55 protein-coding genes, 1 pseudogene and 1 riboswitch (2 of these 57 cut by a window edge) are annotated in these 56,504 nt (G+C 71.0%); of the genes and pseudogenes, 28 read left to right on the forward strand and 28 right to left on the reverse strand.

What is annotated here, in order from left to right:
• The 4 genes from ABD743_RS15375 to ABD743_RS15390 form a co-directional block, all read right to left on the reverse strand.
• Positions 1–768, reverse strand: partial view of an NAD(P)/FAD-dependent oxidoreductase gene (locus ABD743_RS15375; protein WP_344722725.1) — the 5' portion only. It extends 438 nt beyond the left edge of the window; only the first 768 of its 1,206 coding nucleotides appear in the window; the start codon lies at positions 766–768; its stop codon lies off the left edge, out of view.
• 236 nt (positions 769–1,004) lie between these two features.
• Positions 1,005–1,778: an SDR family NAD(P)-dependent oxidoreductase gene (locus tag ABD743_RS15380; protein WP_344722726.1), complete on the reverse strand. Its 774-nt coding sequence runs from the start codon at positions 1,776–1,778 to the stop codon at positions 1,005–1,007.
• A gap of 376 nt (positions 1,779–2,154) precedes the next feature.
• Positions 2,155–2,913: an SDR family oxidoreductase gene (locus ABD743_RS15385; RefSeq protein ID WP_344722727.1), complete on the reverse strand. Its 759-nt coding sequence runs from the start codon at positions 2,911–2,913 to the stop codon at positions 2,155–2,157.
• A 208-nt stretch (positions 2,914–3,121) separates the two neighbouring features.
• Positions 3,122–3,256: a hypothetical protein gene (locus tag ABD743_RS15390; protein WP_344722728.1), complete on the reverse strand. Its 135-nt coding sequence runs from the start codon at positions 3,254–3,256 to the stop codon at positions 3,122–3,124.
• Positions 3,257–3,401: 145 nt separating this feature from the next.
• On the opposite strand from ABD743_RS15390, the gene ABD743_RS15395 reads away from it, so the two are divergent.
• The gene (locus ABD743_RS15395) at positions 3,402–3,791 is read left to right on the forward strand and encodes a tautomerase family protein (RefSeq protein WP_344722729.1); all 390 of its coding nucleotides are present in this window, start codon (positions 3,402–3,404) and stop codon (positions 3,789–3,791) included.
• Between the two features lie 43 nt (positions 3,792–3,834).
• Here ABD743_RS15395 and ABD743_RS15400 read toward each other — a convergent pair whose 3' ends face one another.
• From ABD743_RS15400 to ABD743_RS15415, 4 genes are all read right to left on the reverse strand, one after another.
• A complete protein-coding gene (locus tag ABD743_RS15400; protein ID WP_344722730.1) occupies positions 3,835–4,575 on the reverse strand; it encodes a class I SAM-dependent methyltransferase in 741 nt (246 codons plus the stop codon).
• A gap of 39 nt (positions 4,576–4,614) precedes the next feature.
• Complete coding sequence (locus ABD743_RS15405) at positions 4,615–7,005, reverse strand: ATP-binding cassette domain-containing protein (protein WP_344722731.1); 2,391 nt, start codon at positions 7,003–7,005, stop codon at positions 4,615–4,617.
• 298 nt (positions 7,006–7,303) lie between these two features.
• Positions 7,304–7,714, reverse strand: coding sequence for a VOC family protein (locus ABD743_RS15410; RefSeq protein ID WP_344722732.1), 411 nt, complete (start codon positions 7,712–7,714; stop codon positions 7,304–7,306).
• A 5-nt stretch (positions 7,715–7,719) separates the two neighbouring features.
• Positions 7,720–8,169: a helix-turn-helix transcriptional regulator gene (locus ABD743_RS15415; RefSeq protein WP_344722733.1), complete on the reverse strand. Its 450-nt coding sequence runs from the start codon at positions 8,167–8,169 to the stop codon at positions 7,720–7,722.
• 393 nt (positions 8,170–8,562) lie between these two features.
• Between ABD743_RS15415 and ABD743_RS15420 the strand changes: the two genes are divergently transcribed.
• Both ABD743_RS15420 and ABD743_RS15425 read left to right on the forward strand, forming a co-directional pair.
• The gene (locus tag ABD743_RS15420; protein WP_344722734.1) at positions 8,563–8,781 is read left to right on the forward strand and encodes a hypothetical protein; all 219 of its coding nucleotides are present in this window, start codon (positions 8,563–8,565) and stop codon (positions 8,779–8,781) included.
• Between the two features lie 26 nt (positions 8,782–8,807).
• Positions 8,808–9,692 carry a recombinase family protein gene (locus ABD743_RS15425; protein ID WP_344722735.1) on the forward strand — a complete coding sequence of 295 codons (885 nt, stop codon included), beginning with the start codon at positions 8,808–8,810 and terminating at the stop codon, positions 9,690–9,692.
• Positions 9,693–9,743: 51 nt separating this feature from the next.
• Here the strand turns inward: ABD743_RS15425 and ABD743_RS15430 are convergent, their stop codons facing one another.
• Complete coding sequence (locus ABD743_RS15430; protein WP_344722736.1) at positions 9,744–11,210, reverse strand: ketol-acid reductoisomerase; 1,467 nt, start codon at positions 11,208–11,210, stop codon at positions 9,744–9,746.
• A gap of 186 nt (positions 11,211–11,396) precedes the next feature.
• Between ABD743_RS15430 and ABD743_RS15435 the strand changes: the two genes are divergently transcribed.
• The 3 genes from ABD743_RS15435 (at position 11,397) to ABD743_RS15445 (ending at position 14,397) form a co-directional block, all read left to right on the forward strand.
• The gene (locus tag ABD743_RS15435) at positions 11,397–12,080 is read left to right on the forward strand and encodes a FadR/GntR family transcriptional regulator (RefSeq protein ID WP_344722737.1); all 684 of its coding nucleotides are present in this window, start codon (positions 11,397–11,399) and stop codon (positions 12,078–12,080) included.
• Complete coding sequence (locus ABD743_RS15440; RefSeq protein ID WP_344722738.1) at positions 12,077–13,294, forward strand: CynX/NimT family MFS transporter; 1,218 nt, start codon at positions 12,077–12,079, stop codon at positions 13,292–13,294. The genes ABD743_RS15435 and ABD743_RS15440 overlap by 4 nt, the downstream gene beginning before the upstream one ends.
• Positions 13,295–13,392: 98 nt before the next feature.
• A complete protein-coding gene (locus ABD743_RS15445; protein ID WP_344722739.1) occupies positions 13,393–14,397 on the forward strand; it encodes a sigma-70 family RNA polymerase sigma factor in 1,005 nt (334 codons plus the stop codon).
• A 10-nt stretch (positions 14,398–14,407) separates the two neighbouring features.
• On the opposite strand, the gene mgrA is transcribed toward ABD743_RS15445, so the two are convergent.
• Entirely contained in the window at positions 14,408–15,433 is a 1,026-nt protein-coding gene (gene mgrA / locus ABD743_RS15450) for an L-glyceraldehyde 3-phosphate reductase (protein ID WP_344722740.1), read from the reverse strand.
• A gap of 64 nt (positions 15,434–15,497) precedes the next feature.
• Positions 15,498–16,361, reverse strand: coding sequence for a LysR family transcriptional regulator (locus tag ABD743_RS15455; RefSeq protein WP_344722741.1), 864 nt, complete (start codon positions 16,359–16,361; stop codon positions 15,498–15,500).
• Positions 16,362–16,457: 96 nt separating this feature from the next.
• Here ABD743_RS15455 and ABD743_RS15460 point away from each other — a divergent pair, with 96 nt between their 5' ends.
• Positions 16,458–17,366: a TIGR03564 family F420-dependent LLM class oxidoreductase gene (locus ABD743_RS15460; RefSeq protein ID WP_344722742.1), complete on the forward strand. Its 909-nt coding sequence runs from the start codon at positions 16,458–16,460 to the stop codon at positions 17,364–17,366.
• Here ABD743_RS15460 and ABD743_RS15465 read toward each other — a convergent pair.
• Positions 17,354–18,124 (reverse strand): annotated as a pseudogene (locus tag ABD743_RS15465) (AraC family transcriptional regulator); the annotation flags it as partial. The gene ABD743_RS15460 and the pseudogene ABD743_RS15465 sit on opposite strands and share 13 nt — an antisense overlap.
• Between ABD743_RS15465 and ABD743_RS15470 the strand changes: the two are divergent.
• A complete protein-coding gene (locus tag ABD743_RS15470; protein ID WP_344722743.1) occupies positions 18,123–18,581 on the forward strand; it encodes a DUF2000 family protein in 459 nt (152 codons plus the stop codon). The pseudogene ABD743_RS15465 and the gene ABD743_RS15470 overlap by 2 nt on opposite strands.
• Positions 18,582–18,623: 42 nt before the next feature.
• Here the strand turns inward: ABD743_RS15470 and ABD743_RS15475 are convergent, their stop codons facing one another.
• A complete protein-coding gene (locus ABD743_RS15475; RefSeq protein ID WP_344722744.1) occupies positions 18,624–19,109 on the reverse strand; it encodes a carboxymuconolactone decarboxylase family protein in 486 nt (161 codons plus the stop codon).
• 177 nt (positions 19,110–19,286) lie between these two features.
• On the opposite strand from ABD743_RS15475, the gene ABD743_RS15480 reads away from it, so the two are divergent.
• Entirely contained in the window at positions 19,287–20,228 is a 942-nt protein-coding gene (locus ABD743_RS15480) for an RNA polymerase sigma-70 factor (RefSeq protein ID WP_344722745.1), read from the forward strand.
• 22 nt (positions 20,229–20,250) lie between these two features.
• On the opposite strand, the gene ABD743_RS15485 is transcribed toward ABD743_RS15480, so the two are convergent.
• Positions 20,251–20,901: a DUF4232 domain-containing protein gene (locus ABD743_RS15485; protein ID WP_344722746.1), complete on the reverse strand. Its 651-nt coding sequence runs from the start codon at positions 20,899–20,901 to the stop codon at positions 20,251–20,253.
• Positions 20,902–21,042: 141 nt separating this feature from the next.
• Here ABD743_RS15485 and ABD743_RS15490 point away from each other — a divergent pair, with 141 nt between their 5' ends.
• The 7 genes from ABD743_RS15490 (at position 21,043) to ABD743_RS15520 (ending at position 30,226) form a co-directional block, all read left to right on the forward strand.
• Positions 21,043–21,642 carry a PadR family transcriptional regulator gene (locus ABD743_RS15490; RefSeq protein ID WP_344722747.1) on the forward strand — a complete coding sequence of 200 codons (600 nt, stop codon included), beginning with the start codon at positions 21,043–21,045 and terminating at the stop codon, positions 21,640–21,642.
• 93 nt (positions 21,643–21,735) lie between these two features.
• The gene (locus ABD743_RS15495; protein WP_344722748.1) at positions 21,736–22,722 is read left to right on the forward strand and encodes an ATP-binding cassette domain-containing protein; all 987 of its coding nucleotides are present in this window, start codon (positions 21,736–21,738) and stop codon (positions 22,720–22,722) included.
• Positions 22,719–23,531 (forward strand): ABC transporter permease, encoded by an 813-nt coding sequence (locus tag ABD743_RS15500; protein WP_344722749.1) that lies wholly within the window; start codon positions 22,719–22,721, stop codon positions 23,529–23,531. The genes ABD743_RS15495 and ABD743_RS15500 overlap by 4 nt, the downstream gene beginning before the upstream one ends.
• Positions 23,528–23,992 (forward strand): nitroreductase/quinone reductase family protein, encoded by a 465-nt coding sequence (locus ABD743_RS15505; RefSeq protein ID WP_344722750.1) that lies wholly within the window; start codon positions 23,528–23,530, stop codon positions 23,990–23,992. Before ABD743_RS15500 ends, ABD743_RS15505 begins: the two co-directional genes overlap by 4 nt.
• 98 nt (positions 23,993–24,090) lie before the next feature.
• Positions 24,091–26,364, forward strand: coding sequence for an ATP-binding cassette domain-containing protein (locus ABD743_RS15510; RefSeq protein ID WP_344722751.1), 2,274 nt, complete (start codon positions 24,091–24,093; stop codon positions 26,362–26,364).
• A 116-nt stretch (positions 26,365–26,480) separates the two neighbouring features.
• Positions 26,481–29,126: a DEAD/DEAH box helicase gene (locus tag ABD743_RS15515; RefSeq protein WP_344722809.1), complete on the forward strand. Its 2,646-nt coding sequence runs from the start codon at positions 26,481–26,483 to the stop codon at positions 29,124–29,126.
• A complete protein-coding gene (locus tag ABD743_RS15520; protein WP_344722752.1) occupies positions 29,123–30,226 on the forward strand; it encodes an SWIM zinc finger family protein in 1,104 nt (367 codons plus the stop codon). Before ABD743_RS15515 ends, ABD743_RS15520 begins: the two co-directional genes overlap by 4 nt.
• Before the next feature lie 13 nt (positions 30,227–30,239).
• On the opposite strand, the gene ABD743_RS15525 is transcribed toward ABD743_RS15520, so the two are convergent.
• Positions 30,240–31,223, reverse strand: coding sequence for an NADPH:quinone oxidoreductase family protein (locus ABD743_RS15525; protein WP_344722753.1), 984 nt, complete (start codon positions 31,221–31,223; stop codon positions 30,240–30,242).
• Between the two features lie 333 nt (positions 31,224–31,556).
• Here ABD743_RS15525 and ABD743_RS15530 point away from each other — a divergent pair, with 333 nt between their 5' ends.
• Entirely contained in the window at positions 31,557–32,309 is a 753-nt protein-coding gene (locus ABD743_RS15530) for a sulfite exporter TauE/SafE family protein (protein WP_344722754.1), read from the forward strand.
• A 13-nt stretch (positions 32,310–32,322) separates the two neighbouring features.
• On the opposite strand, the gene ABD743_RS15535 is transcribed toward ABD743_RS15530, so the two are convergent.
• The 3 genes from ABD743_RS15535 to ABD743_RS15545 all read right to left on the reverse strand — a co-directional run bounded on the left by ABD743_RS15535 (position 32,323) and on the right by ABD743_RS15545 (position 35,973).
• Positions 32,323–33,489 carry a heparan-alpha-glucosaminide N-acetyltransferase domain-containing protein gene (locus tag ABD743_RS15535; RefSeq protein WP_344722755.1) on the reverse strand — a complete coding sequence of 389 codons (1,167 nt, stop codon included), beginning with the start codon at positions 33,487–33,489 and terminating at the stop codon, positions 32,323–32,325.
• Complete coding sequence (locus ABD743_RS15540) at positions 33,486–35,363, reverse strand: serine/threonine-protein kinase (RefSeq protein WP_344722756.1); 1,878 nt, start codon at positions 35,361–35,363, stop codon at positions 33,486–33,488. Before ABD743_RS15540 ends, ABD743_RS15535 begins: the two co-directional genes overlap by 4 nt.
• Before the next feature lie 127 nt (positions 35,364–35,490).
• The gene (locus tag ABD743_RS15545) at positions 35,491–35,973 is read right to left on the reverse strand and encodes a MarR family winged helix-turn-helix transcriptional regulator (protein ID WP_344722757.1); all 483 of its coding nucleotides are present in this window, start codon (positions 35,971–35,973) and stop codon (positions 35,491–35,493) included.
• Positions 35,974–36,059: 86 nt separating this feature from the next.
• On the opposite strand from ABD743_RS15545, the gene asnB reads away from it, so the two are divergent.
• Positions 36,060–37,919, forward strand: a complete 1,860-nt coding sequence (asnB, locus tag ABD743_RS15550) for an asparagine synthase (glutamine-hydrolyzing) (RefSeq protein WP_344722758.1) — start codon at positions 36,060–36,062, stop codon at positions 37,917–37,919.
• A gap of 64 nt (positions 37,920–37,983) precedes the next feature.
• Positions 37,984–38,778, forward strand: a complete 795-nt coding sequence (locus ABD743_RS15555; protein ID WP_344722759.1) for a DUF427 domain-containing protein — start codon at positions 37,984–37,986, stop codon at positions 38,776–38,778.
• Between the two features lie 18 nt (positions 38,779–38,796).
• Here ABD743_RS15555 and ABD743_RS15560 read toward each other — a convergent pair whose 3' ends face one another.
• Both ABD743_RS15560 and coaA read right to left on the reverse strand, forming a co-directional pair.
• Positions 38,797–39,249 carry a MarR family winged helix-turn-helix transcriptional regulator gene (locus tag ABD743_RS15560; protein WP_344722760.1) on the reverse strand — a complete coding sequence of 151 codons (453 nt, stop codon included), beginning with the start codon at positions 39,247–39,249 and terminating at the stop codon, positions 38,797–38,799.
• 40 nt (positions 39,250–39,289) lie between these two features.
• Positions 39,290–40,252 (reverse strand): type I pantothenate kinase, encoded by a 963-nt coding sequence (coaA, locus tag ABD743_RS15565; protein WP_344722761.1) that lies wholly within the window; start codon positions 40,250–40,252, stop codon positions 39,290–39,292.
• 249 nt (positions 40,253–40,501) lie between these two features.
• On the opposite strand from coaA, the gene ABD743_RS15570 reads away from it, so the two are divergent.
• Together ABD743_RS15570 and ABD743_RS15575 are read left to right on the forward strand one after the other, a co-directional pair.
• Complete coding sequence (locus ABD743_RS15570; RefSeq protein WP_344722762.1) at positions 40,502–41,854, forward strand: hemolysin family protein; 1,353 nt, start codon at positions 40,502–40,504, stop codon at positions 41,852–41,854.
• A complete protein-coding gene (locus tag ABD743_RS15575; RefSeq protein WP_344722763.1) occupies positions 41,847–42,899 on the forward strand; it encodes a hemolysin family protein in 1,053 nt (350 codons plus the stop codon). Before ABD743_RS15570 ends, ABD743_RS15575 begins: the two co-directional genes overlap by 8 nt.
• 20 nt (positions 42,900–42,919) lie before the next feature.
• On the opposite strand, the gene ABD743_RS15580 is transcribed toward ABD743_RS15575, so the two are convergent.
• Entirely contained in the window at positions 42,920–43,291 is a 372-nt protein-coding gene (locus ABD743_RS15580; protein ID WP_344722764.1) for a VOC family protein, read from the reverse strand.
• A 106-nt stretch (positions 43,292–43,397) separates the two neighbouring features.
• Here ABD743_RS15580 and ABD743_RS15585 point away from each other — a divergent pair, with 106 nt between their 5' ends.
• The 3 genes from ABD743_RS15585 to ABD743_RS15595 all read left to right on the forward strand — a co-directional run bounded on the left by ABD743_RS15585 (position 43,398) and on the right by ABD743_RS15595 (position 46,311).
• Positions 43,398–43,784: a winged helix-turn-helix transcriptional regulator gene (locus tag ABD743_RS15585; RefSeq protein ID WP_344722765.1), complete on the forward strand. Its 387-nt coding sequence runs from the start codon at positions 43,398–43,400 to the stop codon at positions 43,782–43,784.
• Between the two features lie 45 nt (positions 43,785–43,829).
• Positions 43,830–44,714, forward strand: a complete 885-nt coding sequence (locus tag ABD743_RS15590) for a 3-methyladenine DNA glycosylase (RefSeq protein ID WP_344722766.1) — start codon at positions 43,830–43,832, stop codon at positions 44,712–44,714.
• A 517-nt stretch (positions 44,715–45,231) separates the two neighbouring features.
• Positions 45,232–46,311 carry a hypothetical protein gene (locus ABD743_RS15595; RefSeq protein WP_344722767.1) on the forward strand — a complete coding sequence of 360 codons (1,080 nt, stop codon included), beginning with the start codon at positions 45,232–45,234 and terminating at the stop codon, positions 46,309–46,311.
• Positions 46,312–46,563: 252 nt separating this feature from the next.
• Here the strand turns inward: ABD743_RS15595 and gcvP are convergent, their stop codons facing one another.
• From gcvP to clsA, 7 genes are all read right to left on the reverse strand, one after another.
• Entirely contained in the window at positions 46,564–49,452 is a 2,889-nt protein-coding gene (gcvP, locus tag ABD743_RS15600; RefSeq protein ID WP_344722768.1) for an aminomethyl-transferring glycine dehydrogenase, read from the reverse strand.
• A gap of 151 nt (positions 49,453–49,603) precedes the next feature.
• Positions 49,604–49,712, reverse strand: a riboswitch (glycine riboswitch).
• Positions 49,713–49,769: 57 nt separating this feature from the next.
• A complete protein-coding gene (locus ABD743_RS15605) occupies positions 49,770–49,904 on the reverse strand; it encodes a hypothetical protein (RefSeq protein ID WP_344722769.1) in 135 nt (44 codons plus the stop codon).
• A 124-nt stretch (positions 49,905–50,028) separates the two neighbouring features.
• Positions 50,029–50,607 (reverse strand): MerR family transcriptional regulator, encoded by a 579-nt coding sequence (locus tag ABD743_RS15610; protein WP_169394762.1) that lies wholly within the window; start codon positions 50,605–50,607, stop codon positions 50,029–50,031.
• Between the two features lie 138 nt (positions 50,608–50,745).
• Positions 50,746–51,219 (reverse strand): bifunctional nuclease family protein, encoded by a 474-nt coding sequence (locus tag ABD743_RS15615; RefSeq protein WP_241035657.1) that lies wholly within the window; start codon positions 51,217–51,219, stop codon positions 50,746–50,748.
• 103 nt (positions 51,220–51,322) lie between these two features.
• Positions 51,323–51,775: a glycogen accumulation regulator GarA gene (gene garA / locus ABD743_RS15620; RefSeq protein ID WP_241035656.1), complete on the reverse strand. Its 453-nt coding sequence runs from the start codon at positions 51,773–51,775 to the stop codon at positions 51,323–51,325.
• A gap of 111 nt (positions 51,776–51,886) precedes the next feature.
• Positions 51,887–52,270, reverse strand: a complete 384-nt coding sequence (gene gcvH, locus ABD743_RS15625) for a glycine cleavage system protein GcvH (RefSeq protein ID WP_344722770.1) — start codon at positions 52,268–52,270, stop codon at positions 51,887–51,889.
• 9 nt (positions 52,271–52,279) lie between these two features.
• Positions 52,280–52,906, reverse strand: coding sequence for a cardiolipin synthase ClsA (gene clsA / locus ABD743_RS15630; protein WP_344722771.1), 627 nt, complete (start codon positions 52,904–52,906; stop codon positions 52,280–52,282).
• Positions 52,907–52,979: 73 nt separating this feature from the next.
• On the opposite strand from clsA, the gene ABD743_RS15635 reads away from it, so the two are divergent.
• The 4 genes from ABD743_RS15635 to ABD743_RS15650 form a co-directional block, all read left to right on the forward strand.
• Positions 52,980–53,501, forward strand: a complete 522-nt coding sequence (locus tag ABD743_RS15635) for an OsmC family protein (protein ID WP_344722772.1) — start codon at positions 52,980–52,982, stop codon at positions 53,499–53,501.
• The gene (locus tag ABD743_RS15640; RefSeq protein WP_344722773.1) at positions 53,498–55,066 is read left to right on the forward strand and encodes an acetolactate synthase large subunit; all 1,569 of its coding nucleotides are present in this window, start codon (positions 53,498–53,500) and stop codon (positions 55,064–55,066) included. Before ABD743_RS15635 ends, ABD743_RS15640 begins: the two co-directional genes overlap by 4 nt.
• A gap of 164 nt (positions 55,067–55,230) precedes the next feature.
• Entirely contained in the window at positions 55,231–56,124 is an 894-nt protein-coding gene (locus ABD743_RS15645; RefSeq protein ID WP_344722774.1) for an MEDS domain-containing protein, read from the forward strand.
• Positions 56,121–56,504, forward strand: partial view of an ATP-binding protein gene (locus ABD743_RS15650; RefSeq protein WP_344722775.1) — the 5' end (the start) only. Its footprint extends 576 nt past the window's final position; 384 of the gene's 960 nt are visible here — the first part of the coding sequence; the start codon lies at positions 56,121–56,123; its stop codon lies beyond the right edge, outside the window. Before ABD743_RS15645 ends, ABD743_RS15650 begins: the two co-directional genes overlap by 4 nt.

A 56,504-nucleotide genomic window follows, 5' to 3' on the forward strand; every position in this document is an offset into this window, starting at 1 on the left:
GCTGGCGACCATTCCGGCCGTCCAGATGACGGTCGCTGCTGCGATCTCGGATCCGTCGGAGAGCCGCGCTCCCTCAGGTGTCACGGATTCCAGGCTCACTCCGAGTCGTCGTTCGACCCCGAGCTCGTTCAGTGCTTCGAGGATCTGCGGTCGCGGACCCTCGCCGAGCTCGTGCCCGACATTCTCATTGCGGTCGACGAGGACGACCCGGACCTGCTCCGTCTCCTCCGCGACGGCCCGCAGCCGCCAGCCCAGCTCGGTCGCGATCTCGATGCCGGTGAAACCCGCGCCGACCACCACGGCGGTGAAGCGGCCCTCGGCTGCCGGCCTGCTGGGAAGCCGCTGAAGATGGGCGTCCAGAGCTGCAGCTCCGGCGAGCGTGTCGATGTCGAACAGGTACTCGGCTCCCGGCAACGTGGGGCGCACGACACGACTGCCGGCAGCGAGGATGAGCCGGTCGTAGGACAGGGTCGTCGGGGTTCCGTCCCGCCCGATCCCGCTGACCTCCCGCTTCTGCGTGTCGATTCCCGTGATCGTCGCCGCGACCCGCCGGACGCCGATCGGACCGAGGACCTGGTCGAGCGGAACACGCATCCGCCCCGGGTCGGCTTCGTAGAGGCGCGGTCGGATCACGAGGTCGTCTCCCGCGCTGACAAGGGTGACGCGCATGTCCGACGCAGCGACGCCCGCGTCCTGGCGCTGCCGCACCGCAGCCGCCGCGGACCGCACACCCGCGAATCCGCCACCGATGATCAGAACTTCCGGCACAAGTCTCTCCTTGCTCTTCTGCGATGCGTCTCATGAACGGCTCGTCAGCGCGCTGCGCCAGAGGAACCCAGCTGCAGCCGGACAGGGACGCTCTTCGCGGATGCCTTGCTAACGGCGTGTAGACGAGATCGGACGACGGCGGTGTGACAGGTTTTCGCGCTCGGTAGACGGGCGTCACAGGGCGAATCGCCCGCAGCACGTGTGCGGGGGCAGGTCCTCGGCGGGAGACAACAGCTTCATGCCGACCTCCCGCCGTCGATGACGACGGCCGAACCGGTGATGTAGGCGGCTTCGTCCGAGGCCAGGAAGGCGATGGTCGCAGCGATCTCGTCGGGCTCGGCGACGCGGCCGAGCGGGATGTGCGCCAGGATCCCCGACAGTGTGGCGGGGTCCGCGAGAGACGGCTCGGTCATCGGGGTGCGGACGTAGCCGGGACACACGGCATTGACCCGGACCTGCCGGTCGGCGAGGTCCAGGGCCAGGCTCCGCGCCAAGAGCACGGCGCCTCCCTTCGACGCGTTGTAGTCGGCGAAGCACCGCTCCGTCTGGAATGCGTTGACGCTGGCCACGAGCACGACCGCCCCACCCGCCCCATCCGCGATCATGGCCCGTGCGGCCGATTGGGTCGCCAGCAGCAGGCCTCGGACGTTGACGTCGAGGACCCGCGTGAACGCGGCAGGATCCAGCTCGAGCGCGTCCTTCCCCTCGCCATTGATGCCCGCCGCGGCCACGAGGACGTCCAGGCGCCTGCCCATGCCCGCGGCCGTGGCGACCGCCGCATCCATCGCCACTGGGTCCGTGACGTCGGCGACCTCGCCGTCCACGGCCGCGCCGGGCAGCGCCGCGGCCCGTGCCGCCTCGATCGCCGAGGCGACCTTGCAGGGGTCGCGGCCCACCAGGAACACCTCGGCGCCCTCCGCCGCCAGCCGGCGCGCAGCCGCCAGCCCGATGCCCGAGGACCCACCCGTCACCAGCGCCGTCCGTCCCCGGAACCGCCGTCCGTCGCTCACCTCCATCGCGGCAAGCCGATGTGGTGCGAATGCGTCATGGTCATGATTCCATCCGACTGTTCCCTCGGATGGCCTGGAGTCTTCGACACCTACTGAAGACGAGATGACGCCCCGCATCTGTGACAGCTGATCGCGAGGAAATTCTGGACAGTCAGTTTTCTCTGCATCGTCGTTTTACTGACTCCGCACAGCGGAAGAACGACGTCGACGCCGTAGCCGGGCATGCGTCCGGTCGCCCATCGCCCACGCCGACCGCGGGTGCGATGAGGTGATCCCCGGATACGGCGGCGGGATTTCGTCAGATGGCGAAGCCGCTCGACACGCCGGAAATCACGACTGGCGTGCTCATCGGAGATTCCTTCGGTGCGAGCGGGCGTCAGGCGATCGAGCCACCGTTGGCGTAGATGACCTGGCCATTGATCCAGCGGGCCGGACCGGCCAGGAAGGCGATGATCTCGGCGATGTCGGACGCTTGGCCGAGGCGCTCGAGCGGCGGCTCGGCGGCGATCCGGTCGATGAGTTCTTGGGGCTTGCCGTCGAGAAACAGTGACGTCGCGGTCGGGCCGGGGGCGACGGCGTTGACGGTGATGTCGCGCCCGCGCAACTCACGGGCGAGGATCAGTGTGATCGCCTCGACGCCACCCTTGCTCGCCGCGTAGGCGGAGTACGCCGGCCGCGCCAGCCGGGTGAGCGAGCTGGAGATGTTCACGATCGCACCGCCGTTGCGGACTCGACGGACGGCCTGCTGGTCGACCACGAACGTGCCGCGCAGGTTGGTGCGGACGATCCGATCGAATACCTCGAGGTCGAGCTCGGCCAGCGGCGCCAGCGGCATGATGCCGGCCGAGTTCACGACCACGTCGATCCCGCCGAACTCCTGCTCGGCCCGGTCGAACAGCGCTGCCACCCCCGTCTCGTCGGCGACGTCGGCCTGGACGGCGATCGCACGGCCACCGGCCTGCTCGACGTCCTTGGCGGCTTGCTCGGCGCCGTCCTTGCTGCCGCCGTACCCGATCACCACCGAGTAGCCCTCGCGACCCAGCCGGGCCGAGGCCGCACGACCGATCCCTTTAGATCCACCGGTCACGATCGCAACGCGCCCGGAATTCGTGGTCGCGGCGTTGTTCTCGGTCACCGTCTTGCTCCTGATCTTGATGGCTTGCTTGATGACTTCTCGGTCTTGCCCCGGTCGATCGATCAAATCCAGCGAATCGCAGACGGGAGGATCAACTCCGTTGATGCACAGGCCGGCAGTCCCGCAACGGCATGTTGCGGGAAATTGTAGACACCCGACTACTACGACATCAAAAGCCCGTCTCCGATCCGCCCGGGCATGCAAACCGTCACGACGGCTCGTAGGCCCACCCGAGCTCGAACAGTTGACCGCGCCGGGCCACCTCGGTGACGGGCAGCTTCTCGTCAGCGAGGCGGCGTTTCTTCCTCAAGAGGGGGCCGCCGACTTCGTTGAACGTCGACATCCCCCTGCGATTCTCGCTGCCTGGCCCTGAGCTCAGCGGGTCGGCCGACCGAGGCGCAAGCTGTAGAACATCTTTCGAGTCCTAGCTGCTCAGCGGTACTTTGGTATGGCGCTCGATCCGAGTCTGACGATGCCGGAGGTTGATCGTGCCCTTCTATCAGTTCACCGTGCCCAGCGGCGGGGCGACGTTGCAGCACAAGGCCGAGATCGCCGAGGCCGTGACGAAGGTTCACGCCGAGGTCACCGGCGCTCCGTCGGCCTACGTGCATTGCGCCTTCACGGAGGTCGGGGCCGACAGCATCTTCGTAGCCGGCGAGCCGGTGATCGGTCCCAGGCTGGTCGGCCTGATCCGATCTGGTCGTTCCCCCGAGGTTCGGGCCCGTCTGCTGCACGGGCTGGCTGATGCGTGGTGCGCGATCACCGGCGATGCGAAGGAGGATCTCGCGATCTTCATCGTGGAGATCCCTGGTGCGAACGTGATGGAGGCCGGGGTCATCCTGCCCGAGGTCTCCGAGGACGCCGGCGCGATCAGCTGAGCCTGCGGTCGAATCCCGGCTCAACCGGCTGGAGATCGCCCAGCTACTGCCGCTGCAACAGGATGAGCGGCGTGACGTAGTGCTCGGTCACCGTCCCGCCGAGATCACGAGCTGCCTCAGCAGCCGCTGCCGCCTCGTCGGCTGTCCAGTTGCTGAAGGTGCGGAACAGGCCGTGGACCTGGTCCGCGTCGAGGTCGATGTTCCATCGAAACTCCTCAACGTGGACGACGGCGAAGTCGCCACTCGATGACAAGAGACGGGCCCAATCCTCGGTGTCGAGTTCTCCAGGACCCGGCCTGACGGGCTCGTCGACACGCCGGGCGACGATCGCGTCGATGCGATCTCGGAACGGCGTGGTCGTGCGGGGATCACCGAAAGCTGTCCGCCACACCGCGAGATGGCCGTCTCGCACGACGGCTCGGTGCAGCTTGGGAATCACGACGCCCAGATCGAGCCAGTGCACCGATGTTGCCGCTACTGCCAGGTCGAACTGCGCGTCACCCATAGCCGCATCCTCGGCGCGGGCGACGACGACCTGAGCGCTCGGACATCGCCGTTGAAGGCGGGCCGCGAGTGCTCGACCGGGCTCGACCGCCACGACGTCGGCGCCGTCCTGGAGCAGCCGCATCGTGGCCTCACCGGTTCCTGCACCCAGTTCGATCACCCGCACACCGGGCCTCAACACCTCGAGCCCTCGAAGGCGGTCCCATAGAACTTCCGGGTAGGGCGGTCGCGCCCGCTGGTAGGTCTCGGCGAGAGCATCGAAGTGCAGGGGGCCGGCCACGTGATCCGACACTAGGCGGGCGTGCGGCGAATCGGTCGGTCAGGAGCCGACGTAGGCCGCCAGGTGCTCGCCGGTGAGGGTGGCACGGGCGGCGACGAGGTCGGCGGGTGTGCCCTCGAAGACGATCCGGCCGCCGTCGTGGCCGGCGCCGGGGCCGAGATCGATGATCCAGTCGGCGTGCGCCATGACCGCCTGGTGGTGCTCGATGACGATGACCGACTTGCCGGAGTCGACGAGCCGGTCCAGCAGGCCGAGCAGGTGCTCGACGTCAGCGAGGTGGAGGCCGGTGGTCGGCTCGTCGAGGACGTAGACGCCGCCCTTCTCGCCCATGTGCGTGGCCAGCTTGAGCCGCTGCCGCTCGCCGCCGGACAGCGTGGTGAGCGGCTGGCCGATGGTGAGATAGCCGAGCCCGACTGCTGCGAGCCGGTCGAGGATGGCATGTGCGGCCGGCGTGCGTGCCTCTCCGGCGCCGAAGAACTCCTCTGCGTCGGTCACCGACATCGCGAGCACCTCGCTGATGTCGCGGCCGCCGAGGTGGTAGTTCAGCACCGATGCCTCGAACCGCTTGCCCTCGCACTCCTCGCAGGTGGTGGCGATGCCGGCCATCATCGCCAGGTCGGTGTAGATGACACCGGCGCCGTTGCAGGTGGGGCAGGCGCCCTCGGAGTTGGCGCTGAACAGCGCCGGCTTCACCCCGTTGGCCTTGGCGAACGCCTTGCGGATCGGGTCGAGGAGACCGGTGTACGTCGCCGGGTTGCTCCGGCGCGAGCCGCGGATCGCGCCCTGGTCGATCGCCACGACCCCGTCCCTGCCGGCCACCGAGCCGTGGATCAGCGAGCTCTTTCCCGACCCGGCCACGCCGGTCACCACGACCAGCACGCCGAGCGGGATGTCGACGTCGACGCCCTGCAGGTTGTGGGTGTCGGCGCCGCGCACCTCGAGTGCCCCCGACGCTGTCCGCACCGACGGCTTCAGGGCGGCCCGGTCGTCGAAGTGTCGCCCGGTGAGCGTGCCACTGGCCCGCAACCCGTCGACGGTGCCTTCGAACACCACCTCACCGCCCGCGGTTCCGGCGTGTGGGCCGAGGTCGACGACGTGGTCGGCGATCGCGATGGCCTCCGGCTTGTGCTCCACGACCAGGACGGTGTTGCCCTTGTCGCGCAGTTGCAGCAGCAGGTTGTTCATCCGCTGGATGTCGTGGGGGTGCAGCCCGATGGTGGGCTCGTCGAAGACGTACGTGACGTCGGTGAGCGACGACCCGAGGTGGCGAATCATCTTGGTGCGCTGAGCCTCGCCACCGGAGAGCGTGCCCGACGGCCGGTCCAAGGAGAGGTAGCCCAGCCCGATCTCCACGAACGAGTCGAGGGTCCTTCCCAGCGTGGTCAGCAGCGGTGCCACCAACGGCTCGTCCAGACCGCGGACCCACCCGGCCAGGTCGCTGATCTGCATGGCGCAGGCGTCGGCGATGCTGATCCCCGCGATCTTCGACGACCGGGCCGCCTCGCTGAGCCGGGTGCCGTCGCACTCGGGACACGTGGCGAAGACGACCGCGCGGTCGACGAACGCCCGGATGTGCGGCTGCATCGCCTCACGATCCTTGGAGAGGAACGACTTCTGGATCTGGGGGATCAGACCCGCATAGGTCAGGTTGATCCCCTCGACCTTGATCTTGGTCGGCTCCTTGTGGAGCAGGTCGTGGAGCTCGCGCTTGGTGAACTTCCGGATCGGCTTGTCGGGGTCGAAGAAGCCGCAGCCGCGGTAGATGCGGCCGTACCAGCCGTCCGTGCTGTAACCCGGGACCGTGATCGCGCCCTCGTTGAGCGACTTGGTGTCGTCGTACAGCGCCGTCAGGTCGAAGTCGGATACCGAGCCCAAGCCCTCGCAACGCGGGCACATGCCGCCGGTGATGCTGAACTCGCGACGCTCCTTCACCTTCTGCCCGCCGCGATCCAGCGTGACGGCCCCCGCTCCGCTGATCGAGGCGACGTTGAACGAGAACGCCTGCTGCGATCCGATGTGCGGCCGGCCGAGGCGGCTGAAGAGGATGCGCAGCATCGCGTTGGCGTCGGTGACGGTGCCGACCGTGGAGCGGACGTTTGCGCCCATCCGCTCCTGGTCGACGATGATCGCGGTGGTGAGCCCGTCGAGTACGTCGACATCAGGCCGCGCCAGCGTCGGCATGAAGCCCTGCACGAAGGCGCTGTAGGTCTCGTTGATCATCCGCTGCGACTCCGCGGCGATCGTGGCGAAAACAAGCGAGCTCTTGCCCGAGCCGGACACGCCGGTGAACACCGTCAGCCGGCGCTTCGGGAGCTCGACGCTGACGTCCTTGAGGTTGTTGACGCGCGCGCCGTGCACGCGGATCAGATCGTGGCTGTCGGCAACATGCAGCGCAGACGACTGCGTGTCGGTCCTCATGGCCGTGCTCATCGTGTCTCCATCTGTGGGGCGGGGCCGCTGTTGGCGGCCACCGTCGGCGTCGCCTGGCTCGGGCCGACCATCTTGGCGCAGTACGTCGGGTTCTCGTTCGTGGGCACGCTCTCAACTGATCGGGCGTGCCGCAGATCCGGGTCACCTCGCGCGAGCGGTGCGCCGCCCGCCGTCGGAGTGTTGCTCCGCCGCCTCGACGACGCCGAGCGCGGGAGCGGGACGGGGGCGGCACTCAGTGGCCGCCCCCCGTCGCGGGGTGGTGTTCGCGCAGCAGATCAGGCCGCGGTGGCCGGATGGCTCAGCGCACCTCGAAGATGCGGATCATGGAACCCGCTGGATCGCGGAAGGCGCAGTCGCGAACGCCCCATGGCTGGTCGGTCGGCTCCTGGACGACCTCGGCGTCGCCGGCCTGAAGCCGCTCGAAGGTGGCGTCGAGGTCCTTGGTGGCCAGGTTGATGCTGGCGTAGGTGCCCTTGGCCATCATCTCGGCGATGGTGCGGCGCTCGTCGTCGGTGATACCGGGGTCGGCGGCAGGCGGGTGCAGGACGATGGACGTGCCGGGCTGGTCGGCGGGGCCGATCGTGATCCAGTGCATCCCCTCGTACTCGACGTCGTTGCGGACCTCGAAGCCGAGGGTGTCGCGGTAGAAGGCCAGGGAGGCCTTCGGGTCGTCGTGCGGGAGGAATGTCTGATAAATGCTGAGATCCATGGCGGTTACGCTAGGTGCGGCTCGGCAACCGGCGCTTCTCGATTCCTGATCGGTCTGGTCACCTGCTTCGCCACGCACGGCGGCATCCCCGCCATCGCGCGTGTCGTCTGGCGCCGGTAGACGCTGGGTGGCACGCCGACCAGCTCGGTGAAGCGCGTGCTGAAGGTGCCCAGCGACGAGCAGCCGACCGCGAAGCAGACCTCGGTGACGCTGAGATCGCCACGCTGCAGCAGTGCCATCGCGCGCTCGATGCGCCGCGTCATCAGGTAGGCGTACGGCGACTCGCCGTAGGCGAGCCTGAACTGGCGGCTGAGGTGACCGGCCGACATGTTCACGCCGCGGGCGAGTGCCTCGACGTCGAGTGGCTGCGCGTACTCCCGGTCCATCCGATCGCGGACACGGCGCAGCAGCGCGAGGTCACGCAGCTGCTGGGTCGCGGCGGGTCTGCTGGGCACGCGCGAGATCGTGCCACGTCGCGCCCGGAGTCGCGCCGGCGGACACGCGACGGGGCGGCCGGGGACACTCGCACCGGGTGATGTTGAGCTGTCATAACGTAGCGCCGACCAGCCGGGCTACCGGGTCGTGCAGTCATCGATGGTTCAGCGGCCGCGGCCGGTGCGTTCCTGCAGTTCGTCGATCCGCTTCGAGGTATCCGACGTGGACAGGTCGTCGGACGGCGCCTTCGCTGCGGCGGGGATCCGCGGCGGCGTTGTTCTCACTCATGAATCGAACGTATCTTCGAACGGACCCTCGCCAGTCGGGGCTTCGGACCCCTGACCGGGTGTCGGCCGGCGCCGTGGCGCTTGCGGTGCGTGCGCTCACGCACGTCCCACGGCAGGCTGTGGCCCATGCCTCGAGGCGAGCGTGACGGCATGCCCGACCCCGCGCGGGTCGCTGCCTCGCTGCGTGCCGTCCTGGCCGCCGTGGATGCCGGTGACGTGGCGGCCGACGACGCTCAGCGGGCGTATCTCGCGGGCGCAGCCGAGGCGCTGGAGTCCCTGGGGCGGGAGCCGGAGGGAGACCACTCCCCTGGCTCGGATCTCTCCCCCGACTCAGATTTACGTTAAAGGCCCGTATCTCGTAAAGTTGTGGCGTGACCAGTCCCCGACGCACCCGCCGCGTGCGCTCCACCGGCGACCCTCGCGTGCTCGCCTACCTGCGGGTGAGCACGGAGCAGCAGGCCGAGTCCGGTGCCGGGCTCGACGCGCAGCGCATGGCGATCCAGGCCGAGATCGCCCGCCGCGGCTGGACCAGGGTGGAGTGGGTCATCGACGCCGCCTGGTCGGGACGCGACCTCGACCGGCCGGAGTTGGACTCCGCGCTCGCCCGGCTGGAGGCGGGCGGTGCCGAGGTGCTGATCGCGTCCAAGCTCGACCGCATCTCCCGATCGGTGCACGACTTCTCCGGCCTGCTGGACCGCGCCTCGCGGCAGGGTTGGCAGCTCGTGTGTCTCGATGTCGATGTCGACACCTCGACGCCCTCCGGTGAGCTGGTGGCACACATGGTCGCCAGTACGGCGCAGTACGAACGCCGTGTGATCTCGCAGCGGACGAAGGACGCGCTCGCGGCGAAGCGCGCCGCCGGCGTGCGGCTCGGGCGTCCGGCGGTGCTGCCGGAACGCGTGGTGCGCCGTGTGCTGGAGGAGCGGGCCGCCGGTTCGACGCTCCGTGCGATCGCGGAAGGCCTGACCGCCGACGGAGAGCCGACCGCTCGAGGAGGGGCGGTGTGGTCGACCAGCAGCGTGCAGGCGGCACTCGGTGGACAGGACGGCATGCGGCTGAGATGGATCACCGCCCGCGAGGTGGCGCAGTCCGGTGGGCTCGGCGTGGTGCACGCCCTGGACATGGTCACGAACACACCGGCGCACCTGATCGACGCCGACTGGGTGAGACAGTCCGACACGACCTGGCAGGAGCTGGTGTCCGGCGAGCGGTGCGAGCGTTGCGCAGAGCTTCTCCGGGCCGCGACGGGCGAGTGAGGCGACCCGCTCCCCCGGCCCGGCTCCGACGGGAGCCGGGCCGGGCGGGCGTCACTCCACGAAGATGTCCACCGACGGGCGCAGCTCGGCGCAGACCCGCAGTACCTGGTGGATGACGTGCCCCTCGAACGCCTCGAACGGCTTGGTGTCCACCGCCTGCTGCTCGTTGTCCACGGCCGGGTAGGCCTGCTGGGTGAGCAGGTAGTCGAACCGCGGCGCCCACTTGCGGGCTCCCAGCCGGGCGGTGGTGGAGCAGTTGTCCACCATGTACGCCACGCCGCGGGCGTGCATGTACGGGTTGAGTGAGTCGACGGCCTCGATCACCGACTCGTTGGCGATCTCCGAGTACGGGTGCCCGCGCTCGAGCAGGACGTCCACCTGGGCCATCATCACGCCGCAGAAGACGCCGGCGGTGAAGGGGTCGAGCGGGATGTCGTTCTCGACGCGGTCGGCCCTGACCTTCTGGCCCACCTGCCACATGTCGGCCTGGTCGATCTTGCCCATCGGGAACCGGGCCAGCCGCTGCCCCGCCAGCACCACGCTGTTGATCTCGTTGCCGGAGAGCACCTCGTCGTAGATCTCGTGGGTCAGCTCGAAGCCGACGGGGTACGCGGCCGAGTACGCCTGGGCGAACACCGCCCGCCCGTCGCGGTCGAGTCGCCGGTACAGCCCGTCGAGCCCGTCCTTCGAGATGATCTTCGAGATCGGACCGGTGACCGACTCCGTGGAGTGCCTGAACGCGTTCTCGTCGCTCATTCCGTGGTCGCGGTAGCGCCGGTAGAGGCTCTCCACGATTCCGTGCACCCCCGCGAGCAACATCGCGCGCTCGCCCGAGAGGTCGGAGAGGTACTCCGAACGCAGGGTGGTCTGGAATGTGTAAGGCGCGCCGAGCGCGACCGACCAGGCCAGTGCGCGATCAGTGGCGTGACCGGTGACGTCCTGCTGCACGGCGAAGCTGGCGTTGATGCCGGCGCCGTTGACCTCGGTGCCCTGGACGTAGAGCGCCCGGACCGAGGCGCCCATCCCCTTCGGGCAGACGGCGATCACGTCGACCTCTGCGGGGAACTGCTTGCCCTCAGCGGTGAGGTGCCCGAGCAGGAAGCCGTGGGAGAAGCCCAACGTGGTGCCAGGCCGCAGCGCCGCGAAGATCTGGTCGTACAGCTCGGCCTGGGCGGCGTCGGAGATCAGCAGGATCACCAGGTCGGAGGCGCGGATCACCTCGAACATCTCGCCGAGGGTGCCGTCCTCCTCGCGGAAGCCCGCCACTCTCGCCTGCTCGAATGAGCCCGATCCGGACCGCAGGCCGACCACGACCTTGATGGCGCCGTTCAGGGAGTCGCGGAGGTTCTGCGCCTGGGCGGAGCCCTGCGGTCCCCAGCCGATCACGCCGATCTGGTTCACCCCGTCGAACGCGCGGGGAAGCCGATCGAAGAGGTGCCGGCCGCCGCGGATGATCGCCTCCCGCCGGTCGCCCAGGGTGATGTACTCCTTGTCGAACACGGCGGTTTCAAAATCCATGACCTGATCCTGCATGACTCTCTCTCGTCAGCTTCGCTTCGGTTCCGGGCACCGTCGATTATTGCCCTGTCCGCCTGGGCGGCTCACGACTCCGTTGATCAGAAATCGAATCATCCTGATTGTCATGAGTACGGAGCAATGGCCGCGGCGGGCAGGACGTGAAACATGGGATGTTAGGATTGATCTGTGGGGCTATCCGCTGTGCGCACCGGACGGGTGTGCGACGAGATCGTGACGCAGTTCGAGCAGCTGATCGAGAGCGGTGAGTGGCCGCTGGGATCGAAGATCCCGCCGGAGCCCGAGCTCGTTGCGGCCCTCGGGGTCGGTCGCAACAGTGTGCGGGAGGCCGTGCGGGCCCTCGAGCACGCCGGGCTGCTCGAGCCCCGCCGTGGTGACGGTACCTACGTGCGTGCGACCAACGGGCTCCGTGCGGCCATCCTGCGCCGTGCTCGACGCTCCGCGGCGCTCGACGTGCTCGCGGTCCGGACGAGTCTGGAGCGCGATGCCGCCGCGGTGGCCGCGCTGCGGCGCACCGACGCTGACCTGGTCGCCATCCAGGACGCCGCGGCTGGCCGCCGGGCCTCGCGCGACGGTGGTGACCGGGCGGCTTTCGTCTCCGCGGACCTCGCCTTCCACCTCGCTGTGATCGCCGCCACCGGCAACTCCGTGCTCATCGACCTCTACAGCGGGCTCACCGAAGCGCTGCAGCGCACGGTCGCCGAGATCGACGAGCTCGACCACGACCGGGCGGCGTTCCCCGGCCATGACGAACTCGCCGCGGCGATCGCCGCATCCGACCCTGCGGCGGCCCGCGCGGCGGCGGACAGCTACCTCGAGGCCGCCCGGCGGCTTGTCGAGGGAAGCCGGTGAACGCCGCCATCACCACGGCGTCCCGGCCGCGCCTGTCCGCCCGCATGACCTCGCTGTGGATCGGCGTTGCCATCGTGCTGGTCGCGGCGAACCTGCGGCCTGCGGTCGTCGGCGTCGCCCCGGTTCTGTCGGAGATCACGGCGGCCGAGGGGCTGTCGGGCACGGCCGCCGGGGTGCTCAGCGCGTTACCCGTGTTCTGTTTCGGCCTGTTCGCGCCTGCGGCTCCCTGGCTGGCGCGGCGGTTCGGCATCGAGCGCACGGTCTTCGGCGCTCTGGTGCTGCTCTGCGTCGGGTTCGCCGTCCGCTCGGTGGGCCCGGTGGCCCTGCTCTTCGTCGGCAACGTGCTGGCGGGCGCCGCGATCGCCACTGGCAACGTGTTGCTCCCGGCCCTGATCAAACGGGACTTCTCGCACCGCACCGGCGTGATGACGGGTCTGTACACGATGGCGGTCTCCGCCGGCGGTGCGCTCGCCGCCGGCATCACGGTGCCGGTGGCGCAGGCGGCGGGCCTGAACTGGCGCGGAGCACTTGCGCTGTGGGGCCTGTTCGCCCTTGTCGCGTTGGTGGTCTGGCTCCCGCAGACGCGGCGGGTCCACCGCGTCGGTACGTCGGGCGGGGTGGGCGGGCTCTGGCGCGACCGGCTGGCCTGGCAGGTCACGGCGTTCATGGGTCTGCAGTCGCTCGGCTACTACGCCGTCTCGGCGTGGATCCCCGCAGTGTTCGTGGGCCGCGGGTTCGGCGCGGAGGCGGCAGGATGGCTGCTGTCGCTGGCGAGCTTCGTCGGCATCATCGGATCCATGGTCGCGCCGATGCTCGCCGCGCGGTTCCGCAGGCAGCGGGCGGTGGCCCTCGTCACCACGTGTGTCTCGGCGCTCGGCCTGATCGGCGTCATCACGCTGCCCGGGGGCGAGATCCCGTCGATGGCGCTGCTCGGCCTCGGGCAGGGTGCCGCGATCGGACTCGCCCTGACCCTGGTGGCGCTCCGCTCCCCCGACGCCCAGCACGCCTCGCAGCTGTCGGGGATGGCGCAGAGCATCGGCTACATGCTCGCCGCGGTGGGTCCGTTCCTGGTCGGCGTGGTGCACGACGCCACCGGCTCGTGGACGATCCCGCTCCTGCTGCTGCTCGTGCTGTTCGTGCCGCAGGGCGTCGTCGGGGCCCTCGCCGGCCGCGATCTGTTGGTCGGACGGAGATCGGCGCCGCAGCGGGCGTAACGGACCTGTTCACGCCGTCGTTGGTGGTTTTGTCGGTGTCGCCCCCTACGCTGCCCGCACCGGCGCGAAGCCGCACGCGCGAGGAGAGGGGACCCCGGATGAGTGAAGTCGCCACCGAAGCTCCCGCCCCACCCACAACGTGGGAGCAACATCGGGTGGAGCTCACGGCGTACTGCTACCGCATGCTCGGTTCGTCGGCCGACGCCGAGGACGCCGTGCAGGACACGATGGTGCGCGCATGGCGGTCGTTCGACCGTTTCGAGGGTCGCTCCTCGGTGCGTTCCTGGCTCTACAAGATCGCCACGAACGTCTGCCTCACCATGCTCGACGGCCGCAAGCGGCGGGCCCGGCCGATGGACTTCGGGCAGGCGGGGTCCGCTGAGGCGCCGCTCGACCCTCCCACCAGCGAGATCTCCTGGTTGGAGCCCATCCCCGACGCTCGCGTCCTGCCCACTGTGGCCGATCCCGCGGAGGTGGCGGTGTCCCGGGAGTCCATCCGGCTCGCGTTCGTGGCAGCCCTTCAGCATCTGCCTGCACGGCAGCGTGCGGTGCTGATCCTGCGCGAGGTGCTGCAGTGGAAGGCGTCGGAGGTCGCCGAGCTGCTCGGCACCACGGTCGCCTCGGTCAACAGCGCCCTGCAGCGAGCCCGGGCCACGCTCGCGGAGAACAACCTCGACAACCCCGCGCCGGTCGACGAGATGGACGACGAGCACCGCGCGCTCCTGTCGCGCTACGCGGAGGCGTTCGAGCGGTACGACGTCGCCGAGCTGGTCACGCTGCTGCACGACGACGCCATCCTCAACATGCCGCCGTTCACGTTGTGGCTGCAGGGCCCAAAGGAGATCAGCACGTTCTGGACCGGCCACGGAATCGGCTGCGCAGGGTCGCGGTTGGTGCCGCTGGAGGCCAACGGGCAGCCGTCGTTCGGCCAGTACCGGCGTGATCCCGACGGAGACGGCTACTTCGGGTGGGCCGTGCAGGTGCTGGAGATCGACCAGGGCCGCATCCGCGGGTACACCTCGTTCCTCGACGTGGAGACGCTGTTCCCGATGTTCGGGCTCCCGCTGCGGCTCGACGCGGATGGCGAACCCGTCGAGACCTGAGCCGGGCCGCTCAGTTCTGCGAGGAGCGGGCCCACAGGTTGATCCCGGCCTCCACGGCGTGCTGGTCGATACGGTCCAGCTCGTCGCTGGTGAAGTCGAGGTTCGCGAGCGCGCCGAGGCTGTCGTCGAGCTGGCCGACGCTGCTGGCCCCGATGACCAGCGACGTCATCCGCGGGTCGCGCAGGGCCCACGCCAGCGCCATCTGTGCGAGCGACTGGCCGCGCGCCGCCGCCATCTCGTTGAGGGCTCGCACGTGGGCGATGGTCTTCTCGGTGAGCAGGTCGGGTGAGAGCGACTTGCCCTGCGCTGCGCGCGAGTCGTCCGGCACCCCGTTGAGGTACTTGCTGGTGAGCATCCCCTGCGCAAGCGGTGAGAACGCGATGCACCCGACGCCCGTCTCCCCGAGCACGTCGAGCAGGTCCTCCTCGATCCAGCGGTTGAGCATCGAGTACGACGGCTGGTGGATCAGCAGGGGGGTGCCGAGCTCGCGCAGGATCGCGGCTGCCTCCCGGGTGCGTTCCCCGCTGTAGGAGGAGATGCCGGCGTAGAGCGCCTTCCCGGAACGCACGGCGGTGTCGAGCGCCCCCATCGTCTCCTCCAACGGAGTGGTGGGGTCGAAGCGGTGGCTGTAGAAGATGTCGACGTAGTCCACGCCCATCCGCGCCAGCGACTGGTCGAGGCTCGCCAGCAGGTACTTCCGGGATCCCCCGCCCTGGCCGTAGGGCCCCGGCCACATGTCGTACCCGGCCTTCGTGGAGAGGATCAGCTCGTCACGGTACGGGCGGAAGTCCTGGGCGAAGATCGTGCCGAAGTTGCGCTCGGCGCTGCCGTAGGGCGGCCCGTAGTTGTTGGCGAGGTCGAAGTGCGTGATCCCACGGTCGAACGCGCGCCGCAGGATCGCTCGCTGCGTCTCGAGCGGCTTGTCGTCGCCGAAGTTGTGCCAGAGCCCGAGGGAGATCGCGGGCAGGTCCAGCCCGCTGCGTCCACAGCGGCGGAAGGTGGACTCGTAACGGTCGGGCGCGGCGAGGTAGGTCACGGCATCATCCTGCCCCGCCGGTCACCGGCCGATGCGATCATCCCTGGCCGGCACCGGGCGCCGCTCAGTCACTGAAGGCGGTGACGAGTGCCTGGAGGCATTCCTGTCCCCCGGCGCGGGCCAGAAGCAGGTGGCCGGGCACCTCCACCGGTGGGTCGAGCGGCCGGGCGACCACGCCGGCCGCGCTCCCTGCGCACCCGATGCCAACCGTGGTGGTCCGTTCCCCTAGGCCGATCTCCACCAGCGCGTCCTCGACGGAGCGCACGGGCCGTCCGAGGCAGGGTGCGAAGCCCGCGTCCCTGCATGCGACGAGCACCGCGTCGTACAGCGCGGGGTCGGCCGAGCGCTCCGGCAGCCGGAGCGTCAGATCGGCCAGCACGCTGATCGGTACCTCGTCCTTGTCCGCGTCGGGGTGGTCGGCCGGCAGCATGACGTGAAGCCGGTCGCGCCAGAGCTCCACGGCGTGCAGCCCGCGGACGCGAATCGGGCCCCGCACGAGGGCGACGTCGAGCGCACCGGCCCGGAGGGCGCTGCAGTGTTCCTGCACGGAGCCGTCGGCGAGGACCACGGAGAGCTCGGGGGTGTGGTCACGCAGCCGGGCCACGCCACGGCGCACCCGTTCGCCCAGGCCCGGGCTGGTGCCCAGACGCAGCGTGGCGGTATGACCCGCCGCCAGCTCGCCGGCGACCGCACGCACCCGGTCGACCGCGGCGATCGCCGATCGCGCCTCGACGAGCAGCCGCTCACCGTCGCCGGTGAGCGCGACGCGGCGGGAGGTGCGCTCGAGCAGCCGCACGCCCAGTTCACGTTCCAGCCGCCCGACCTGCTGGCTCACCGCCGGCTGGGCAACGGCGAGCCGCTCCGCCGCCCGTCCGAAGTGCAGCTCCTCGGCCACGGCGACGAAGTAGCGAAGCTGACGGACCTCCACCGGTACCTCATCCACCGTGATCGATCACGATTTGTTATCGCTGTGCAGGCTATCTGCTCGTTGATCGGCTGCCCACCACGCGCTGGGCTGGGGGACATGCAGATCGGGATGTGGATCGACGACGACCGGCCGCTCACCGCCGTGGTCGCAGACGTCGTGGATGCGGAACGGCTCGGTTTCGCGCGAGCCTGGTTCGGACAGCGGAACGGGTGGGATCCGCTCACCCTGATCACCGCGGTGGGCGCCAGGGCGCCGCAGATCGGGCTGGGCACCGCGGTCGCGCTCACGTGGCCACACCACCCGCTGGCCCTCGCCGCGCAGGCCCTCACCACGCAGGCGGCGGTGGGCGGCCGGCTCACGCTCGGTGTCGGCCCGAGCCACCAGGTCATCGTCGAGAGCCGCTACGGCTACCGGTGGGCACGCCCGGGGCAGCATGTCGAGGACCACCTGGCGGTGCTCGCGCCTGCGCTGCGGGGCGAGGCCGTCGACGTCCGGACCGCGACCGTGGCGGCCGCAGGCCGGGTGGAGGTGCCCGATGTACCCCGGCCGCCGCTCCTGCTTGCCGCGCACGGCCCGCGGATGCTGCGGCTGGCAGGCGAGCGGGCCGACGGGGTGATCACCACGTGGTCGGGCCCGCGTGGGCTTGCGGAGTACGTCGTTCCGCAGGTCCGCGCTGCGGCGGAAGGGAGACCCGACCCACAGGTCGTGGTCGGGGTGGTCGCCAGCCTGACCCACGACCCGGACGCTGCGCGCGAGTACGTGGCCGAGGCGTTCGGCATCGCAGGCGAGCTGCCGAGCTACCGCCGGTCGCTGGACCGGGAGGGCTTGTCCGGCCCTGCGGACACCGTCGTCGCCGGTGACGAGGCCGAGCTCGAGAAGGTGGTGCGGCGCTTCGCCGACGCCGGTGCCACGGAGATCCAGCTGTGCCCGGTGGGACCACCCGCCGAACGGGCCCGCACGGTGGCGTTCTTCGCCGAGCTCGCGCGCGGAGAGCTGCGGGCGTAGCGGCCTGGTGTGGTGCCGACCAGGCGGGCGAAATGCCGATGCAGGTGTGCCTGGTCGTGGAACCCGACGGCGATCGCGACGTCGGCGGGCGGTTGACCGTCGAGCAGGCGACGACGGGCGGCCTCGACGCGGCGGCCGGTGAGGTAGCGGTGTGGCGGGAGCCCGTAGGTGCGGGTGAAGCAGCGGACCAGGTGGGACGGGTGCGCGTGCAGCAGGGCGGCTGCGTCGCGCAGGGCGAGTCCCGCCACGGTGTGGGCGTCGAGCAGGTCCCGCAGGTCCGCGGCGAGCCGGTCGGGTGCGGGCTCGGCGGTCGGTGCGCGCAGGTGCCGGCGGATCCGGTCGCCGATCAGCGCGAGCCTGCTCTCGGCCTCCAGCGCGGTACCGCCGGCCTCGAGGGCCTGGTGCAGCTGGTCGACGCGGGTGCGCAGCAGCGCGTCGTCGAAGGTCGGGGCGTCGACCGAGGCGCCGACCAGCGACTCGTCGAGGACCTCCGTGTCGATGTAGAGCACCCGTTTACGGAAGCCGTGCTCGGTGGCGGACCGCCCGGTGTGGGACACGTGCGGCGGCAGCAGGGTCACCGCAGGTCGCAACGCCCCGTGCTCGTGGTGGTCCAGGTCGTAGCGGATCGCGCCCTCGTCGACGACGAGCAGCGTCCAGGTGTCGTGGGCGTGCTCGGGATACGCGTGATCGGTGAACCGTGCGTGGAAGACCTCGACGATCCCCGGCACTGACGGCGCCCACGCCCGTACCGCAGGCATGCTCACAACGTACAAGAACGCGACGGTCCCACCCGTGCACGCTCGAACCGTGCGCTTCGAGACCAAGATCGCCGTACTGCTGCGTGATGACCTGCAGATGTGGCAACGGCTGAACGTCACCGCCTTCCTCGCCAGCGGGATCGCGGCCAACCCCGAACTGCTCGGCGAGCCCTACGCCGATGCGGACGACACCCCGTACCTGCCGATGTTCCGCCAGCCGGTGCTCGTGCTCACCGGCGACGCGGAGGTGCTCGCCGCCGCGCATGAGCGCGCGGTCCGCCGGGGCATCCCGGCGGCCGTGTTCACCGAGGAGCTGTTCGGGACCGGGCACGACGAGGCGAACCGTGCGGCGGTACGGGCCGTCGCCCGCGACGACCTCAAGCTGGTGGGCCTGGCCGTGCACGGCCCGCGCAACGCCGTGGACAAGGTGTTGCGCGGCGCCACCATGCATCCGTGAGGGAACCAGCGGGACGTGCGCGGGCCGGGGTTCGGCTGTCGATCAGCCGGTCGCGGCGGCGAACATGCCGGGCTCGTAGGAGCCCCCCTTCTGGTGCACGATCACGGCGAGCCGGTTGGCGGCGTTGATCAGGGCGACCAGACAGACCAGCGCGGCGATCTGGTCGTCGTCGTAGTGCTTGCGTACCTGGGCCCACGTCTCGTCGGACACGCCCTGGTGGGCGTCGGCGAGGCGGCTGCCCTCCTCGGCGAGCGCGAGCGCGGCCTGCTCGGCCTCGGTGAACACGGTCGACTCACGCCAGGCGGCGACCAGGTTGAGCCGGACCGGGGTTTCGCCGGCAGCCGCGGCTTCCTTGGTGTGCATGTCGATGCACCAACCGCAGCCGTTGATCTGGCTGGCGCGCAGCGACACCAGTTCCTGGGTGGACGTCGGCAGCGGCGACTGGTGGATCACCATGGCGGTGTTGGCGAACCGCTTGGCGAACTTGGCGGCGATCTCGTTGTCGAACAGGTTGAACCGGGCGTCCATGATGTCGTCCTCACTCGTGGTGTTGTGTGCTGCGGTGGACGAACACGAGATGCCGGCGTCCCGGTCCGTGTGACAGCGCCGGTGACGTGACGTACACCACCAACCGCCCGGTGTCACAAAACGGCGGGGCCCGGTGTCTGGTGGTGACACAGTCGCGAGTGAACAGGAGTCACGCCCATGGCCGGCATGTCGCGGACGGCACCCGATGATCGCGGCGGAGGCATGGGCCGGGACGACCGTCCGGACCCCGCAACCGAGGCGTTCCTCGCCCACCGCAACCTGCTGTTCACCGTCGCCTACGAGATGCTCGGCTCGGCTGCCGACGCGGAGGACGTCCTTCAGGAGACCTGGCTGCGGTGGGCGGGCGTCGACCTCGCCGAGGTGCAGAACCAGCGTGCGTACCTGGTTCGGATCACCACTCGCCAGGCGCTGAGCCGGCTGCGTTCCCTCGGCCGCCGCAAGGAGTCCTACGTCGGCTCCTGGCTGCCCGAGCCGTTGCTGACCGCGCCCGACGTGGCCGAGGACGTCGAGTTGGCCGACAGCGTCTCGATCGCGATGCTGCTGGTCCTGGAGACGCTCACGCCGACCGAGCGGGCGGTGTTCGTGCTGCGCGAGGTGTTCGATCTGACCTACGACGAGATCGCGAAGGCCGTCGACAAGAGCCCGGCCGCGGTCCGTCAGATCGCGCACCGGGCACGGTCGCATGTCGCCGCGCGCCGCCCGCGCGGGGTCGTTTCGGCAGCCGAGACCCGAGACGCGATCGAGGCGTTCCAACGGGCGGTCGAGACGGGTGACATGCAACGCCTGCTGGACATCCTCGCGCCGGACGTCGTTCTCGTGGGCGACGGTGGCGGACTCAAGCAGGCCGTTCCGCGGCCGATCGTGGGATCCGACAAGGTGGCCCGTCTGCTGGCCGCCGGGTTGGGCAGGGTCGCCGGTGCGGTGTCGATGCAGCCGGCCCAGGTCAATGGCTATCCGGCGCTGATCATGCGGCTCGATGGCGAGATCGACACCGTCGTGGCGGTGCGCATCGACGACGGCCTCGTCACCGGGCTCTACGCCGTGCGCAATCCCGAGAAGCTGTCGCACATGGAGCAGGAGACCGCCCTGCGCCGCTGAGCCTCAGCCGCGTACGGCACCGTCAGGGGGCTGTGATCGTCTGCACCGTCAGCAGTGATTCGGTGAGCGGTCCCGCGCAGCCGGTGCCGTCCATCGGGACGAAGAGCGATGCGGTGTCGCCCGGGGGGTAGACCCGCAGCCCGCGCACCGGTGTGGGCCGGCAGGTCGCCTCGTCGAAGTTCAGGGCGTTCGCCAGCCGGAGTTGGGCCACGGCTGTGGCTCCGGGTGCGATCGGGACCTGCGCTCCACGCTCGCCCGACATCGCGGCAGCCTGCCCCACCTGGTGACCGTCGTCGCCCGCGACGTAGGAGACGCCGGGGAAGCCGCGGAGCTCGCAGGTGCGCGAGCCGGTGTTGGTGAAGATCAGCGGGAAGAACGCCGAACCCGCTCCCGCGTCGCCTTGCCCGAGCGACGCCGACAGCTCGCCCGTGGTGCACCGCTGCGGCCCCGCGGCCGCTCCGTCATTGCTCGGGACCTCCGTGCGGGTCGGCTGGGCGGTGCCCGGTTGGCTCGTGGGGGCGCTCTGGGCGGTCGGTGCGCCGGTCACCGGCGGCACCTGTACGGGCGGGGGTGCCGTTGCGGTCCCGCTGCCCCCGGAGCAGCCCGCCAGTAGGAGGAGGCCTCCCGCGAGCGCTCCCGCCGCCGCGATCCGGCCCATCCGTCGTGTCGTCACCGTGGTCCCCCCGTGCCTCGTCCGTCGGCTCATACTGCGCCCACCGCGCGGGCGCCTCTCGGGGTGCTCCGGGAATCATCCGATCCGGCGGCCGCGGCAGGTTGTCCTACCCTGGCGCCACCCTGTGACGAGAGGTGATGGATGTCGGCAACGCGACTGCTGGTGCTCGGGATCGTGCGGGGGTACGGCCGGGCACATGGCTATCGCGTGGGCAACGACCTGCTGTCATGGGGCGCGGACGAGTGGGCGAACGTCAAGTGGGGATCGATCTACCACGCGCTGAAGTCACTCACGCAGGCCGGCCACCTGCTCGACCACAACGACATCCCAGGTCGCACCGACTACGAGCTCACCGAGCGCGGTGAGGCCGAGTTCATGCGGCTCCTGCGTGACGCGGTGCGGCGCCCCCAGCCACGGCCGGACTTCCTGGGGGCCGCGCTCGCCATGCTGCCCTCACTCCCCCGCGCGGAGGCGATCACGCTGCTGCGCGAGCGGCTGGCCACCCTCGAGCAGACCCGCGAGAAGGCTCAGGCGCAGGTGGACGCGTGGGCGGAGCCTCCGCACGTCCGGGAGCTGTTCGGGCTCTGGGAGCACACCGCCGCGGGTGGTGCGGACTGGACGCGCGGTGTGATCGAGCGCCTGGAGGCGGGGGCGTACCTGATGGCGGGCGAGCCGGGCTCCCCGGGGAAGCCCGGCAGCTGGCCGCAGCTGCAGAACCCACCGGAGCACCCGGCGCCGTAACAGTCGTCCGGTTTCGGGCGATTCAAATTTGCACACCAGGTCGTTGTTGTGCACACTCGGCGGCCAGATTCAAGTTTGAGTATCGGGAGGGTCATGGTCCCCGCTGCCGCCGCGGTCACGGCTGAGGCGATCCGCAAGCGCTATCCCGGTTCCCACGAGCAGGCACTCGACGGCTTCGACCTCACTGTGCCGTCCGGCACCGTCCACGGCCTCCTGGGGCCCAACGGTGCGGGCAAGACCACCGCCGTACGCATCCTCACCACTTTGCTGCGCGCCGACAGCGGGCGCGCCACGATCGCCGGGCTCGACGTCACGACCCAGGCCCCCGACGTCAGGAGGCAGATCGGGCTCGTGGGCCAGAACCCCGCCGTCGACGAGATCCTCGACGGGCACGCCAACCTCGTGATGTTCGGCCGGCTGTTCCACCTCTCCGCGTCCGACGCCCGGCGCCGAGCCGACGAGCTGCTGGAGCGGTTCGACCTGGTCGACGCCGGACGTCGAGCGGTCGGGCGCTACTCCGGGGGAATGCGCCGCCGGCTGGACCTGGCGGTCAGCATGATCCTCGCCCCGGCCGTGCTGTTCCTCGACGAACCGACCACCGGGCTCGACCCGCGCAGCCGGGCAGAGGTGTGGGGCGCCGTGCGCGCGCTCGTCGCCGGCGGCACCACCGTGCTCCTGACCACCCAGTACCTCGACGAGGCCGACCAGCTCGCGGACCGGATCTCCGTGCTGGCGGCTCCCCGAGGTGGCGGTGGGCGGGTGATCGCCGAGGGCACTCCGGACGAGCTGCGCACACGGATCGGTGGCGACCGGGTGGACCTGGTCGTGCGGCACACCGGCGACCTCGCGCGCGCCGCGGCGCTCGTGGAACGCGTGGCGGGCACCGAGGCCGAGGTCGACCCGGCCACCCGGCGGGTCGCGGCGCCCGTCGCCGACCGGATGGCGGCGCTCGCGGCCACGGTGCACGGGCTGCAGGCCGAGGGCATCGACGCCGAGGACCTCACCGTCCGCCGCCCGACGCTGGATGAGGTGTTCCTGCAGCTCACCGGCTCCTCCACGACCACGGAGGTGGCCGCGTGACGGTCCTGACCCGTCCCGGCTCCCGGTTGTGGTGGGCGGTGGCCGACGCCGCCGTCCTCACCCGCCGGTACCTCGCCCACCTGCGTCGCCAACCTGCCGAGCTGGCCGGTGCGGTCGGATTCCCGATCCTGCTCGTGTTGATGTTCGCGTTCCTGCTCGGCGGCATGATGGCCGTGCCCCGCGGGGGTGACTACCGCCAGGCTCTCCTGCCCGGGCTGTTCACGATGACGATGCTCTTCGGGCTCTCCGCCACCATGATCGCCGTCGTCACCGACGCGCAGCGGGGTATCACCGACCGGTTCCGCTCGATGCCCATGGCGCCATCGGCGGTGCTGGTCGGGCGTGCCGCGGCCGACATGGTGACCTCGGCGATCGCACTCGGGGTGCTGCTGCTGGTGGGGCTCGTGGTCGGCTGGCGTTCGTCGGGGAGCCCCGGCGCGGTCGTCCTCGCCGTCGGGCTCCTTCTCCTGCTGCGGTTCGCGCTGCTCTGGGTGGGCATCTACCTGGGCCTGCTCGTGCGCAGCGCCGGAGCCGTCACCGCCGTGCAGACGCTCGAGTTCCCGGTCGGGTTCCTTTCCGGGCTCTTCGTCGCCCCGGCCACGATGCCCGCCGTCGTCGCGACGATCGCGGAGTGGAACCCGCTCTCGTCCACGGCGGCCGCCACCCGCGCGCTCTTCGGCAATCCCGGTTGGGGTGGTGACTCCTGGGTCGCCCAGCACCCGGTGCTGATGGCCGTGGTGTGGCCGTTGGTGATCGTCGCGGTGTTCGCGCCGCTGTCCGTGTACCGCTACCGGGAGATGAGCCGATGAGTGCCAAGAAGACCGCCACGCCGCCACGGTGGCTGAAGCCGATGAACCGGGTGCTGCTGACGGTGCAGCGTCTCGGGCTCGGGATGAAGGACCTGACGGTGCTGACCGTGCCGGGCCGCAAGAGCGGGGAGCCGCGCCGCACCCCGCTGTCGGTGCTCGACCTGGACGGGAAGCGCTACCTGCTCGAAGGCTTCCCCGGCGCCGACTGGGCCCGCAACGCGCGTGCGGCCGGTACCGGCACGCTCAGCGTGGGGAAGACTCACGAGCGCGTGCGGCTCGTCGAGCTCGACCCGCAGGCCGCCGTGCCGATCCTGCGAGCGTGGCCGGTCCGCATCGCCGAGGGGGCGAAGATCATGCGCGACGCCGGTGTGGTCGACGAGCTCACGCCGGAGGCGTTCCAAGGCCTCGCCGGACGCTGTGCGGTGTTCCGCCTGGACAATCCGGACGACGTAGCCGGGTGACATCCTCGACGGCACTGCCGATGACATTCACGTCCCGGACGAGTCCGCTCCCCTGACACCCCGCACGAGCACCGCCGACCCCACCCCGAGGGAGCCCGATGCAGCAGGAATTCATCGTCGTCACCGGCGCGCGGGAGAACAACCTTCGCAACGTGTCCGTACGGATCCCGAAGCGGCAGATCACGGCGTTCGTCGGGGTGTCCGGGTCGGGAAAGTCGTCGCTGGTCTTCGACACGATCGCCGCGGAGGCGCAGCGCCAGCTCAACGAGACGTTCTCCGCGTTCGTGCGGGGTTTCCTGCCGAAGCTGGGCCAGCCCGACGCCGACCTGATCGAGAACCTCTCCACGGCGATCGTCGTCGACCAGAAACGGCTGGGCGGCGGGAGCCGCTCCACGCTGGGCACTGTCACCGACATCAACTCGTTCCTGCGGCTGCTGTTCTCCCGCCGTTCGACGCCGCACCTCGGCTATAGCAACGTGTTCGGCTTCAACGACCCGCAGGGCATGTGCCCCGAGTGCAAGGGCATCGGCCGCAAGATCCAGCTCGACCACGACAAGATGTTCGACCGCTCCAAGTCGCTCAACGAGGGCGCGATCCTGCACCGGAACTGGGCGGTCGACAGCTGGTACTGGCACACCTACGCGGGGTCCGGGCGCTTCGACCTCGACAAGCCGCTGCGCGACTACACCGACGAGGAGTGGAAGCTCCTGCTCTACGGGGCCGACGAGAAGGTGACGCTGCAGTTCGTGGGCCGCAAGTCCATGAAGGTCGACTTCGAGGGCGTCGAGACCAAGTTCAACCGGCTCTTCGTCGAGGTCGAGGAGGCGTCCGAGGGCAAGCGGGAGGCCGTCGCCACCTACACCACCTCGGTGCGCTGCCCGGCCTGCGCCGGCACGAGACTCGCCGAGGCGCCCCGCACCGCCACCGTGGACGGGCACACGTTGCCCTCGCTCACCGCGCTCGACCTGGGCTCCCTGCGCGCCGTGCTCGCCACGCTCCGCACGCCCGAGGTCGCGCCGCTAGTGGACGAGGCCCTCACCCGCGTCGGAGCGCTGATCGACATGGGGCTGGGCTACCTCACCCTCGACCGGGAGACCTCCACGCTCTCGGGTGGGGAGTCGCAGCGGATCAAGATGGTGCGCCTCCTCGGATCGTCGCTGGTGGACGTCATGTACGTGTTCGACGAGCCGACGATCGGGCTGCACCCCCGCGACGTCGGGCGGATGAACGCGCTGCTGCATCGGCTGCGCGACAAAGGCAACACGGTGCTCGTCGTCGAGCACGACTCGGACGTCATCACCGCGGCCGACCACGTCGTCGAGCTCGGTCCGCGTGCCGGCACCGAGGGCGGCCGGATCGTCTACGAGGGCGAGGTGGCCGGCCTGGCGTCGTCCGGCACGCTGACGGGCGAGTTCCTGCACCGGCAGGTCACGCTGCGGGAGAACCCGCGCACCCCCACGGGGCACCTGCGCCTGGAGAACGCCTCGGCCAACAACCTGCGCGGATTCGACGTGGACATCCCGCTCGGCGTGCTCGTGGCGCTCACGGGGGTGGCCGGGTCGGGCAAGAGCACACTCGTTCGTGAGGTGCTGGTGCCACAGCACCCGGAGGCGATCGTCGTCGACCAGACCGCGGTGTCCACGTCCATCCGCTCCACGCCGGCCACCTGGACCGGCGTGATGGACCCGATCCGCAAGCTCTACGCCAAGGAGACCGGCGTCAAACCCGCGTTGTTCAGCTTCAACTCCGAGGGCGCCTGCCCCGGATGCAACGGCCTCGGCGTGGTCTACACCGACCTCGCGTTCCTCGACGGTGTGCGCTCCACGTGCACCGACTGCGGGGGCAGGCGCTACACGGAGGAGGTGCTGGCCCTCACCGTCAACGGGAAGTCGATCTCCGACGCCCTCGACATGACCGCCGAGCAGGCGCTGGAGTTCTTCACCGCCCGTGACATCCGCAAGCGACTACAGGCGGTCGTGGACGTCGGCCTGGGCTACCTGACGCTCGGTCAGCCGCTCTCCACGCTGTCGGGCGGCGAGTGCCAGCGGCTCAAACTCGCCGGGCGGCTGCACGAGAAGAGCAACATCTACGTGCTCGACGAGCCGACCACGGGACTGCACATGTCCGACTGCGGGCACCTGCTCGGGCTCCTCGACCGGCTCGTCGAGGGCGGCAGCTCGGTGATCGTCGTGGAGCACAACCTCGACGTCATCGCGCACGCCGACTGGGTGATCGACCTCGGCCCGGACGGCGGCGACGACGGCGGGGACGTGGTGTTCGAGGGGCCGCCTGCCACGCTGGTCGAGTCGCCCGCCTCGTTCACCGGCGAGCACCTGGCCCGCTATGTCGGCGCGACGGCAGGAGACCGGTGACGTCGAGCCCGACGCTTCGGACCGAATCCCGGCCTCCCCTCCTCGAGTCTGGAGGGGTGTGCTTCGTCCCGGCCGACCCGCCGCGGGTGGGCCAGGTGCTGCTCTGGGGCTCCGCGATGCAGGACGTCGGCGAGCCCGGGAGCGCTGTGATCGTCCCGCCGCCGGGGGACGCCGCGCACGAGCTGGCAGTACGTCGGCTGCCGGTCGGCGATGCCGTCGCGCTGCTGCTCACCGGCGGTGACGACCCGGCACTGCGGTTCTGGGCCGTGACGACACGACTGGCGTTGCATCTCGTGGCGCGCGGCCGGCTGCTGCCGGGAGTGTCCCCGGCCGGGTTCGACGCCTGGCGGGTCGGCCCGCTGGACGCGGACGACGCGGCCCGGCTGCGCGATCTCGCCGCGGCGATGCCGCCGACCGCGCGCGCGGTCGTGGATTCCCGTACGGCGCCCGGGGCCGGCCCGTCGGAGCTGCCCGCGGCCGCGCCGCTGCTGCGCGCGTTCATCGACGCGGTCGCCGACACCCTGCCGCGCTCCCCCGCCGCCACCATGGCCGTCGGCACCTCGCTGTTCGCGGCGCCCGACCCCCAAGCCGTGCCGGAGCTGCGGGACTGGTCCGACGAGGTCGCCGCGGGTGTCGACGCCGGAGTGCGCGTCTCGTTGCGCGTGGAGACCGATGCCGACGCTGCCCGGTTCCGCGCCGTCGTCCAGCTCCACGCGCTCGCCGACCCCACCCGCGTGGCCGATCTCGCCGACGTCTGGACCGGGGCTGCGGTCGGGTTCGGGCCGCGGGCGCGGATCGACGCGCTGCTGGCCGTGCGGCGCGCGGCACGGTTCTGGGAGCCGCTCCAGCAGCTGCTCAGCCGTGCCGTACCCGAAGAGCTGGAGCTGGACGACGGCGACGTCGCCGACCTCCTCGGCGACGCCGCAGCCCGGCTCATCGGCGGTGGGATCGCCGTGCACTGGCCGCGTGACCTGCGCCCTTCGCTCTCCACGCGCGCAGTCGCCGGTCACGGCACCGGGCCGGCGACGTTCGGAGCCGAGGCAGAGCCACTGATGCTGGACTGGGAGCTCGCCCTGCGCGGCGACCCCCTCACCCCCGAGGAGAGGGACGAGCTCGCGCACAGTCACCGGCCCGTCGTCCGGCTGCGGGACGAGTGGGTGCTCGTCGACCCCGCCACGCGGCAACGGGCGCGGGAACGGACCCTCGGCCCGGTCACGGCGGTGGCGGCGCTCGGCGCGGCACTCACCGGTGAGGTCGACGCCGCCGGCGGCCCCGTCCCGGTGCGGGCGACGGGGTGGCTGCAGGATCTGCGGGAGAGGATCACCACGCCACCCGTGCCGGCCGCCCCACCCACCGGGCTCGCCGCCACGCTGCGCGACTACCAGCTGCGCGGCCTCGGCTGGCTCGACCGGATGACCTCGCTCGGCCTGGGCGCCTGCCTCGCCGACGACATGGGCCTGGGCAAGACGATCACACTCATCGCCCTGCACCTGCGACGGCAGGCCCTCGACGCCGGACCCACGTTCGTCGTCTGCCCTGCGTCACTGATGGGGAACTGGGAACGCGAGATCACCCGGTTCGCACCCGGCGTCACCGTGCACCGTTTCCACGGTGCGGGCCGCTCCCTCCCCGCCGGCGCGGGGTTCGTCCTCACCACCTACGCCACCATGCGCCGCGACGCCGCCGTGCTCGGCGCACACCGCTGGGGCCTCGTGGTCGCCGACGAGGCGCAACACGTGAAGAACGCGGCATCGGGCACCGCGCAGGCCCTGCGCTCCATCCCGGCGGCCGCCCGCGTGGCGCTCACCGGCACGCCCGTGGAGAACAACCTGCTGGAGCTGTGGTCGATCCTGGACTGGACCACACCGGGCCTGCTCGGCGGGCAGGCGGAGTTCCGTGCCCGCTGGGCCGAACCGATCGCCGCCGGTGACCACCCCGGGCTCGCCGAGCGCTTCGCGCGGCTGGTCGGGCCGTTCCTGCTGCGCCGCCGCAAGTCCGACCCCGGGATCGCGCCCGAACTGCCCCGCAAGACCGAGACCGACCGGCCGGTCGGCCTCACCCGCGAGCAGGCCGGGCTGTACGAGGCGGTCGTCGCCGAGACGATGGCGCGCATCGCCGACGCCGACGGGATGGCGCGGCGCGGGCTCGTGCTCGCGCTGCTCACCGCGCTCAAACAGATATGCGACCACCCCGCCCTCTACGTCCGCGAGGCCGAGCCGGTGCTCGCCGGTCGCTCCGGGAAGCTGGAACTGCTCGACGAACTGCTCACCACGATCGTCGCAGGCGATGGCGCGGCGCTGGTGTTCACGCAGTACGTCGGGATGGGCAGGCTCCTGGAGCGCCACCTGCGCGGGCGTGGCGTGGGGGTCCAGTTCCTGCACGGCGGTACCACGATCCCCGAACGCGAGGCCATGGTCGATCGTTTCCAGCAGGGCGAGGTACCGGTGTTCCTGCTCTCGCTGCGGGCGGCGGGCACCGGGCTCAACCTCACTCGCGCCGATCACGTCGTGCACTACGACCGGTGGTGGAACCCGGCCGTCGAGGACCAGGCCACCGACCGCGCGTACCGGATCGGGCAGACCCGCCCGGTCCAGGTGCACCGGCTGATCAGCGAGGGCACCGTCGAGGATCGCATCGCCGGTCTGCTCGCGTCCAAGCGCGCGTTGGCCGACTCCGTGCTCGCCGGTGGCGAGGCGGCGCTCACCGAGCTCACCGACGCCGAGCTGGCCGACCTCGTCGAACTGCGCGGAGGTGAACGATGAACACGGCACGGGGCTTTGCGGCGTTCCCGCCCAGGCCGGGCAGGCGCGGGCGGTCCTGGTGGGCGCGGGCGTTCGTCGCGGCGATGGAGGACACCGCACTCGACGCCGTCCTGCTGCGCCGGGGCAGACGGTTCGCGGGCAGCGGCAGGGTCGGGCCGATCACGATCTCGCCGGGCCGGATCAGCGCGGTCGTCGAGGATCCCGACGGGATCGTCGAGGTGACGGTTCATCTCACGCAGCTGACCGACGCCGACTGGGACCGCCTGCTCGACCAGGTGGGCGCCGAGGCGGGGCACCTCGCGGCGCTGCTCGACGGCGAGGTGCCCCGCGCGCTCGTGCACTCAGCGGACGCAGTCGGCGTGCCCTTGCTGCCCACGATCGGCGACCTCGAGTCCGACTGCGACTGCCCCGACATCGGCGACCCCTGCCAGCACGCCGCGGCCCTCTGCTACCAGACGGCGTGGCTGCTCGACGACGACCCGTTCGTCCTCCTGCTGCTGCGGGGCCGTGCCACCGACGAGCTGCTCGAGGCACTCGGGACGCGCCGCACGCGCCCCGCGGAGCCCGCCGACAGCGCGGTGGAGCGAGGCGTCCCGGCAACCGAGGCCTACGCGGCGGTGCCTGCTGCGCTCCCGCCGCCACCGCCCGACCCGCCGCGGGCGGAGGCGCTGGTCGTCCCCGAGGCGCCGGGGCTTCCGCCCGACGCCCTCCCTCTGCTCGCCGCCGACGCGGCCGTGCGGGCACGTGAGCTGCTCACCACGCCCGGCGTCGCACTGACCGAGTGGGCCGACGCCGCACGGTGGGCCGCCCTCCACCCCGCCACGGCCCAGCGCGTGGCAGCGTCGGCCGGGCCGGGCATCGCCTCGGCCGTCCGGGCGTGGGAGCTGGCCGGAGCCGCAGGTCAGGATGCCCTCGAGAGGGCCGGGAACGACCCGACGCCCGAGGAGGCCGCTGCCGAGGCCGAGCTGCTCGCGGCGGGCGCCGAGTCCGAGATCAGGATCCGCCGAGGTGTGGACGGGCGCTGGTACCCGTTCCACCGGGTCGACGGTCGCTGGTGGCCCTCCGGGCCGCCGGACCAGAATCCGGCGACGGCCCTGTGACTCGGGATCGTCCTCAGGAGATGCGGACGACGGCCTTCCCCGGGGGCGCGGTCGGCACGGCGCTGATCACGTCGGGAACGTCGTCGAACGCCACGACGGTGGTGACCGGCGTCCTGATGGCGCCGCGTTCGGCCAGCTCGACGAGCTGCCCGTACGCGGCCTGGTCCTCCTCGACGGTGCCGCCGGCGAAGACACCGGCGGCCGTGTAGTTGCGCAGCACCATGTCGAGCGGATCGAGGGTGAGCCAGGAACCGCTCGCGTAGCCGATCACCGCGATGCGGCCGAGGCGAGCGACGGCAGTCGTGGCGCGGGTGCCGAGTTCGCCGCCGACCGGGTCGAAGACGACGTCGGCGCCCCGGCCGGCGGTGATCGCGAGGACCGCCTCCGCGACGTCCTCGGTCCGGTGGTTGACGACGTTGTCGGCCCCTATCCGGGTGCAGAACTCGAGCTTCTCCTCGGTGCCGGCGGTCGCGATGACCGTGGCCCCGAGCGCCTTCCCGAGCTGGACGGCCGATGCGCCGGTGTTGCCCGCCGCGCCGAGGACCAGGAGCACCTCCCCGGACGCGACGCGGACGCGGTCGCAGAGACCGGCGTAAGCGGTGCGGAAGCCGATCACGAAACCGGCGGCCTCCTCGTCGGTCATCGCAGCCGGAATACCGACCGTTTTCGCCTCGCGCAAGTACGCGTAGTCCGAGTAGCCGCCCCAGCCCTCGACGAACGCCGTGGAACCCATGACCCGGTCCCCGACCGTGAACGCCGAGCCTGCAGGGGCGGCGACGACTTCACCGGCCACTTCCTGACCGGGCACGACGGGCGGCTGGGGCAGCGGTGGGTAGGCGCCCGTGGTCATGAGCAGGTCGGGCAGGCCGACCCCGCACACGCGGACCTTCACCAGCACACGTCCCGGCGTGGGGGCGGCCCACTCGACCTCCTCCACGCGCAGCACGTCCTTCGGCTCGCCGAAGGAATGAGCCTGCCAGGACCTGCCGTGAACCACCGTTGTCCATCCTCTGCCGTTGCCGGAATCCAGTCGGCTCGCCGCCGGAACGCGGGCCTCGACCGTTGCCCTTACGACCGCGTAGCGCTCGCGCTCCTGCGAGGGCGGAGAGGCCGGTCACATCGTCGGCCTGCCACGAGGACACGATCTCCGTCGAGCGGTCATGGGATGTGGGTGTCCTCGCCCGCCCGGACAACGCTACATCGCATCGGACGTAGTGTCCGACACCATGTCGGGCCGGGTCCGGGTGGGCGACGTCGGCGCAGAGTCCGCGCTGTGGGTGTGGTCGCATCCGCAGGATTCGCAACCGATGCCTCGTTAAAGTTCTTTAACGTGGTTATCGGCACCTTCCTTCTGCTGGTCGGCGCCGGTGTCGCTGCCGGGCTGGCCGGATCGATGGCCGGGCTGGCGTCCCTGTTCTCCTACCCCGCGCTCCTGGCTGCCGGCATGCCCGCCACCGCGGCGAACGTCACCAACACGGTCGCGCTGACGTTCAGCTCGCTCGGTTCCACCGCCGGCTCCCGTCCCGAGCTCACCGGTCAGGGGCCGACCGTCCGGCGGTTCGCGCTGCTCGCCGTGCTCGGCGGCGCGACAGGCGCCGGGTTGCTCCTGCTCACTCCGGACGGGCTGTTCGTGCGGATCGTGCCGTTCCTCGTCGCAGCGGCCTCGCTCGCGCTGCTTCTGCAGCCGATGATCAAGTCGACGATGGTCACCGCTTCCTCCCACCGGACGGGCCCGGGCGTGATCGCCGGGATCGTCGCCGTCTCGGTGTACGGCGGGTACTTCGGCGCCGCTGCCGGCGTGTTGATGCTGGCGCTGCTGCTCGTGGCCCTTCCGGTGTCGTTGCTGCAGGGCAACGCGCTCAAGAATGTGCTGCTGGGGCTCGCGAACGGCATCGCCGCCGTCGGGTTCGCGGTGTTCGGGCCCGTGGAGTGGTGGGCCGTCCTTCCCCTGGCTGCCGGCCTGCTGGTGGGCGGCTGGACGGGTCCCCTGTTGGCGCGCCGCCTTCCCGGTTCCGTGCTGCGCATCGCGATCGCCGTGGCCGGGATGGTGCTGGCCGTGCGGCTGGGCCTGCAGGCGTTCTGAGTCCTGCGGGATCTCAGCGGCCGGGCGCAGGGGCGGGTCGGGCAGGGTCGAGCGCACCCCGAACCCGCCGGGCGGCACCCGAGACCACGGACTCGAAAGGTCCCCGCCGTCCGGCCAGCCACAGTGCCGTCGCGATCGCGGTGGCGGCCAGGACGTGCCCGACCAGGAGCGCGCCCTCGTCCGGACTTCCGTCGGGGACCGTGCCCGGGTACGCCGCCAGCGCGATGACGTGCAGCGTGTAGAGCGTGAGCGGCACCGCCCCGAGCGCGGCCGGCACCAGCACGGCCGGCCGGGCCCACCGGGCCAGGAGCAGCATCGCGCCCAGCACCGCGAGCGCCGTGCCCGTGGTGTGGGCGAGGTCGAGCGGCGCTCCCGAGTGCGGGGTGTCGACCGCCAGCCACCACCAACTGCCGGTGGGCGTGGTCCCGTAGCGGCGCTGGGCCAGCGCCGTGGGGCCGAGCGCCGCCGCACCGCCTCCGGGCCCCAGGAGCAGCGCCGACGTCCCGACGGCCAGCAGTGCGAGCACCGTGCCGCCGACCAGCAGGCCCGCTGCCACCCGGGTGCTGCGCAGGTCCATGCGGCCGACAGCCATCCCGGCCAGGAGATAGGTGATCCACGGCAACACCGGATAGATCCCGGTCAGAGCCAACGTCTCCAGCAGGGCGCCGGGCTGGGCCACTGCGGCGAGGCCCGGTTGGCCACCGGGCCCGGCCGGCAGGCCCGACCGCAACAGCAGGCTCATCGTCGGGCCCAGGACACAGGCCACGACCGCACTCACCGCGAGCACTGTTGCCGGTAGTCGCAGCAGGAGCGTCGCCACCACGAACAGGAGCCCGTAGTAGGCGAGGATCACCGCGACCGGCGGGTCGAACTCCACCAGCCAGAGCCCCAGCAGCCCCACCAGCAGGCCGCGTACGGCCAGTGCGGCCGCGGCGGCGCGATGCGCCCGGGCATCAGCGGGCCGGCGCGGCCCGCCCGTGGACAGCGCCACTCCCACCCCCGCCAGCACGGCGAACAGCGCCGACGACCGGCCGTCGGCGACGAGCCCGACCGCCGTCGGCGCGCCACCGGCACGCAACGGCAGGATGTGGGTGGCGAACATCCCCACCAGCGCCACCGCGCGTGCGGCGTCGACGCCGGCGAGCCGACCGGTGCCGGATGCGGGCTGGTCGGCCCTCAACGGCCTCGCGTGCCCGCCGTCATCGGGCCGTCCGGGTGGGCGCCGCTGCGCCGCAGCCAGTCCTCGAGCGCCCGCTGTACTACCTGAAGCGGCGGGCGCCGGGTGGGGTCGTTGTCCATTCCGGCGTGCAGGAGCGCGAGGTGCGCCGACCGCTTCGGCAGGTGCGAGAGTGGCGCGCCCGAGGCCGCGGCCCGCAGCCCGGAGACGGCGTCGGGGTGCCCGCCGCGCGGCGGGTGCCCCGTGAGGGCGTAGGAGATCGTGGCGGCGAGCTGCCACGAGTCCGACGCCGGTGTGGCGCGCTCCCCGCAGGCCACCTCGGGCGCGAGGAAGTCGGGGGTGCCGAGCACGAAACCCGCAAGGGTCATCGTCGCGTCGCCGGTCCGGCGGGCGATCCCGAAGTCGATCAGGTGTGCCTGCCCGATGCGGTCCACGACGATGTTGCCCGGCTTCACGTCACGGTGCATCACTCCGCGCGTGTGGGCCGCATCGAGGGCCCCGGCCACGCTCGCCCAGACCCGGGCGGCGGCCATGTCGTCGAGGAGGCCCCGCGAGCGCACCAGCTCGCCGAGCGAGGATCCCTCGACGTACTCCATCACGATGACCATGCCGTCGAGTTCGCTGAGCCCGGGATCGCTCGCGGCCGGCACCAGGTCGTGGATCCGCACACAGTTCGGGTGCCGCACCGCGGCGAGTGCCCGGGCCTCCCGCTGGATGCGCTGCTCGGTCTCCGCGTCCGGGGCGTGCGCCGCCTTGAGTGCGACGGGGTGCCCGAGCCGGGCGTCATCGGCGAGCCAGACCCGTCCGAAACCCCCGGAACCGAGCCTGCTGATCAGCCGGAAGCGCGCGGCGCCGTTGCGGCCGACGGCGCCCGCGAGCGGTGGCGCCGTCGGGTAGGGCGGCGCCCCCGCGACCAGGGTGGGCGGCGGGGCACCCCCGTTCCGTCCTGGCGGCGGTCCCACAGGCGTCTGCGGGCCGGCGGCCAGCGGAGCGGCCCGCGGAATCGGTACGACCGGCGGCTCGGCCTCGCGCGCGGCGAAGCGTTCGGCGAGGCGCTCGGCGAGCGGCGGCCGGGTTCGCGCGGACTCGGCGACCGCCGCCCGGGCCCCGGTCTGCACCGGCGGGGTCCGGATGACACCCGGACGCGCCGCGGCGGGGACCGGCCGCGGGGCGGGCGGTGCGAGTGAGCGGCGCACGGTCTCTCGCGACGGCACGCCCGCGGTCAGCGCAACGAAGATCCCGAGGAAGCTCCCCGCGGTGACGCCGAGCCACAGGTGACCCGAGCTACCGGCCGGTGTCTCTGCGGTGAGCACGACGAGCAGCAGGATCGGCAGCCAGAAGAACTTGGCGGGCCAGGCCGGGCCGCGACGGAGGGCCAGCCGGGCCTGCACGGCCACGAACATGCTGGCGACCAGCGGGAACCCGACCAGCAGCACCACGGCGAGCCCGAACTCGACCGGCCTGGACATGTCGAACGCCGCGGCGACGCTGTACCCGCCGAGGTAGCTCGACTGCGGCCCCGCGATACACACCGCGCTCCCGAGGTCGTCCAGCTGCCTGCTGGTCAGCCCGGGAACGTCCGATCCGTCGGCGGCGAGCCGGAACACCTGGCCGGTCGCGATGAAGGCGAGCAGGGGCAGCAGCCCGGCGGTGAGCAGCCCGGCGCCGACCAGCACCGTGGACTCGCCGACCCCGTACCGCGACCCGATGCGCTTGCGCAGTGCGGCCACCACCACGATGCCGATCGAGGGCAGCAGCCCGACTGCCACGCCCAGTCCGGATACCGCCCAAGGCCAGCCACCAGGGCAGACGTCGGGCGGCACGTATCCCCGAAGGCCAGCGATGAGCTGGGCCACCAGGGCGGTCAGGCCGTCCACGACATGCTCCCCCTCCGCCGGCCCGCAGAACCCTCCTCTGCAACTATGGCATCACGGCTGTCAGGTGAGCGCGCGGACGGGCGTTTCGTGCCGGGTCCGGCACAAGGGTTGGATGGGCCGTTTCTGACTAGTCGTCACCGCCGTGATGGCCGGCGAGATCGGTGTTGAGGCGCGCCAAGAGCGTCGCGAGAGTGTCGCTGTCCGTGTCCGACCAGCCGACGAGCACCGCGCGCAGGCTCTCACGACGCGCCTCGCCCACCAACTGCACCTGACGAGCACCCTCCGGTGTGAGGCGGACGACGACGGCACGGGGGTCGTGCGGCGCCGGCCATGTCTCCACGAGCGAGGCGAACCCGAGACGGGAGACTTGCCTGCTCACGGTGGGCTTGCTGAGCCCGATCCGCGCCGTCAGCTCGGTGAGCAACATCGGTCCGTGGGAGTCGAGCAAGACCAGCACCGGATACGTGTAGCGGTCAACAGGACCCTCGCCGTACCCGCGGGCCCACAAGTGCTCCAACGTCCTACGGAGCAGCACGGTGATCTCTCGTTCGACTTGGGAGATGGAGTCGGTGACGGACACCACTGCTCCGGGAAAGGGTCGATCGGGCACGAAGTGAGCGTACGTCGTTGCAGCAAGCAACGTTGCGAGGTGCAATGGTGTTACACGATAGTTACGCAAACTCAGGGAGCCCAGACATGTGCGGCATCTGCGGATGGGTGGATTTCGAACGAGACCTGACGACCCCCGACGCCCAGCGGGAGCTCGCCGGCATGACGGCGACGATGGCCTGCCGCGGTCCCGACGACGACGGCACCTGGGTCGAGGGCCCGGTGGCACTCGGGCACCGCAGACTGGCGATCATCGACATCCAGGGCGGCCGCCAGCCGATGACCCTCGAGGAGGAGGGCCGGACCAGCCTGGCGCTCGTCTACAGCGGCGAGACCTACAACTTCCGGGAGCTGCGCGAGCGGCTCGCCGGGGCGGGCTGCCGGTTCCAGACGAGCAGCGACACCGAGGTGGTGCTGCAGGCCCACCGTGAGTGGGGCCGGCGCGACCCCCGCGACGCCGTGCGTGAGCTCAACGGGATGTTCGCCTACGCCCTCTGGGACTCCGCGAACCATGAGCTGCTGCTCGTGCGCGACCGGCTCGGCATCAAGCCGCTCTACTACTACCCCACCGAGCAGGGAGTGTTGTTCGGGTCCGAGCCCAAGGCGATCCTCGCCAACAGCCTCGCCGAGCGCGCTGTCGACGCCGACGGCCTGCGCCGCGCACTCGGGTTCGTCGCCGACCCGCACAACGCCGTGTTCCGCGGAATGCGCGAGGTCCCGCCCGGCTACATCATCCGGGTGACCCGCGACGGGATCCAGGAGCTGCGCTACTGGCAGCTCACCGACACCGCGCACACCGCCGACGTGCCCACCACCGTCCGGCACGTCCGCGAACTGCTCGACGACACGATCCAGCGCCAGCTCATCTCCGACGTGCCGCTGTGCACGCTGCTGTCCGGCGGGCTCGACTCCTCGGCGATGACCGCGCTCGCCGCGCGCTTCAGCACGGAGCGGATCCGGTCCTTCGCCGTCGACTTCGTCGGCTACACCGACAACTTCAAGCCCGACGCGATGCGCGCCACACCCGACGGCCCGTACGTGCACGAGGTCGCGGAGTTCGTCGGCACCGACCACACCGACATCACCCTGTCCTCCAACGAGCTCATGGACCCGGACGTGCGTGCCGCCGCCCGCCACGCCCGCGACCTGCCGATCACCATGGGCGACATCGACAGCTCGCTCTACCTGCTGTTCCGGGCGATCCGGCAGCGCTCGACGGTGGCGCTGTCCGGGGAGTCGGCCGACGAGGTCTTCGGCGGCTACCAGATGTTCCACGACCCCATCTACGTCAAGGCCGACACCTTCCCGTGGCTGGGCGGAAACGCGCTGCGTCTGGAGAGCACTCAGCGGCTCCTGGACCGCGGGTTGCTCGGGAAGCTCGACCTCCCCGGCTACATCGACGACCAGTACCGCAGGGCGCTCGCGGAGGTGCCCGAGCTGACCGGGCCGGCCGCAGCGGATCCGCACGAGCGGCGCATGCGCGAGATCTCCTACCTGTTCCTGACCCGGTTCCTGCCCATGCTGCTCGACCGCAAGGACCGGATGAGCATGGCCGTGGGGCTGGAGGTGCGGGTGCCCTTCTGCGATCACCGGCTCGTGGAGTACGTGTTCGGCACGCCGTGGGCCCACAAGACCTTCGACGGGCGCGAGAAGAGCCTGCTGCGGGCCGCCACCGCCGATGTACTGCCCCAGTCGGTCGTGCAGCGGGTCAAGAGCCCCTACCCCTCCACCCAGGACCCGACCTACGACCAGATGCTCCGCGACGGGTTCACCGCGCTGCTGACGAACCGCGACTCCGCAGTGGCACCCCTGCTCGACGTCGACCGGGCCCGTGCAGAGCTGGACGCACCCGACACCGGCGCAGTGTTCGGCAACCGGTGGGGGCTCGAGCAGATCCTCACGCTCGAGGCCTTCCTGACCGACTACCACGTGAGCCTCGCCATCTGAGCCGGCGAACCCAACCGAGGTCCCGTGGGGGAAGCTCGACGCCCGGTGCGGCGTTGGGCTTCCCATGGGCCTCACTCGCAACGACGCGCCGCTGTCAGCAGGTGCGCCGAAGACCGTCAACTACCGCATCGACGGACCCGCCCACAAACTCCTCATGCATCCCTTCCCACGCCGGGTGCGGGCGGAGTTCGCCGGTCGGACGGTGCTTGACACCACCCACGGCGTGCTCCTCCACGAGACCGCGCTACCGGCCCGGTTCTACGTCCCCGAGGCCGACCTCGACGCCTCGGCCTTCGTCCCGAGCGACCTCACAACGCACTGCCCGTTCAAGGGTGACGCCACCTACCGCTCACTGCGGGTGGGAGACCGCGTGGTGGAGAACGCGCTCTGGGCCTACCCGGACCCGACGCCCGCTGCCTCCTGGCTGGCCGGCTACGCCTCCCTGTACTGGGAGGCCGCCGACGCCTGGTTCGACGAGGACGAACCGGCGCGAGCACTGACCGACCCCTACCACCGGGTCGACGTGCGCCGGTCGGCCCGCCACGTGCAGGTGCTCGCAGGCGACACGATGGTCGCCGAGTCCAACGCCGCTCTGGTGCTCGACGAGACCGGGTACCCGCTGCGCTGGTACCTCTCGCCCGACGACGTGGTGGTGCCGCTCGAGGCCACCACCACGAGCACGTACTGCCCGTACAAGGGCGACGCGAGCTACTGGACGGTGCGGCTGCCGGACGGCCGGGAGCTCACCGACGCCGCCTGGGGCTACCCGGAGCCGCTGCCGGAGTCGTCGCGGATCGCCGGCCGGGTGAGCTTCATGCACGACGACCTGAAGGTGCTGGTCGACGGCGAACCGGCCTGATCCAGGCCGGAACGCCACTCAGTTCTCCTCGTCCACCAGCAGAGCTTCGAGCGCCGGGAGCGCCACATCGAGGATGCGACGCTGCTCGGGATCGAGGCGGGCCAGGCGCCGGGCCACCAACGCCGTGCGGTGCGACCGCACCTCGGCCAGCCGGGCGGCGCCCTGATCGGACAACACGATCCGCACGCCCCGGGCGTCGTTGGGGTCCGGCGTGCGGATCACGAGGCCCTGCTCGTCCAGGGACGCGAGCACCCTGCTCATCGTCGGGGCCGTCACGGCCTCCCGTCGCGCAAGCTCCGAGAGCCGCAGCGGCCCGTGCTGTTCGACCGTGACCAGCGCGGACAGCTGTAACGGTGGGATCGATTCCCGCCCGTCGATCCGGATACGGCGGTTCAGCCTTCCGACGACCAGACGCAGCCGGGCTGCGAGCTCGGTCTGCTCGTCGGTGTCGACGTGGTCAACGCTGGTCATCGGACCATCGTGCCAGGCCTTCTCCCGGCCGTCGCTCCGGTCACACTTTCCGTAACCGGATGCCGGTGATGTTGTGTTTCGGACCCTTGCGGAGCACGAGGCTCGCACGGCCCCGCGTGGGCTTGATGTTCCGCTCCAGATTCGGCCCGTTGATCTCTTCCCAGATGCTCTCGGCCCGCGCGATGGCCCCGGCCTCGTCCAGCGCCGCATAGCGGCGGAAGTACGACTCGGGATTGCGGAACGCCGTCTCCCGCAGCCGCAGGAAACGCTCCACGTACCAGCGCCGAATGTCATCCGTCGCCGCGTCGACGTAGACGGAGAAGTCGATGAAGTCGCTCACCGCGAGCGCCGCGCCGCCCTCACGCGCCGGCTGGGCAGGCTGCAGGACGTTGAGACCCTCCAGCAGCAGGATGTCCGGACGGTGCACCGTGAGCCGCTCCTCGGGCAGGATGTCGTACACGAGGTGCGAGTAGACCGGGGCCGTCACCTCGGCCCGGCCGGCCTTGACCTCCGTGACGAACCGCAGCAGCGCCCGCCGGTCGTACGACTCCGGAAAGCCCTTGCGGGACATCAGCCCGCGCCGCTCCAACTCGGCGTTGGGATGCAGGAACCCATCGGTCGTCACCAACTCCACGCGCGGGTGCTGCGGCCAACGGGCGAGCAGGAGCCGCATCAGCCGGGCCGTTGTGGATTTCCCCACAGACACCGACCCTGCGATCCCGATCACGAACGGGGTGCGCGCGGTCCGGGCGCCCAGGAACGTCCGGTACGCCCGGTAGAGCCGTCCGCCCTCCTGGACGTGCATGGTGAGCAGCCGCGACAGCGGCAGGTACACCTCACGGACCTCGTCGAGGTCGACCTCGTCCCCGAGGCTTCGCACCTGGTCGAGCTCCTCCGCCGTGAGCGGGAGTGGAGTGTTCTCGCCAAGCTTCGCCCACGCCGCCCGGTCGAAGTCCACGAACGGCGAGGACGTTTCGCGCGCACCATTGCGACTGCCGTCCATGACCGTGCAACTTAGATCCCCCGAGCCGGTCACCGCTTCGAGACGTGACCGGCGCGACGTCCGGACAACCTGCGGTACGACGTGGGTCTGCCCCTGCAGGCAGTGCGACCTAGGATGAGGGCTCCGCCTGACGAGGAGCACGCCTGTGCCCCGTGCACACCCCGCCGAGCCGGGTTGCAGTAGAAGGCCGGGTCCATCCCGGCACACCGTCCGTCTGCCCTGCGGTCGTATCCGTCGTCGGCGCGGCCGATGAACGTCCTGTGGTCGATCCTCGGGCTGGTCGCCGTCGCGCTGCTCACCCTCGGCACGGCCATATCCGTAGCGTCCGAGTTCGCCCTCACCGCGCTCGAGCGCAGCCAGGTCGACGGCCACGTCGCCGAGGTCGGCGACCGGCGCGCCCGCGCTGTACAGAAGGCCCATCGCGCCCTGTCGTTCCAGCTCTCCGGTAGCCAGCTCGGCATCACCGTCACGACGCTGGTCACCGGATACATCGCCGAACCCGCCATCGCGTCGCTCTTCCGTCCGGCACTCACCGCGATCGGCCTGTCGGACGGGCTGGCCGCGGGGACCGCCACCGTGCTGTCACTGCTGTTCGCCACAACGCTGTCGATGGTGTTCGGCGAGCTCGTGCCGAAGAACCTGGCCATCGCCGACCCACTGCGCACCGCACGTGCCGTGGTGTGGTTGCAGAGCGGGTTCGCCCACGCGTTCCGATGGCTCATCACGGGGCTCAACGGCGCGGCCAACACCGTCGTACGGCGGCTCGGGGTCGAACCCGCCGAGGAGCTGCGCTCGGCACGATCGCCGAGCGAGCTCAGCTCGCTGGTCCGCTCCAGCGCACAGCACGGCACCCTGGACGCCGGCACCGCCACCCTGCTGGACCGCTCGCTGCGGTTCACCGACCGTGTCGCCGAGGACCTGATGACCCCCCGGGTGCGGGTCGAGTCCCTCGACGCCGACGACACCGTGGCCGATCTGGTGGCACTGGCCCGCCGCAGCGGCTTCTCCCGTTTCATCGTGCACGACCGCGACCCGGACTCCGTGCTCGGCGTGGTGCACGTGAAGCAGGCATTCGGAGTGCCGGCGTCCGAGCGGGACCACGTTGCCCTGCGCGGCATCGTCCAGACCGTCCCGACGGTCCCGGAGTCGCTCGACGGCGACGAGCTGCTCACCCGGCTCCGGAGCTCCGGCCTGCAGCTCGCCGTGGTCGTGGACGAGTACGGCGGCACGGCGGGCATCGTCACCCTCGAAGACCTCGTCGAGGAGATCGTCGGCGACGTACGCGACGAGCACGACCGCGCCGAGCAGGCCCAGGTGCGCCCACTGGGTCGGGGCAGCTGGCTCGTATCGGGCCTGCTGCGCAGCGACGAGGTGGCCGATGCCACCGGGTTCGAGATGCCCGACGGCGACTACGAGACGCTGGCCGGGCTGGTGCTCGCCCAACTCGGGCACATCCCCGACGTCGGAGAGGATGTCGACGTGGACGGATGGCGGCTCACTGTCATGCGCCGCGACCGCAACCGCATCGCCGAGCTACGTCTCGCTCGCGCCGACACCGTCCCTGCGCCCCCTGCCCGGCAGGAGGAGGCCGCCCATGGGTAACGACCTGCTCGCGCTGCTGGCGGCGATCGCATTGCTCGCCGCCAACGCCTTCTTCGTCGGAGCCGAGTTCTCGCTGATCTCCGCCCGTCGCGACCGGCTCGAGGCGATGGCAGCCTCCGGCACGGCGTCCGCCCGGACCGTCCTCAAGGCCGGCGCCGACCTGTCCCGGATGCTCGCGGCGTCGCAGCTGGGCATCACGATCTGCTCGCTGCTGCTCGGCCGTCTCGGCGAGCCGGCCGTGGCCCACCTCATCGAGCGCCCACTGCACTGGCTGGGCATGCCGGACGCCCTGCTGCACCCCATCGCGTTCGCGGTGTCGCTGGCCATCGTGGTGGTCGCACACATCCTCCTCGGTGAGATGGTGCCCAAGAACATCGCCATCGCCGGACCCGAGCGCACCGCGATCTGGCTGGTGCCGCCGTTCCTTCTCTTCACCACGGCGATGCGGCCGCTGATCGAGCTGTTCAACGTGATGGCCAACGGCGTGCTGCGGCTCCTGCGGGTGGAGCCGCGCGACGAGCTCGAGACGTCCTTCACCCCCGGCGAGCTCGCCGATCTCATCGCCGAGTCGGGACGCGAAGGCCTGCTCGACGACCACGAGTCCCGCCGCATCAGCCGCACGCTCCGCTCGGCCGAGGCCACCGTCGGTGACGTCCTCGTACCGAGCGAGGAGATGGTGGCTCTGCCGGTGAACCCCACGGTCGACGACGTTGCGCGCAGCGTCGCCGACACCGGCTTCTCCCGGTTCCCGGTCCGGGCCGCCGACGGGCATTTCAGCGGGTACCTCCACGTCAAGGACATCCTCGACCTCGTCGACGACCCGGACGCCGCCGTGCCGATCGAGCGGATCCGCGGCCTTCCGGAGGTGCCGGTCTCCGTCCGGCTCGACGAGGCGCTCGCCGTGCTGCGCCGCGCCCGCGCCCACCTGGGCCGCGCCGTGGACGGCCGCGGGGGGACGGTCGGGCTCGTGGCGATGGAGGATCTCGTGGAGACCTACGTCGGTGAGGTCCGCGACGCCACGCACGCGCCGCGCGCGCAGGCCTGAGGGCCCCTGGCCGTGCCAGGTCAGCCGAGGATGCGTTCGATGACCTCGGGCCGCCACTGCACGTACTCGACCTCGGCACCGTCCGCATGGCGGGCGTAGAGGAACCGTCCGGTTTCGGACGTCGACTCCGGCACGGTGATGTGCCCGCCGTGCGCGGCGAGTGCCTGCGTTACCTCATCGAGATCGGAGACCACCACGGTTGCCGTACCCGGATACCGCGACCGCTCCGCCGGCGGCACGTCGATGACCAGGAAGTTCCCGATGGCGGCCGCCTTGACGTCGTCGAATGCGAAATGGAGATCAGGTTCGCGCCCGACCAGTTCCCGCAGGAAGGGCAGCGCCTGATCGAGATCGTCCACCCAGAGTCGGCCGTAGGTCCGCAGAATCTGCATATGATCCACCATTCGTTCATGTGTCGTTTTTCGGTTCCTGACCCACGATAGGAACAGCGGAAGTGATCGAGAAGAACGCACTTGACGGTGAGAGAGGAACCTGACGGTGACCGCACAGGTCAGGAGCACAGCGGAGCCGGCCGACCGGGCGCGGAGCGAGGCACTGGCACGGGAGATCTTCGCGAGCATCGCCAACCGATGGGCACTGCTGATCATCAACACCCTCGGTGAGGACACCTTGCGCTTCACGGAGGTGCGCGCGGCGGTCGAGGGGATCAGCCACAAGATGCTCACCCAGACGCTGCGCAGCCTCGAACGAGACGGCGTGGTGACACGCCTCGTGCATCCGGTCGTCCCGCCCCGGGTCGACTACAGCCTCACCGAGGCCGGACTCGTGCTCCGGGCGACGATCAACGAGATGTGCACGTGGACCCACCGGTACCTGGAGCACATCGTCGAGGCCCGCCACCGCTTCGACACTCTCCAGCGCTGACGGCGCCCGCCCCGCCCACAGCGTCCGTCGGTAGCGTGGACCGCCGTGACGACCCCGGCCCCCTCCGCGGCGCCCACGCTGCTCGAGGAGCCGGACTGGCGGGAGCGCGCCGCCGTGCACCGGGCGCGTGTCGAGCGCTGGACGTCGCCTCACCGCGAGCGCCGCCGCCGCGGCGAGCCGCACCCCGTCATGGACTTCCTCTTCACCTACTATTCGCTCCGCCCGGCCCGGCTCGAGCAGTGGCAGCCGGGGCCTGGACTCCTCCTGCGACACGGGGACGAGCTGCTGGTGCTCCCGGGCCACGTCCGCGACGGCGACCACGTGCGGCTCGACGTGCGCGCCTTGCCTCCCCGGTTCGTCACGACGGCAGCATTCGTGCGCGACCTGCTCGTGGCGACAGCCTCTCGCCCCGCCCGGTTGAGCTGCTTCGGGCTGCACGAGTGGGCGATGGTGTATCGCAGCGACGCACCCCGGCACACAGCAGTTCCGCTACGGCTCGGGCCGGCGGGAACCGACGCCGTGGTCGAGTCGCTGCCGGTGCACTGCACGCACCACGACGCCTACCGCTTCTTCACACGTGCCGCGCGGCCGCTCAACGCCATCCACCCGGAGCGCGCCGACCAGGTGGCGAACGAGCAGCCCGGCTGTCTGCACGCCACGATGGACCTCTACAAGTGGGCCTACAAGCTCGCCCCGGCGACACCGGCCGAGCTGCTCGCCGACTGCTTCGCGCTTGCCGTGGAGGTGCGGGAGCTCGACATGCGCGCGAGCCCCTACGACCTGGCCGGCTACGGCTACTCCCCCATTCAGATCGAAACCCCGGCCGGCCGGGCCGAGTACGCCCGTGCCCAGGCCGACTTCGCCCGGCGCGCCACTCCCCTGCGGCGTCGTCTCGTCGAGCTGTGCGAGGTCCTGCTCACGGATCGCTGAGCGGCGCCCGCGCATGCCGGTCCGCTTCTTCGTCAGCGCTGGTGTTGGTGGTCAATCTTTGATCGACGGTATGTAGGCGTCAATGATTGATTGACCTGGAAGAAGCGAGCAAACCTTTTGAGGATTTCTGTATCAGGCCAGGTCCACGGCCCCTCTTCGTGCTGCGGGCGGGTGGCCTGGAGGGGGTTCACCCGCCCGCACGACCGTGAGTTCGGCGTCGTCGTCTCGGGCCGGTCAGGACCACACCTCCCCCGGGAACGGCGGCCGTCGACCCGGCCGGCTACGGCTACTCCCCCGGTCTAGCGGGCGTCGCCGACCACTCGTTCGCTTTGTGGAATCAGCTCCTTACGCTCGGCCACATTCTGCTCTCACGAGTCGGATCTTGCGGTCCGTTGCTGGCGCGGTACCCCAAGAACATTTAGCCTCCCAACGGACTTAGGCTGCGCTCGGCAATGTCGCTTCGTCAGCCACGGTGCATGCGAAGCATGCGTGGGAATGTGATCAAGAGGGGGACGCGATGCGGGCGCAGAAGCCGCCGTACACGGCGGAGGAGGCTACGCATGAGCAGCGTCGGCCGCCGGTGGGCACGCCCGCCGCAAGCCGGCGGGCAGGGGGAGATATAACCCCTGCGGGCGTACTGGCCCTGCAGCGAACAGCGGGTAACGCAGCCGTCACCGGAATGGTCAAGCACCGGTGGCACGACCCGGTGGGTACGGACATCGGCCGTGGTCCGCAGGTCACTGTGACCACCGTGCAGCGCGCCCTGCCCATCCAACGGATGCGGTGGGCAAGCGGGAACTTCGAGTTCACCAACGTGTCGCCGGACTACATGGATAAGGCGACTCGTGTCCTCGACCTGCTTTCCTCACATTCGATCATCAAGAAGTACGTCAATGGTCGACCATGCCGGATCACTCTGGAGAAGCGTACTGCGGACACACCCGCAGACGTGATCGACCGGGGTCCGGATGGCGTGCAGGTCACCATGGCCGCGCACTACTTCGAGAACTATGAGATCGGGTACATCGCGGGAATGCTCGCCCACGAGTTCGGCATCCATCCCGTTCCCGAGAGCCGGCGCGGAGTTACCGAGGAGGAGGCGATGTTCAAAGACATGGACTGGCCGGTTCCTGGTCTCTCCGGTTCGACGATGAACTCGGCCACGGCGAAACAAGGCGATCACGTCCTCGGCGTACTCCCTGGCAGCCCGCGGTACCAGATCTACAAGGACGTGGCCCTGGAGATGGCGAGGTTGCTGCTGAGGGACGCCACGTCACAGGCTCCCGAGGCCAGCCCGAAGGACGTCACCGACCTCCTGGACTGCTTCCTGATGGACGTGGCCTCCGTCGCGGCCACCAACGACAACCGGCTCGCGGCAGCATCTCTCTTCTCCGGCGGGGCAGTCCGCCGGAACATCGCGACGGTCTACGAGCACTACAAGAACGAGATCTCGACGAATCTTCCGGAAGAGTACGCGGATCTCAAACCTCTGTTTCCGCCCGAGAAGGTTCCCTCGGCTGTCACGGCCGACTTCGGCAGGCTCGCGAAGAGCGTCGCTTCCGCGATGTGGGGGAAGCCCCGGAGCGTCGACGGCTAAAACCCGATCACTGTCGCTTCACCGGGTTGCGGCAACCCGAGCCCGGTCGAAGCGAGCACCTTAGACGCCGGTTCCACCCTCGACCGCTCCCCCGAGGTTCGCGCGGCGGTCAGCGCCGTCTTCGGTTTCGGCTGTTTATGGCGGTCAATCTTTCGTTTGCTGAACGTCGGCGTCAATGATTCATTGTCAACGGAGCTCGTAGAGCGCCGGCCAGAGCGGAGGATCGGGCCGCTCCGGCCGGTGCTCGGCCGACTACGAGTAGGCCTCCACGGGCGGGCAGCTGCACACGAGGTTGCGGTCGCCGTGAGCGCCGTCGATCCGGCGCACGGGAGGCCACACCTTGCGGTCGTGTACGCCCGGCGTGACACCTGTCGGGTACGCGGCGAGCTCCCGCGGGTACGGGTGGTCCCACTTGTCGATCAGGCACGCCGCGGTGTGCGGCGCACCGCGCAACGGGTTGTCCGTCACCGGCCACTCCCCCGCCGCCACACGGTCGATCTCCGCGCGGATCCCGATCATCGCGGTGACGAAGCGGTCGATCTCGGCGAGGTCCTCGCTCTCGGTGGGCTCCACCATCAGCGTGCCCGCCACCGGGAAGGACATCGTGGGTGCGTGCAGGCCGTAGTCGGCGAGCCGCTTCGCCACATCGTCGACGGTCACGCCCGTGTCCCGGGTGATCCCACGCAGATCGAGGATGCATTCGTGGGCGACGTGCCCGTGCTCCCCCGCGTACAGCACCGGGTAGTGCTCACCGAGGCGCTTCGCCACGTAGTTGGCTGCCGCGATCGCGGTGAGGGTGGCCCGGCGCAGCCCGTCGGTTCCCATGAGCCGGATGTAGGCCCACGAGATCGGGAGCACGCCCGGGCTGCCGTACGGCGCCGCGGACACGGCACCCACGCCGTCGGCGCCGCCACGTCCCGGCAGGAACGGCGCCAGGTGCTCCGCGACCGCCACCGGGCCGACGCCGGGTCCGCCCCCGCCGTGCGGGATGCAGAACGTCTTGTGGAGGTTGAGGTGGCTGACGTCGCCGCCGAACGCCCCCGGCCTGGCCAGTCCGACCAGCGCGTTCAGGTTCGCGCCGTCGACGTAGACCTGACCACCGGCCTCGTGCACGAGGTCGCACACCTCGCGGACCCGCGCCTCGAACACGCCGTGCGTGGACGGGTACGTGATCATGAGGGCCGCCAGCGAGGGTCCGTGCTCGGCGATCTTGGCGCGAAGGTCGTCGAGGTCGACGTCGCCGGTGGGGGACGTGGCCACCACGACCACCCGCATCCCGGCCATCACGGCCGAAGCCGCGTTGGTGCCATGGGCGCTCGCCGGGATGAGACAGACGTTCCGGTGCGCCTCACCCTTGCTGCGGTGATAGGCCGCGATCGCGAGCAGGCCCGCGAACTCACCCTGGCTACCGGCGTTGGGCTGCAGGGACACGGCCGCGTACCCGGTGAGCTCGGCGAGCCACCGCTCCAGGTCGGCGATCAGCGCGAGCGACCCCTCGGCGTCGGCCTCGGGGGCGAACGGGTGCATGTCGGCGAACGCCGGCCACGAGATCGGCTCCATCTCGACGGCGGCGTTGAGCTTCATCGTGCACGACCCGAGCGGGATCATCGTGCGGTCCAGCGCCATGTCGGCGTCGGCGAGCCTGCGCAGCCAGCGCATCAGCGAGGTCTCCGAGCGGTGCTCGTGGAAGACCGGGTGCGTGAGGTACTCGGTGGTGCGAACGAGACCGGGGGGGAGTACGTCCTCGGTGGCGGGGTCGAGCGCGGCGGCGTCGGCGGTGACACCGAACGCCGCCCAGACGGCCTCCAGGTGCTCCACCGTGGTCACCTCGGAGCAGGCGATCCCCAGCGTGTCCTCATCCACCCGGCGCACAGCGATCCCGGCGGCGTGCGCGGCGTCGGCCACCTCCGCCGCTCGTCCCGGCACCCGTGCCTGCACGGTGTCGAAGAACTCCCCGTGCAGCACCCCCACTCCCCCGGCCCGCAGCCCTGCGGCCAGCACGGCGGCCATGCGATGCGCCCGACGCGCGATCCGCCGCAGCCCGTCCGGCCCGTGGTAGACCGCGTAGCACGCGGCGACGACGGCCAGGAGAACCTGCGCGGTACAGATGTTCGAGGTGGCCTTCTCGCGGCGGATGTGCTGCTCGCGGGTCTGCAATGCCAGCCGCAGAGCCGGGTTGCCGTCGGCGTCGCGGGACAGGCCCACGAGCCGGCCCGGCAGCTGGCGGGCGAGCTTCCCCTGCACCGACAGGTAGCCGGCGTGCGGGCCGCCGAAGCCCAGCGGCACCCCGAAGCGTTGGGTGGTGCCCACCGCCGCGTCCGCGCCCAGCTCACCGGGCGGGGTGAGCAGGGTGAGAGCCAGCAGGTCGGCGGCGACGGCCACCAGTGCTCCGCGCTCGTGCGCTTCCGCGATCAGGGACGACGGGTCGGTGACGGCACCGGAAGCGCCGGGGTAGGACAACAGGAGCCCGAACAGCTCACCCTCCGGCAGCCCGGCGTCCAGATCCGCCACCACGAGATCGATACCCAGGGGCTCGGCGCGGGTGCGGAGCACCTCGATCGTCTGCGGCAGGGTGTCGGCGTCCACGACGAACCGTGGCGACGTGGCCCGCCCGGCACGGCGCAGGAGGGTCATCGCCTCGGCGGCCGCGGTGGCCTCGTCGAGAAGGGACGCCCCCGCGACGGGCAGTCCGGTGAGGTCGGCGACGGCGGTCTGGAACGTCAGCAGCGCCTCGAGCCGGCCCTGGCTGATCTCCGGCTGGTAGGGCGTGTAAGCCGTGTACCAGGCCGGGTTCTCGAGCACGTTGCGGCGGATCACCGGCGGCGTGACCGTGCCCGAGTAGCCCAGCCCGATCATCGGGACGGTCACCGTGTTGCGTGCCGCGAGAGCCCGCAGCTCGGCGAGCACCTCCGGCTCGGACGCCGCGGGGGGCAAGGTGGAGGCGACAGGCGTGCGGTCGCGGATGCACTCGGGCACCACCGCGTCGGCGAGGGCGTCGAGTGACTCAGCGCCGACCGCCGCCAGCATGGTGGACAGCTCCGCAGGTCGCGGCCCGATGTGCCGGTCGACGAACGGGACACCCTGCTCGAGGTCGTGGAGCGTCGAGCGCTCCGGGTGATGCGGGACGGGGCGGTCGGTCACTGGACCTCCGAGGTTGGGCGAGCGGCGGGCAGGCAACTGCTGCCCTCCCCCTCTGTCCCCGCCCGGTTGCCGGGCGCCTGAGAGATTCACCCCGTACAGAGCGGGCTTTCCCCGTCGGCGGACGGGCACGCCCGTCGCTTTCCAGAGGCGTCTCACCCGGGCGGTCCTGGATGCCTGAGAGGTTCCGGGGAGGATTTGCTCCTTCGGCGCCCGATCCCCATCAATGGCGACGGCGATCGGGACTCTCCCGCGCGGGTTCAGCGACTACGCGCCACATCGTAGCCCTCTCCCGACGCCCGGCCGCTCCGCGCCGTTTGTCAGACCTGTGAACCAGGTTCCGCGCCGACGATGCGTCCGACGTTCTCGTCCGAGAAGAACTCTGCCGGTGAGGTGACCCCGGCGTTCACCCGCGCGAACCCGTCCATCGCCTGCTGGATGCCGCGCATCGCCACCAGCAGACCCTCGAGCTCCGGTGACGGCCCTTGATCGCTCCGAGATCAGCCCGTGCGCCCTCGCGAGGGCGGTTACGCAGATCTCGCGACGATCTCCTCGACGCCTGAGCGAGGCGCCGCGGCCTCAGCTGATGGCACGCCGGGCGCGGCGGCGGGACAGCTCGTCCTCCGGGCTCTCGTCGACGCTGCCGCCGTCGGCCCGCTCGACCGGGAAGTCCTTGATCGACCCGCTGATCTCGCGCATCGCACCGCTCACGGCGATTCCGAAGACGCCCTGCCCACCTTGCAGCAGGTCGACGACCTCTTCCGGCGAGGAACACTCGTAGACGGTGGTGCCGTCGCTGAACAGCGTGATGCCGGCAAGATCGCGGATGCCGCGCCGGCGCAGGTGCTCGACCGCCACCCGGATGTTCTGCAGCGACACCCCGGCGTCCAGGAGCCGTTTGACGACCTTCAGAACGAGGACGTCCTTGAACGAGTAGAGCCGCTGCGATCCCGAGCCGGCTGCTCCACGGATGGACGGCACGACCAGACCCGTACGAGCCCAGTAGTCGAGCTGCCGATAGGTGATCCCCACAACCTGGCAGGCGGTAGGACCCCGGAACCCGACGAGCTGGTCCGGCATCCCATCGAGACCGGCCCCCAGCAGAGGATCGGGGAAGAGCTCACCTTGTTCTGGTGAGCCGGACGGCGGGTTCTCCACCGAACTCCTTCCGCCGGGGCCCGAAGGGCGGGCCGTCACAGCCGACGGTAAGCGGGTACGCGCGACCGGTCAACGCGGCGCGCCGCCGCGAGTCACCCGGAACCGGGCGTGTCGAGGCCGGATGGCCTCGGCCGGGTACTACGGCTGCGCGCCGCGGAAATCCTCCGGCGAGATCGAGTCCAGGAACTCCCGGAACTTCTCGACCTCGTCCTCCTGCTCGTCGGGGATGACCAGTCCGGCTTCCGCAAGCACGCTCTCGTCGGCATGGATCGGCACCCCGATGCGCAACGCGAGCGCCACCGAGTCGCTCGGCCGGGCCGACACCTTGACGCCTCCGTCGAAGACGAGCTCGGCGTAGAACGTGCCCTCCTGGAGATCGGTGATCCGCACCTGCTCCAGCCTGCGGCCCAACCCCGTGATCACGTCCTTGAGCAGGTCGTGGGTCAGCGGTCGGGCTGGTTTGACTCCCTGCTGCTCCAGGGCGATCGCAGTGGCCTCGACCGAACCGATCCAAATCGGGAGGTACCGGTCGCCGCTGGTCTCCCGCAGCAGGAGGATCGGCTGGTTCGCGGGCAATTCGACCCGGACACCCACGACGCGCATCTCGCTCATGCGCTTCCCTCCTCCTGACGGTCCTGCAGTGTCGACGCTACACGGCGCACCCGGCCCGCGCCCGCCTCCGGACGGGCGTCGAGCCGCCGTCTTGCGCCAGTCCTCAGCCTGTGGCGCCGGGCTCGCGCGGTCCGGTGAGGAACACGAGCCGGAACTTGCCGATCTGCACCTCGTCGCCGTTGGCCAGAACAGCGGTGTCGACCGGCTCCCGGTTGACGTAGGTGCCGTTGAGGCTGCCGACGTCGACGACGACGAACTCGCCGGCGTCGCTGCGGAACTCGGCGTGGCGGCGCGAGACCGTGACGTCGTCGAGGAAGATGTCGCTGTCGGGGTGGCGGCCCGCGCTCGTGGACGGCCGGTCGAGGAGGAACCGCGACCCCGCATTGGGCCCCCGCTTGACCACCAGCAGGGCGGCTCCTGCAGGTAGCGCGTCGACGCCGGAGACCGGCTGGTCCTGGGCGGGGGGCTCGACCTCGGAGAGGAAGTCCGCTCGGAAGACCGAGGTGGTCTCCGGGGAGCGCTCCGGGGGCACGCCGGGCCCGTCGTTCGTGGTCACCTCGGGGTCTCCTCCTGCATGGATGTAGCAACGTTCGTTGTGTGATCTGTGCGTCCCACGTGCCGTGGGTTCCGCAAACCTACCGCGCGGCGGCGTCCGGTTCCGGCCCGGTCAGCTTCCCGTGAGCTCGCCGTACGCCGTCGCGTCGAGCAGGTCGCCCAGTGCGGCGGCATCGTCGGCCAGCCGGACGTCCATCATCCAACCTGCCTGGTAGGGCCCCGAATTGATCAGCTCGGGGCTGTTCTCGAGAGAGTCGTTGACCGCGACGACCGTGCCGGACACGGGAGCGTAGATATCCGACACCGACTTGGTGGACTCGACCTCGCCGACCGCCGCACCGGCGGTGACGGTGTCACCGACCGCGGGCAGCTGCACGAAGACGACGTCACCGAGCTGGTCCTGGGCGTGATCGGTGATGCCGATCCGAACCACCCCGTCTCCCAGGTCGCGCACCCACTCGTGGGCTTCGGTGTAGCGAAGGTCCTCGGGAATCACGCGAGGAGCCTAGTCCCCGCCTCCGACGCGGCCACCGACCCCCGGTGGCACCGCCGGCGACCGCATCGCCAGTACGAACTGCGCCAGATACAGCGCCCCTGAATACAGGTAGAGCGCCGTGCCCCAGATCGCGAAGCCGTACCCGAACGGCCGGGCGAGCTCGCCCCAGAATCCCGGGTTCTGACCGAGCAGGAGCAGCGGGAACGCGTACAGCAACAAGAACGTGGCGCCTTTGCCGAGGTAGGTGACCCGATAGGGGGCATAGCCCCGGCGCCGCAGCACGGGAAGCGTGGCCGCCAGCACCAGATCCCGGCAGACCAGCGCCACCACTCCCCACCACGGCACCACGTCGCGCGCTCCGAGCGCGATCAGCGCGGCGAGGATGTAGAGCCGGTCGACCGCCGGGTCGAGCAGGGCGCCGAGGCGGCTGTACTGCCCGAGAAGTCTGGCGAGCTTGCCGTCGAGCCAGTCCGTGAAGCCGCCGACGGCCAGCACGAGGATCGCCCACCCGTCGGCGCGCGGCACGAGGAGCAGGTAGAGGAACAGCGGTACCCCGGCCAGCCGCAGCACGCTGAGCAGGTTCGGGACCGTCACGATGCGGTCGGCCCGGGGCCGCGTCGTCGGCAGGTCGGGCACGTCAGGAGCCTACTGGTGCGCCCGGTTCGGTTCGCGGCTGCACAGGACGCCCCGGCCAAGGCAGGATCATCACATGGACGCTTCCGCTCTCAAGGAGATGCAGGCCCCGCTCAAGGCGCAGTACCGGGACGATCCCACCGCCGCGCTGATCACTCTCAAGGCCGAGGGAGAGCTCGACGGCACCGGCGTGGCCTGCCGGGTCCGCACCGCCACGGCGCTGGCCGAGGCCGGTCTGCACCCGGCCACCGGGGGTGACGGCTCGCAGCTGTGTTCCGGGGACATGCTCCTGGAGGCGCTCGTCGCCTGTGCGGGCGTCACCCTCCGCGCGGTTGCCACCAACATGGGGCTCGATGTGAGCGGCACGGTGCACGCCGAGGGGGATCTGGACTTCCGGGGCACGCTCGGCGTCGACAAGGAGGCACCGGTCGGGTTCCGCGACATCCGCCTGACCTTCGACCTCGACACCAGCGCGGACGCCGACCAGGTCGCCACCCTCATCAAGCTGACCGAGCGGTACTGCGTGGTGCTGCAGACGCTGGTGTCCTCGCCCGCCACGTCCGTGCACGTGATCACCGCCGGGACCGCCGCGCAGTGAACGGGGCCCGCGCACTCATCCGGTCCCTGGTGGCGAGCGGGGTCGACGTCTGCTTCGCCAATCCCGGCACGTCGGAGATGCACTTCGTGGCCGCGCTCGACGCGGTGCCGCAGATGCGCGCCGTGCTGACCTTGTTCGAGGGCGTCGCCACCGGCGCGGCCGACGGCTACGCACGGATGGCAGGCCGGCCCGCCGCCACCCTGCTGCACCTCGGTCCCGGCCTGGGCAACGGGCTGGCCAACCTGCACAACGCCCGCAAGGCCGGGGCGCCGATCGTCAACATCGTCGGCGACCACGCCATCGAACACATGAAGTTCGACGCACCACTGCAGTCGGACATCGGGCCCGTCGCCGGATCGGTGTCGGGCTGGGTGCGCCACAGCGCGAGCACCGCCGACGTCGGTTCCGACGCCGCGGCAGCGGTCGCCGCGGCCCGGGAGGGCCAGGTCGCCACCCTCGTGCTGCCCGCGGACGTCAGCTGGGCCCAGGACGGCGGAAGCGTCGCCGAGCCGCTGCGCCCCACTCCCCTGCAGCCTGCCGACCCCGATGCTCTCCGGTCCGCGGCGCGCGCACTGCGGTCGGGCGAACCGTGCGTGCTGTTGGTGGGCGGCGACGCCACGCGGGCCGACGGCCTGGCCGCCGCCGACCGGATCGCGGCGGCGACCGGCGCCACGGTCCTGGCCGAGACGTTCCCGACGCGGATGGAGCGGGGTGCCGGGGTGGTCCCGGTGGAGCGGGTGGCCTACCCCGTCGACGTGGCGCTTCGCCAACTCGACGGAGCACGCCACCTGGTGCTCGCCGGCGCCCGTCCCCCGGTGGCGTTCTTCGCCTACCCCGACAAGCCCTCCGAGCTGGCGCCCGCGGACTGCGAGGTCCACCCGCTCGTTCCGGGGCGTGACGGGCTCGCCACCGCCGCGCTGGAGGAGCTCGCCGACCTCATCGCGCCGGGCACGACCGCGAGGACGGCGGAGCTCGCGCGCCCCGCACTCCCCAGCGGCCCCCTGACCGTCCAGACCGCCGCTACGGTGGTCGGCGCCCTGCTGCCCGAGGGGGCGGTGGTCGTGGACGAGGCGGTCACATCCGGTACGGGACTGCCCGCGGCGACGGCGACGGCTCCACGCCACGACTGGCTCACGGCGGTCGGCGGGTCCATCGGATGGGGCCTGCCTGCCGCCACCGGTGCCGCGGTGGCCTGCCCCGACCGTCCGGTGTGGTGCCTGCAGGCCGACGGGAGCGCCATGTACACGATCTCGGCGCTGTGGACCCACGCCCGCGAGGCGCTCGACATCACCACCGTCGTCTACAACAACAGTGCCTATGCCATCCTGCGGATGGAGCTGCAGCACGTCGGCGCAGCCGGGCTCGTCGAGAACGGCGGGGAGCGGGCCAGGGCCCTGTTCGATCTCGGCCGGCCGGACCTGGACTTCGTCGCGCTCGCCCAGGGGATGGGCGTCCCTGCGGTCCGCGTGCACACCGCCGAGGAGATGAGCGAGGCCCTCAGGAGGGCCTCGGCCGAGCCCGGGCCGCACCTCGTGGAGGCGATGGTCCCGCCGCTCGTGCCCTGACAGGCCCGTTCGTCGCGGCAGGTCGCCGGTTCGTCCCACCCCCCGCCGGGAACGTCCCGGTTCGGGGGGTGTCCGACGTAGAGTGTCGTTCACGTGACGCAGCGTTCTGTCCCTGATCGGGCCGCCGCGTCGGGGACATGCCGGGCGGCTCCGCGGGAAGCGTGATGGTGAGAACGGTCGAGGACCTACGGACCGTCGACCACGCCTGCGCCATTCCGGTGAGCGACGAGCAGCTCTGGGAGATGACGTCCGCGTTCGTCGCCGCCGGCCTGGCGGCGGGCGAGCAGGTCGTGTACTTCGACGACGGCACCGCCGACAATGTCCTCGAGCGGCTGGCCGACGACTGCGTGCCGATCGCGGAGTCGCTGCACGACGGCAGCCTGATCATGGTGCCGCCCGACACCACCCGCGCCACACTGCGCAGCCCACCCCCGTACGTGCAGGACCTGATCTGCGGCACCGTCGACGACGCGGTCGAGCGGGGCTACACCGGCGTCCGGCTCACCGGGCAGCTGAGCTACGCGTTGCAGCGGGCGGGCGGTGTCTCGCTGCTCCAGTACGACGACGCGTTCGACGAGGTCATCCGCGTGCGCCCGGCTCGGCTCCTGTGCCTCTACGACCGCCGCCGGTTCCCCGAGAGGGCTATCGAGGAGCTGCGCGCCCGCCACCACACCGAGCTCGTCGTCCCGGCGATCTACGACGACAACCTGTTGCGCATCACGAGCACCGGGCCGGGCTGCGCCCGACTGGCCGGCGAGGTGGACCACAGCAACCGCCCGCGCATCCGGAGGCTGCTCGAGACGGCGCTGGACGACGCACTGCGGTCCCACGCGGGCCCCACCGACATCACGCTCGACCTGTCCTCCCTGCGGTTCCTCGACGTCGCGGCCGCCGTCAGCCTCGTGCACGCGGCGGAGGAGTTCCCCAGCTCCCACCGCCTGGTCCTCACCGGAGTGCGGCCGCGCGTGGTGCGCGTCCTCGACCGCTGCGGCGCTCCGTTCGCCGCCCAGCTCGTCGTCAAGACCCGGCCCGACCACACGCTCCCGGAGGCCCGATGAGGATCGAGACCACCCGGTCGGCCGTCGCAGTCCGTCTCGAGCACGCGGTCGGGTACTACAGCTCCGACACCGAACTGCTCGCCCAGCTCGTTCCGCTCGCCCTCGCGGGCCTCGAACGGGGTGAGCCGGTGGCGCTCGCGCTGCGGCCGCGCACGCTGCGGGCCGTGTACGCCGAGCTGGGCCGGGCAGCGGGGCTCGTCGAGCTCAGCAGCCCCGCCGGGCCCGACGGCGCATCCGGGCAGACGGTGGCGGCCCGCTGGGCCCTGGAGGTGCGGGAGCTGACCTCCACCACCGGTGGCCCTGTAGTCGTGCTCAGCGAGCACACCAGCGCCCTCGACGGCGCCGACGGCGGCTTCTGGACCGAGCTGGACGCCGCGGTG

This window comes from Pseudonocardia yunnanensis (assembly GCF_039534065.1).
In the GTDB taxonomy this organism is placed as follows: Bacteria; Actinomycetota; Actinomycetes; order Mycobacteriales; family Pseudonocardiaceae; genus Pseudonocardia; species Pseudonocardia yunnanensis.

Bases quoted from the DNA above. Each gene is read 5' to 3' on its own strand.
- ABD743_RS15390 (WP_344722728.1), bottom strand. From the start codon at position 3,256: ATGTCGACGTTCAACGAAGTCGGCGGCCCCCTCTTGAGGAAGAAACGC.
- ABD743_RS15405 (WP_344722731.1), bottom strand. From the start codon at position 7,005: ATGAGCACGGCCATGAGGACCGACACGCAGTCGTCTGCGCTGCATGTT.
- ABD743_RS15410 (WP_344722732.1), bottom strand. From the start codon at position 7,714: ATGGATCTCAGCATTTATCAGACATTCCTCCCGCACGACGACCCGAAG.
- ABD743_RS15420 (WP_344722734.1), top strand. From the start codon at position 8,563: ATGCCTCGAGGCGAGCGTGACGGCATGCCCGACCCCGCGCGGGTCGCT.
- ABD743_RS15430 (WP_344722736.1), bottom strand. From the start codon at position 11,210: ATGGATTTTGAAACCGCCGTGTTCGACAAGGAGTACATCACCCTGGGC.
- ABD743_RS15445 (WP_344722739.1), top strand. From the start codon at position 13,393: ATGAGTGAAGTCGCCACCGAAGCTCCCGCCCCACCCACAACGTGGGAG.
- ABD743_RS15460 (WP_344722742.1), top strand. From the start codon at position 16,458: ATGCAGATCGGGATGTGGATCGACGACGACCGGCCGCTCACCGCCGTG.
- ABD743_RS15470 (WP_344722743.1), top strand. From the start codon at position 18,123: ATGCTCACAACGTACAAGAACGCGACGGTCCCACCCGTGCACGCTCGA.
- ABD743_RS15475 (WP_344722744.1), bottom strand. From the start codon at position 19,109: ATGGACGCCCGGTTCAACCTGTTCGACAACGAGATCGCCGCCAAGTTC.
- ABD743_RS15480 (WP_344722745.1), top strand. From the start codon at position 19,287: ATGGCCGGCATGTCGCGGACGGCACCCGATGATCGCGGCGGAGGCATG.
- ABD743_RS15490 (WP_344722747.1), top strand. From the start codon at position 21,043: ATGTCGGCAACGCGACTGCTGGTGCTCGGGATCGTGCGGGGGTACGGC.
- ABD743_RS15495 (WP_344722748.1), top strand. From the start codon at position 21,736: ATGGTCCCCGCTGCCGCCGCGGTCACGGCTGAGGCGATCCGCAAGCGC.
- ABD743_RS15505 (WP_344722750.1), top strand. From the start codon at position 23,528: ATGAGTGCCAAGAAGACCGCCACGCCGCCACGGTGGCTGAAGCCGATG.
- ABD743_RS15510 (WP_344722751.1), top strand. From the start codon at position 24,091: ATGCAGCAGGAATTCATCGTCGTCACCGGCGCGCGGGAGAACAACCTT.
- ABD743_RS15515 (WP_344722809.1), top strand. From the start codon at position 26,481: ATGCAGGACGTCGGCGAGCCCGGGAGCGCTGTGATCGTCCCGCCGCCG.
- ABD743_RS15520 (WP_344722752.1), top strand. From the start codon at position 29,123: ATGAACACGGCACGGGGCTTTGCGGCGTTCCCGCCCAGGCCGGGCAGG.
- asnB (WP_344722758.1), top strand. From the start codon at position 36,060: ATGTGCGGCATCTGCGGATGGGTGGATTTCGAACGAGACCTGACGACC.
- ABD743_RS15555 (WP_344722759.1), top strand. From the start codon at position 37,984: ATGGGCCTCACTCGCAACGACGCGCCGCTGTCAGCAGGTGCGCCGAAG.
- ABD743_RS15560 (WP_344722760.1), bottom strand. From the start codon at position 39,249: ATGACCAGCGTTGACCACGTCGACACCGACGAGCAGACCGAGCTCGCA.
- coaA (WP_344722761.1), bottom strand. From the start codon at position 40,252: ATGGACGGCAGTCGCAATGGTGCGCGCGAAACGTCCTCGCCGTTCGTG.
- ABD743_RS15570 (WP_344722762.1), top strand. From the start codon at position 40,502: ATGAACGTCCTGTGGTCGATCCTCGGGCTGGTCGCCGTCGCGCTGCTC.
- ABD743_RS15575 (WP_344722763.1), top strand. From the start codon at position 41,847: ATGGGTAACGACCTGCTCGCGCTGCTGGCGGCGATCGCATTGCTCGCC.
- ABD743_RS15580 (WP_344722764.1), bottom strand. From the start codon at position 43,291: ATGCAGATTCTGCGGACCTACGGCCGACTCTGGGTGGACGATCTCGAT.
- ABD743_RS15595 (WP_344722767.1), top strand. From the start codon at position 45,232: ATGCGGGCGCAGAAGCCGCCGTACACGGCGGAGGAGGCTACGCATGAG.
- ABD743_RS15615 (WP_241035657.1), bottom strand. From the start codon at position 51,219: ATGAGCGAGATGCGCGTCGTGGGTGTCCGGGTCGAATTGCCCGCGAAC.
- ABD743_RS15635 (WP_344722772.1), top strand. From the start codon at position 52,980: ATGGACGCTTCCGCTCTCAAGGAGATGCAGGCCCCGCTCAAGGCGCAG.
- ABD743_RS15645 (WP_344722774.1), top strand. From the start codon at position 55,231: ATGGTGAGAACGGTCGAGGACCTACGGACCGTCGACCACGCCTGCGCC.